The sequence below is a fragment of the Oerskovia gallyi genome, assembly GCF_014836745.1.
GTDB lineage: Bacteria > Actinomycetota > Actinomycetes > Actinomycetales > Cellulomonadaceae > Oerskovia > Oerskovia paurometabola.
This window is the reverse complement of sequence record NZ_JACSQE010000013.1, coordinates 8365-66035: the sequence shown is the minus strand read 5'-3', so window position 1 is coordinate 66035 and position 57671 is coordinate 8365. Positions and strand designations below refer to the sequence as shown.

The following is a 57671-nucleotide window of genomic DNA, read 5'->3' as shown; positions in this document are numbered from 1 at the left end:
TCCTGCGGCATGAGCGAGACCATGTCGAGGCGCACGGTGCCTGCGGCCCCCGCGAGGACCGCGAGGCGCCCGGCCGAGGTGGTCTCGGTCGCGGTGAGGGTCACCGAGTACTTCTTCCAGGTGTCGGTGCCGGCGACGGTCACCTTCCCGGTCGCGTAGGTGGTCCCCGCCGCGGCGTCCTCCACCTGCACGGTCAGGTCCTGCCCGACGGCGGAGCGCGCCCACACCGAGAAGTCGTACTTCTGGCCCTTCTCGAGGAAGAGGCCCGTGTTGAAGCCCGCGTTGCGCACGCCCGCGCCGGCCGCGGTCGCGTCGAGCCGGAGGTAGTAGCGGTTGCTGTCGTTGAGGCGCTGCGCGTCGGTCACCACCGTCGTGGTCGCGGTGCCGCCGTTGCGGTCGACCCGCTCCCAGGCCGTGAGCCCCGTGAAGGACGAGTTGTCCGACGAGTTGAACTCGAACGAGCGGTTGCGCACGAGCTCGGCGTACAGCCCGCCGTCCGCGGCGTAGTTGATGTCCTCGTAGAAGATGCCGTACAGGTCGTCGCTCATCTCGACGGTCTCGCCCGCGGCGTCGATCGCGAGCGTGTGCTCGGCCGACGACAGCGCGGTGAGCGTGAGCCTGACGGCCGCGTCCTCGGCGCCGAGCACCAGGGCTCCGTCCGCGGCGCGCACCCCCGCGAACTCCCCGGCAGCGGCGCCCGGCACGCGCAGCGCGAGCTTGCCGCCGCCCACGTCGGTCAGCCGCACCTGGGCCGGGGCGGCGTCGGCGGCCCCGAGCGTGATCCGCCCGTCGCTCGCGACGACCACCGGCAGACCGGTGCCCGCCTGCGCGAGCGTCGCGGCGCCGTCGGGCCCGCCGGCGACCGCCGTGGCCACCAGGCCCAGCGGCGACGCCGGGCGTTGCGCGACGAACGACAGGCCCGTGTCCGTCAGGACGAGGTGCTTGTGGTCGGCCGGGCCGTCGAGCGAGAACGTGCCCGTCGGGACGACGTCCTGGCCCTCGGCCGCGTCGACCGCGACGTAGTCGAACGTCGCGGCGTGCGTCGAACCGTCCTGCGCCGCGAGGGCGTAGAGGCCGACCTGGGTGACGTCGAACGTGACCGTCGTCGAGCCCGCGGGCTTCCAGTCCCCCGCGGTGGCGTCCCAGTAGGACACCGCGAGCGTGTCACCGGTGCGCTGCATGCGCAGCGTCTCGCCCGTCGAGCCCGCACGGTCGGTGAACGACGCGGCCGTGAACTTCCCGCCCGTCTCGTTGTCGAGCTCGATCGCGCGCGCCGAGGGCGACAGGCTGCCCACGTACGTCAGACCTGCACGGACGTAGTTGTCCATGTCCTTCCACGCGATGAGGCCCGCGCCCTGGTAGACCTTGCCGACCGGGGCCGACACCTTGGTCACGACCGTGAAGTCGCCCACGGGGACGTCCACCATGAAGACGTTCTTCGCGGTGTTCGCCTCCTGGTAGGTGTCGCCCGTCTGGGACGTCAGGGTCAACGACCCGGGCGTCGTCGCGAGCGACCACGCCGACGGGACCGGGTTGACGACGTCCCAGGCCGAGCCGAGCTCGGCCGTGTCGAACTGGTCGACCCAGGCGCCCGGCGGAAGGACCGGCTCGGTGGCCGCGAAGGCCGCCGGGGTGACCGCGAGGGCGGTCGTCGCCCCCAGTGCGAGGACCCCCACGGCGGCCGCCCACGGTCGCGCCGTCCGGCTGCGGGACGGACGGGACGTCCGGCCTCGGGTTGTGCTGCGGGCAGGGGAATCAGAGATGATCACGTTGCTCCAACCTTGCTGCGACGAGGAAGGGAGCGATGCCGGGTGTATCCCGTGCGCTCCATTGCTGTACGGGGTGCGCCCGGCAGCCATGCCCTCCCGGTCGTCCGAGCCCGTCCCGGGTACCAGCCGGGACCTGCTCGACCGGGAGGGGGTGGCCTCCGGGTCCTTCTCGGCCCGTCACCCTCGACGGTCCGCGCTGTGACGCCTCGCACGGGGCCCGGCTCCATGGCCGACGCGCGCGAGGCGGTGGTGCTGGGGGGGCTAGGTGGCGGCCCCCCGTCCCTGACGGAACGTCATGGCCCGCTGCAGCAGGACGAACGCGAGCAGGACCACGCCGATGAAGACCTTGGTCCACCAGGAGTCCAGGCCCTCGCGGGCGATGAGCACCTGGATCAGCCCGTAGACGAGCACGCCCGCGACCGACCCCAGGACGAACCCGCCGCCGCCCGTCAGGAGCGCGCCACCGATCACGACCGCCGCGATCGCGTCGAGCTCCATGCCGATGCCCGTGAGGTTGAAGCCCGACTTGGTGTAGAGGGCGAACAGGATGCCCGCGATCCCGGCACACGTGCCGCTGATCACGTAGACCCACACCTTGGTCGAGCTGCCCTTGAGACCCATGAGGTTCACGGCCGTGCCGTTGTCACCCGTGCCCAGCCCGTAGACCGTGCGGCCGAAGCGCGTGTAGTGCAGCAGGTAGATCGCGATCAGCAGGACCACGAACGCGACGACCATGCTCAGGTTGATGCTCCAGGCCTCACGACCCTCGCCGAACTTGATCTTCCACGAGGCCAGGGCCGCAAAGCCCTCGTCCTTGATCGCGAGCGACTGGACGCTCACGACGTTGGCCAGGCCGCGCGCGAGGAACATCGCGGCGAGCGAGGCGATGAAGGGTTGTATGTCGAAGTACTGGACCATCACGCCGATCAGCAGGCCGAACGTCGTGCCGATCAGCACGCCCAGGATCAGGACCACGGGGAGCGGCGCTCCCGCGATCAGGAGCTTGGCAACGACCAGGCCGACGAGGGCGACCACGGCACCGACCGACAGGTCGATCCCACCCGTGATGATCACGAACGTCATGCCGATCGCCAGGACGATCAGGTACGAGTTGTCGACGAGCAGGTTGGAGAAGAGCCGCATGCTCAGGAAGTCGCGGCGGTCCGTGCTGTAACGGACCTGCCCCACGATCAGGATGACCGCGAGGGCCACGAGCGTGCCCGTGACGGGCAGGAGCCGGCGGTCCGAGAGCCTGCGGACCACGGGGTTGGTCATGAGGCGGGCGACGAAGCCCGTGTCGTGGCCTCCGCGCGGCCCCTTGCCCTCCTGGGGATTCTTGGACGCCCGGGGCGCCGTCTGGACGGTGCTCATGCTGCGACCCCCTTCACACTCGTCGTCGCCGTGCCCGCGCCCAGGGTGGGTCGCTTCCTCGGTCGTCGGGACGTGAGGAGCGAGCGCAGACGCTCGGACGCCGCGATGCACACGACGATCAGCACGAGCGCCTTGAACAGCGGCGTGATCTGCGAGCTGATGTGGAAGATGACCACGGCCCGCTCGAGCGTCGACAGGAGCAGCGCCCCGACGACCACGCCCGCGAGGCTGAACTTGCCGCCGTCGAGCTTGGTGCCGCCCAGGACGACGACCATGATCGCGTCGAGCTCCTTCATGAGGCCGATGTTGTTGGCGTCGGCCGCCATCGTCGGCGCGCCGTAGACGATCCCCGCGAGCCCGGCCAGGAGGCCGCACAGCAGGTAGACGAACCACGTGATGTTGCGCGACTGGACGCCCGCGAGGCGGCTGGCCTCGCGGTTGATGCCGATGGACTCGACCAGCATGCCGAGGGCCGTCCGACGCACCAGCAGCGCGACCAGGGCGAACACGACCGCGGCGATGACCACGGGGGTCGGGATGCCCAGGACGAAGCCCGAGCCGATCGACTTGAAGGGCGGGCTCGTGGTCGTGGTGATCTGGCCCTTGGTGATGAGCATCGCGATGCCCCGACCCGCGACCATGAGGATCATGGTCGCGATGAACGGCTGGATGCCCAGGACCGTGACCAGGAAGCCGTTGAACGCACCGATCACCGCGGCGACCAGGAGGCCGATCGCGACCGCGGTCAGGGCCGTGCCGACCGTCCCACCCGTGCCGCTCGCGTCGATGTAGGTCAGCGACACCGCGAGCGAGATCGCCATGACGGCGCCCACCGAGAGGTCGATACCGCCCGTCGCGATCACGAGGCACATGCCGATGCCGAGCAGGAGCGGGGTCGCGCTCGCCCGCATGATGTCGATCAGCTGGCCGAACAGGTGGCCGTCCATGATCGTCACGTCGAGGAAACCGGGGCTGCGCAGGCCGCACGCGAGGAGCATGACGACGAGCGCGACGACAGGCCAGAACAGGTGGTGGTGCGTCACGCGGCGCAGCGCGCCCTGGGCGCCCCGCGGTGCGGGACCGCCGGACACGGGCGGCGACGCCGACGGCGTCGTCGGAGTCGTGGTGGTCGTGCTCATGATGCGCTCCCGCTCGCTGCGATCGTCTCGAGGATCGTGGTGGACGTGACGTCCGGGCCGTTGGTGATCTCGCCGATCTTCTGGCGGTCACGCATGACGACGACGCGCTGGCTCAGGCGCAGCACCTCGTCGAGCTCGGACGAGATGAAGACCACGCCCATCCCGTCACCTGCCAGCTCGGCGACGAGCCGCTGGATCTCGGCCTTGGCCCCCACGTCGATGCCACGCGTGGGCTCGTCGAGGATGATGAGGCGCGGTGCGGTCGCGAGCCAGCGGGCCAGGAGTACCTTCTGCTGGTTGCCGCCCGACAAGTTCTTGATGAGCATGTTCGGGTTCGCCGGGTAGACGTTGAGCGCCTTCATGTAGCGGTCGACGACCGCGTCCAGCTCCTTGGCCGGGATGGGGCGCCACGGCCCGCGGCTCGCCTGCATCGCGAGGGCGATGTTCTCGCGGACCGTGAGGTCACCGATGATGCCCTCCTTCTTGCGGTCCTCCGAGGAGAACGCGACGCCTCGCTTGATCGAGGTCAGGGGGGCCGCGCCTCGCGTCGCGCCGTCGAAGGTCAGCTTTCCGCTGCCCGCCCTGTCGGCGCCGTAGAGGAGGCGGGCGACCTCCGTGCGGCCCGAGCCGAGCAGGCCCGCGACGCCGACGATCTCGCCCGCGTGCACGTCGAGGTCGAACGGTTCGACCGAGCCGTCGCGTCCCAGCGCGACGGCCCGGAGCAGAGGCTCCTCGTCGTGCTCGGAGGCGACGCGGTGCGCGCGCTCCTCGACGTCGGCCAGGGCCTCACCGGACCTGCCGATCATCGCGGAGATGAGCTCCATGCGCGGAAGCTCCTTCGTGAGGTGCTCGGAGATGAGGCGTCCGTTGCGCAGGATCGTCAGGCGGTCGGTGATCTCGTAGATCTGGTCGAGGAAGTGCGACACGAAGAGGATCGCGACGCCCTTGTCCCGCAGCGAGCGGATCACGTCGAAGAGCTCGGCGACCTCGGCCTTGTCGAGGCTCGAGGTGGGCTCGTCGAGGATCAGGACCTTCGCGTCGACGACCATGGCCCGCGCGATCGCGCAGAGCTGCTGCACGGCGATCGAGTGGGAGGACAGAGCCGACAAGGGGTCGATGTCCAGGTTGAGGAGGGCGAGGTGCTCGCGGGCCTTGCGGCGCGTCGCGGGCCAGTTGATGAAGGGACCGAACCGGATCTCGTGCCCGAGCATGATGTTCTCGGCGACCGAGAGGTTCGAGCAGAGGTTGACCTCCTGGTACACGGTGCTGATGCCCGCGTCCTGGGAGTCGCGGGTCCGCGTGAACCGGTGCTCGGCACCCGAGACCACGATGCGGCCCGCGTCGATCTGGTAGACCCCCGTGAGGGCCTTGATGAGGGTGGACTTGCCGGCGCCGTTCTCACCCATGAGGGCGTGGACCTCGCCGGGGCGGAGGGTGAGGTCGACGCCGTCGAGAGCCTTGACGCCCGGGAACTCGATGGTGATCCCGGTCATCTCCACCACGGGCGCCGCGTACGCGGCGGTCGTCGTTGACATGTGTTCTTCCGTCCTGGGGAAGGGGATGGAGCTCAGGCACCGGCCGGCAGGGACGAGGGCTCGTCCCTGCCGCGCGGTGTGTGCGCCCGCCCCGGTCGCCGCGCCGAGGAGGGCGGCGACCGGGCGGGCCGTCAGGTGCTGCGCGTCAGAACGAGCGGGCGTCGATGACGTCCTGCGTGATGGTCTGGTCGAACGCCTGGTCGACGACGATGGTCTCCTTCTCCACGTCCTCGCCGGCCGCGACCTGCTTGATGAGCTCGAGGAGCTGGTCGCCGAAGGCCGGGTTGCACTCGACCACGAAGTTGAACTTGCCGTCGAGGAGAGCGGTCAGGCCGTCCTTGACCCCGTCGACCGTGACGATCTGGATGTCCTTGCCCGGGACCTTGCCCGCGGCCTCGATGGCCTCGATGGCGCCGAGGCCCATGTCGTCGTTGTGGGCGAAGATGAGGTTCATGTCGGGGTATGCCTGGAGTGCTGCCTCGGTGGCCGCCTTGCCCTCGGCGCGCGTGAAGTTGCCGGTCGCCTCGCCGACGATCTGGTCCTCGACGACCGAGCGGAAGCCTTCCTGACGGTTGGTCTGGGCGCCCGAGCCCATGGTGCCCTGGAGCTCGAAGACCTTGGCGTCGGGTGCGTTCTCCGCGACCCACTCGCCCGCGGTGACTCCCTCTGCCGTGAAGTCGGCGCCGATCCAGGTGACGAACGGGTCCTCGACCGTGGTGTCGACCGTGCGGTCCACGAGGACGACGGGGATCTCGGCGTCCTTGATCTCCTGGAGGACCTCGTCCCATCCGGTCTCGATGACCGGGGAGAACGCGATGACGTCGACGTCCTGGTCGATGAAGTCGCGGAGGGCCTTGATCTGGTTCTCCTGCTTCTGCTGCGCGTCGACGAACGTCAGGTCGATGCCGTTCTCGGCCGTGAGGTTGGCCTTGACCGACTCGGTGTTGGCGGTGCGCCAGCCGCTCTCCGCGCCGAGCTGGGAGAAGCCGACGCGGATGTTCTCGCCGCCTCCGCCCGCTCCGGCGGTGCCGTCGGCCGAGTCGGTGCTGCCGCCGCTGCAGGCCGCGAGCGCGAGGACCGCTGCGCCTGCGAGGATCCCGGTGAACCGCACGCGTGCCGTGGTCTTGTTGAACATGATCTCCTCCTTGAGATGTCCCGCTGCGCCCGCCGTGGGCGTCGAACGGTTCTTGCGGGCCTGAGCCCTGTCAGTCGATGGGATGGTCGGTCGTGCGTGGTGAGCGCTCACACGAGCGCTCGGCCTACCGGGGCTACCGGGCGGTAAGTGTTCCCCATCGCCCGGGTCCCCCCGCACTGCGTCCGGTCTACGAGCAGGTCCGTCCTCAGAAGCCCTGCGCGAGCCGGTAGTACGCCTGGTTCCATCGCAGCTCTCGCGCGAAGGACCGGGTGGTCGTGGACTCGTCGATCACGGCGAGCTCCGTGCCGGCGATCTGGGCGAAGTCCTCGAAAGCCTCGAGCCCCAGGGCCGTGGTCATGACGGTGTGGTGCGCGCCTCCCGCGGTGAGCCACGCCTCGGCCGAGACCGCGAAGCTCGGCGCGGGCTCCCACAGGGCACGTGCCACGGGCAGCCTGGGCAGGTCGTGCTCCGGCGCCACGACCTCGATCACGTTGGCCACGAGGCGGAACCGCTCGCGCATGTCGCTCAGGGCGACGACGAGAGCGGGACCCGCGTCGGTGTCGAACACGAGCCGCACGGGGTCCTCGCGGCCCCCGATCCCCAGCGCGTGCACCTCGAGGCGGGGCCGCGCCGTCGTGAGGCTCGGGCAGACCTCGAGCATGTGCGCCCCGAGGATCCGCTCGGCACCGGGCACCATGTCGTAGGTGTAGTCCTCCATGAGCGAGGCCCCGCCGGGCAGCCCGTGGCCCATGACCTTCGCGGCGCGAACGAGCAGCGCGGTCTTCCAGTCCCCCTCCGCGCCGAACCCGTAGCCGTCAGCCATGAGGCGCTGGACGGCGAGCCCAGGGAGCTGGCGCAGCCCACCCAGGTCCTCGAAGTTCGTCGTGAAGGCGCCGAACCCGCCCTCCTCGAGGAAGGAGCGCAGCCCCAGCTCGATGCGTGCCCCGTAGCGCAGCGACGCGTGCCTCTCCGCACCGGGGAGCAGCTCGGGGGCCACGTCGTACATCCCGACGTACTCCTTGACGAGGATGTCGACGTCGCTCTCGTCGACCGCGTCGACCCGTTCGACGAGGTCGTTGACGCCCCACGTGTTGACGGAGACGCCGAACCGGACCTCGGCCTCGGTCTTGTCGCCCTCGGTCACGGCCACGCCGCGCATGTTGTCGCCGAACCGGGCGAGCCGCAGCGAGCCCACCTCGGCCCAGGCCGTCGCGGCGCGCGCCCAGGTCCCGATCCTCGCGGTGACGTCCGGGTTGCTCACGTGACCCACGACGGTCTTGCGCGAGACTCCGAGCCGCGACTGGATGTACCCGAACTCGCGGTCGCCGTGGGCGGCCTGGTTGAGGTTCATGAAGTCCATGTCGATGTCGGACCACGGCAGCTCGACGTTGGCCTGCGTGTGCAGGTGGAGCAGCGGGGTGCCGAGGGCCTCGAGCCCGCGGATCCACATCTTCGCCGGGGAGAACGTGTGCATCCACACGACGAGCCCCACGCACGCGTCGTCCGCGTTGGCGTCGAGCGCGGCCCGTCGGATCGCGTCCGAGTCCTTGAGCACGGGCTTCCAGACGATGCGGACCGGGACGTCGCTCGACGCGTCGATCGCCGCCGCGATCTCCTGGGACTGCGCTGCGACCTGGCGGAGGGTCTCCTCGCCGTAGAGATCCTGGCTCCCGGTCAGGAACCAGATCTCCCTGGTGTCGAAGGGGTTCTTCATGTGCGTCGTTTCCTCACTGAAATAGCACGCGGTGGTTCTGGTCGTGGGGTGGGCGGGGCCCGGGGTCAACCGCCCGCGGGCGCCTGGCCGTACACGTTCTGGTAGCGGTCGTGGAGCGAGTCGACGTCGCCCTGCGCGATGGGCAGCGGCTCGCCGAGCTGGCGCGCGACGTGCACGGTCCGCGCGACCTCCTCGCACATCACGGCGGCCTTGACCGCGCCGCGCGCGTCCTTGCCGATCGTGAAGGGGCCGTGGTTGCGCATCAGGACGGCGGGGCTCCGCGAGGTGCGGAGCGTGTCGACGATGCCTTTGCCGATCGAGTCGTCGCCGATCAGCGCGAAGGGTCCTACGGGGATCTCGCCGCCGAACTCGTCGGCCATCATCGTCAGGACGCACGGCACGGGCTCGGCGCGCGCGGCCCAGGCGGTCGCGTACGTCGAGTGCGTGTGCACGACCCCCCCGACGTGCGACATGTGCCGGTAGACGTACGCGTGCGCCGCGGTGTCCGACGACGGTGCGCGCGTCCCCTCGACCAGGTTCCCGTCGAGGTCGCACACGACCATCGACCCGGGAGTCAGGTCGTCGTACGCGACGCCGGACGGCTTGATGACGAACAGGTCGGCACCCTCGACGCGCTCGGAGACGTTCCCTGCGGTCCAGACGACGAGCTCGTAGCGGGTCAGCTCGCGGTGCAGGGCCGCGACCCGCTCGCGCGAGGCCTCGACCGCCGCGCGGACCGCGGGGGCGAGCTCCGCCGTCGCGCTGGTGGTGGCGCTCATGCGGGGACCCCCTCGAGAGCGACGCCCCGCGTGCCGGTACCCGACGGCGCCACGCCCGCGCGCAGCGAGCGCGCCTCGCGGCGGATCGCCTTGAGGCGGTGCATGACCGGGTCGGCACCGGGGGTCTCGAGCCGTCCGAAGTGGTCGTGCAGCCCGGAGTAGAGCGCGAACAGCTCGTCGTAGCGCACCGCGTTCTCCTCGATCGGGAGGTAGGCCGCGACCGTGCGCCGTCCCATGACCTGGGCGGCGGCGCGCACGTCGGGGTAGGCGCCCGCGGCGACGGCCGCGTGGATCGCCGACCCGAGCGCCGGCCCCTGCTCGGAGTCGATCGTGCTGAGCGGCAGTCGCGTCACGTCCGCGTAGATCTGCATGAGCAGGCGGTTCTTAAGCAGCCCGCCCGCGACGACCAGCTCGACGACCGGGACGCCGGCGCGCTGGAACTCCTCGACGATGGTCCGGGTCCCGAACGCCGTGGCCTCCAGGAGCGCGCGGTAGGTGTCCTCAGGTCGGGTCGCGAGCGTCTGCCCGACGAGCAGGCCCGACAGCTCGTGGTCGACCAGGACCGAACGGTTGCCCGAGTGCCAGTCGAGCGCGACGAGGCCGTGCTCGCCGATCTCCTGGCCGGCCGCGAGATCGGTGAGGTACTCGTGCACCGACTGGTCACGGTCCGCCGCCGCCTGCGCGTACGAGCCGGGGACCGCGGTGTCGACGAACCAGCCGAAGATGTCCCCGACGCCGCTCTGCCCCGCCTCGTAGCCCCACAGGCCCGAGACGATCCCGCCGTCGACGACCCCGCACATGCCGGGCACCTCGCGCAGCTCTTCGCCGTTCATGACGTGGCACGTGGACGTGCCCATGATCGCGGTCATCTGCCCGGGCTCGACGGCCTGCGCGGCCGGAGCCGTGACGTGCGCGTCGACGTTGCCGACCGCGACCGCGATGCCCTCGGGCAGTCCGGTCCAGGCCGCCGCCTTGGCCGTGAGCGTGCCCGCGACCTCGCCGAGCCGACCGATCGTGTGCTCGAGCTTGTCGGCCACGAACCCCGCGAACTCGGGGTTGAGCGCCTCGAGGAACTCGGTCGAGGGGTAGCGGCCGTCCTGGTAGATGCCCTTGTAGCCTGCGGTGCACGCGTTGCGCACATAGACGCCGCCGAGCTGCCACACGATCCAGTCGGCGGCCTCGACCCAGTGGTCGGTCGCGGCGTAGACCTCGGGGTCCTCCTCGAGGAGCTGGAGCCCCTTGGCGAACTCCCACTCCGACGAGATCAGGCCGCCGTAGCGTGAGATCCACTGCTCGCCACGCTCGTGCGCCAGGATGTTGATGCGGTCGGCCTGTGCCTGGGCCGCGTGGTGCTTCCACAGCTTGACGTAGGCGTGGGGACGGTCCGCGAACCGCTCGAGCTCGCACAGCGGGGTCCCGTCGGCGGTCGTGGGGACCATGGTGCAGGCCGTGAAGTCGGTCGCGATGCCGATCACGTCGACGGGATCGACCCCCGCCGCGACCAGCGCGGCCGGGACGGCGGTGCGCAGGACGTCGACGTAGTCGGAGGGCACCTGCAGGGCCCACTCGGGCGGGAGGGGCAGGCCGGCGGTGCCCTCGAAGGGTCCTGCGACGAGCGCGGTGTCCATGACGGCGTGGGAGTACTCGTGCACCCCGCTGCCCATCTCGGCCCCGTCGCTCACGCGCACCACGACCGCTCGTCCCGAGAGCGTCCCGTAGTCGACGCCGATCACGTACGAGGGGGGCTGCACTGCCTGCTCCACCGCCATTGGTGTGTCTCCAGTCGTTCTCCCTTGCGACCTCGCAAGGATGTGAGCGCTAACTTAGTGCCGAACGAGACAATTGTTAGCGCTCACATCCGAACGTGTCAAGAACCTGCCCGGTCCGAGACCGGACCGTTATGCAGAGGCCGCTCCCGTCAGGGCAGGCCCCGAGCTCGACCGCACCACGAGGATCGGGGGGATCTGCGTCGACTCGGGCGTCACACCCGCGAAGGCGTCGAGCAGCAGCGCCATGCACCGGCGTCCCAGCTCGGCGAAGGGCTGGCGGACCGTCGTGAGCGGCGGGATGAAGTGCGCCGCCCCCTCGACGTCGTCGAACCCCACGACCGACACGTCGCGCGGCACCACGACCCCCGCCTCCCAGAACGCTTGCAGGACACCGAGAGCCAGGTGATCGTTCCCCGCGAAGACCGCGCTCGGCCCGTCCCCGGCCAGGACACGCCCGGCCAGGCCCCGCCCGACCTCGTACCCTGCGTCTGACGACCACGTGCACCGGATCATCTCCCGCTCCTCCTCCGGGACCGCCCGCGCAGCGAGGGCGTCGTTCCAGCCCGTGGCCCGCTCGCGCGCGTCGAACCAGTCGAGAGGGCCACTGAGGTGCACGACCGTGCGGTGCCCCATGTCCAGCAGGTGCTCGGTGGCCAGTCGCGCTCCGAGGCGCTGATCCACCGCGATGGGCAGGATGCTCGCTGCACCGACCCGATCCTCGACGGTCGACACCTCCCCCGGCTCGCGCGCCGCGATGAGGATGACGGGCACCGGCGCGCGGAACGAGTCCACCGCGGCGGCGACGTCGGTCTGGGGCGCGATGACGACGATCCCCTCGACCCCCTGCGCCATGAAGTGCTCGAGGACCGTGTGCATGGTCGTGGCGTCGTAGCTGCGGATCGTCGCGACCGACACGAAGTAGCCCTCCTCGCGCGCCGCGCCCTCGACCGCGATGAGCGTGCTCGTCGGCCCGTACAGCGCCGAGCCCGTCGTCACGACGCCGATCGTCCCCGAGCGCGCCGTGGCAAGCGCGCGCGCCGCGCTGTTGCGCCGGTAGCCGAGCGTCGCGATCGCGTCCATGACCCGATCGCGGGTCTGCGGCCGCACGCTCGGGTGGTCGTTGAGGACCCGGGACACCGTCTGGTGCGAGACCCCGGCGAGCTCCGCGACGTCGGACATCGCCGGGGGCCGAGCACGCCCCGGCTCTCCGGTCACGACCGTTCCTCGAGGGCCGCAGCCAGCTCCTGGGACCGGTCGCGCGCCGCCTCGAGCGCGGACAGGAACGAGGCCCGGACCCCGCCCTCGTCGAGCGCCCGTAGGGCCGCGACCGTGGTCCCGCCGGGCGAGGAGACCTTCTCGCGCAGGATCACGGGGTGCTCGCCCGTCTCGTCGAGCATCCTGGCCGAGCCCAGCACGGTCGCCGTCGCGAGCTCGAGCGCCACGGACCGTGTCAGGCCGAGCAGCACGCCGGCCTCGGCGAGCGCGTCCACGACGTAGAAGACGTAGGCGGGCCCGGAGCCCGACAGCGCACCGACCGCGTCCTGGTCCTTCTCCGCGACCCGCACCACGAGGCCCGTCTCGCTCAGGAGCCGCTCGACGAGGCGCACGTCGTCCTCGCTCGCCGCCGACCCGCCGCTGACCGCGCTGACCCCGGCGCCGATCACCGACGGCGTGTTGGGCATGACGCGCACGACCGACGTCCCGGCCGGGAGCCTGTCCTCGTAGAAGCGCGCCCGGAGCCCGACGACGACGCTCACCACGACCGCACCCTGGCCCAGGTGCTCCGAGACCTGCGCGAGCAGGGCGGCCACGTCCTTGGGCTTGACGGCGACCACGACCAGCCCCGCGCCGCGCACGGCCTCGGTGTTGTCGGTCGTCGTGGTCACGCCATGACGCTCGCGCAGCTCCTCGCCGCGCTCGGGGCGTCGCACGGTCGCGACCACGTCGGACGCCGACCAGCCGGCGCGCAGCGCCCCCGCGAGAACCGTCTCCCCCATGACACCGGTCCCGAGGACCGCGAGCCGCGGGGTGAGGCCGGCAGGCTCTGCCTGGTGGGTCGTCGTGCTCGAAGTGGACATGGTCGTCTCCTGCTTCCTCGTCGTGCGTCCCGGTCGACCGCTGCGGGCCTGCCGAAGGGGCGAGACCGACGACGAGCACCGGAGGGCCACCGTTCCCTCGGTGCCCCTCGTCGCAGACTAGAGGGGGAACGCCGTGTAGAACGTCTCGATCTCGTCGGCGGGCCCCGTCGCCTGCAGGACGACCGTGCCGTTGCGCCACGTGACCGTCGCCGTCGCAGCCGCGCCGTCGACGGGAGCGACCGGGGTGACCGCGTAGGCGCCGGCAGGTTCACCGTCGACCTCGACGTCCCCCGTCGACGTGGCCGCACCGCCGGCCGCGACGGCCGTCGCGAGCAGCTCGTCGTACGCGGCCGTCGCCTCGTCGTCGGTGCCCCACTGGCCCGCGAGCACCGTGACGCTGGTCGCCCCGTCGCCCTCGGCGTCCGCGTAGGTCAGCTCGTGACCCTCGATCGCCCCCGCGTCGACGTACGCCTCGGTCGGCGCCTCGGAGCGGAGCGCGAACTGGAGCACGCTCGCCGGGAGAGCCTTGGCCAGCTCGGTCGTCGCGGTGCGCTCGACCGGTGCGATCGTCGGGGTCGCGGGCGGCGCGGTCACCGTGACCTCGTCCGGCTCCTCGGCCCCGCCGCTCGCGGCGAACCCGGGCCACACGAAGGCGAGGAGGGCGACGACGGCACCTACCAGAGCGAGCAGGAGGACCAGGGCGACCAGGCGCCGTCGGGCGAAGACGGCCGACGAGCGAGCCCGGTGGTGGCGACTGTCCCGCAACCCCGGCCCGGCCGGGGTGGACTGACGCGGGCGTCCCGTCTGCTGGCTCATTGCACTCTCCTCGTGGCGACGCTGTGACCGCGCCAGACTAGTGCGCACGCGCCCCCGGTCCACGCAGGCCGCGCAGACCCGCGCGGGTCAATTCCCGCCGGGGGGATGCGGATGGTGCAGCTCCGCACGCTCTTTCAGCCGTTGCGTCGCGACCGCGACCAGCACACCGATGACCGCCAGGTCGAACAGGATCTGGACCATCGTGATGACGCGCGCCGCCTGCCCCACCGGATGGACGTCCCCGAACCCGACGGTCCCGAGCGTGACGACCGTGAAGTACAGCGCGTCGGTCCGGGTCTCGATCCCCACGAACTCGGCGTCGCTGTGGATGGCCAGGAGGTAGTAGGCGAGCGAGAAGAACACGATGATCGGGGAGAGGAGCCCGACGACCGACTGGACCCGAACGCTCGGCTCCCGCCCGGCGCGGAGCTGGCGGCGCACCTGGAACCTGATGAGGTAGCAGAGCCCCACGAAGCCGACCGCGAACAGCAGGATCTGCACCCACTCGCGGTCGGAGTCCCCGAGCGGCACGCCGTAGTAGAGGAGCAGGCACGCCGCGAGCGAGCCGAGCGTGGTGATGACGGTCCACCACGGGCTGTCCTTCCGGAGCCTGCGCATGGGTTCATGATGGGCACGCGCCGCGTGCTGCGCCATCGGGACGGCCGGCACGCACCGGCACGCACCACCCGCGCCCCTCGGCCGAGGGACGCGGGTGGTGGGAAGCCGGTGGGAGCGGGGACGTGTGGGTGCCGGCGGCTAGCGTGACCGCGTGACCACATCGACCTCCGCCTCGCGCGCCACCAGCAAGCGCCCGGCAAAGCCCGCCTACCGGTGCAGCGAGTGCGGCTGGACCACCGCCAAGTGGGTCGGTCGCTGCGGCGAGTGCCAGGAGTGGGGCACCGTCACGGAGGAGGCCGCGGCGAGCGCCGGGCCACGCACCGCGGCCGTCGCCCCGACCCGCAACCCGGCGCGTCCCATCGGGGAGATCGACGTCGAGACCGCGCGCGCCACGCCCACGGGCGTCGCCGAGTTCGACCGCGTGCTGGGCGGGGGCCTGGTCCCGGGGGCCGTGGTGCTGCTCGCGGGCGAGCCGGGCGTGGGCAAGTCGACGCTGCTGCTCAAGGTCGCGAGCAACGTCGCGGCGGGCGTGAGCGACAAGGCCACCACCCCGGACGACGCCGGACGTCCCGCGCCCCGGCCCCGCACCGTCCTGTACGTCACGGGCGAGGAGTCCGCCGGGCAGGTCAGGCTGCGCGCCGAGCGCGTCGGGGCGCTGGCCCCGGGGTTGCTGCTCGCGGCCGAGACGGACCTCGCGACCGTGCTCGGGCACATCGAGGCCACCGACCCGGCGCTGCTCGTCGTCGACTCGGTCCAGACGATCGCCTCGGCACAGGTCGACGGCTCGCCCGGAGGCGTGAGCCAGGTCCGCGAGGTCGCCGCAGCGCTCATCGCCGCGGCCAAGGAGCGGGACCTGCCCGTCATCCTCGTGGGGCACGTGACCAAGGACGGGTCGGTCGCCGGACCGCGCACGCTCGAGCACCTCGTCGACGTCGTGTGCCAGTTCGAGGGCGACCGGCACTCGCGACTGCGCCTCGTGCGGGCCGTCAAGAACCGCTACGGGCCGACCGACGAGGTCGGTTGCTTCGACCTCTCGGAGACCGGGATCGTGGGCCTCGCGGACCCCAGCGGGCTCTTCATGTCGCACGCGGGGGCCGGGGCGCCCGGCACGTTCATCACCGTGACGCTCGAGGGGCGCCGCCCCCTCGCGCTCGAGATCCAGTCGCTCGTGGTGCCCAGCTCGCTGACCAACCCACGACGCACCACGAGCGGCGTCGACTCGAGCCGGCTCGCGATGATCCTCGCGGTGATGCACCGGCACGCCGGGGTCCGGCTCGTCGACCAGGACGTGTACGTCTCGACGATCGGCGGTGCCCGCGTCACCGAGCCCGCCGCGGACCTGGCGATCGCGCTCGCGACCTTCTCGGCACGCGAGGACCAGGTGATGCCGCCCGGGACCATCGCGATCGGCGAGGTCGGGCTCGCGGGCGACATCCGCCCGGTCTCGGGCCTGGACCGGCGTCTGGGCGAGGCCGCGCGCCTCGGTTTCACGCGGGCGGTGGTGCCTCGCGGGTCCTCGCCCAAGCCCCCTCCGGGCATGACCGTGCTACCTGCGCAGCACCTCGGCGAGGCCGTCGAGCTCGCCCGGGGTGGCCACCTCCCGCCGCAGCAGGAGCGCACCCGGTTCGACGAGTGAGAACCGTTGCGCCATCGTGACCTGCGGATGTCCCACGGAGGGCGTTTTCCCACCCCTGGGACGGCCCGGCAGCGTAGGATGCCCACGTGGCCAACTCCCCCGTGCACCCTGATGACATGCTCCGGGAGACCCTCGCAGCAGTGGCTCCGGGCACCGAGCTCCGTGACGGCCTCGAGCGCATCCTGCGGGGCCGGACGGGCGCACTGATCGTCCTCGGCCTCGACAAGGTCGTCGAGACCATGTGCTCGGGTGGCTTCGTCCTGGACGTCGGCTTCTCCGCGACCCGTCTGCGCGAGCTCTCCAAGATGGACGGCGCCGTGGTCCTCGACCGGGACGCCAACCGCATCCTGCGCGCCGCGGTCCAGCTCCTGCCGGACGCGACGATCGAGACCACCGAGTCCGGCACGCGTCACCGCACGGCCGAGCGCGTCGCCAAGCAGTGCGGGTTCCCCGTGATCTCGGTGAGCCAGTCCATGCGGATCGTCGCGCTCTACGTGGGCGGCCAGCGCTACGTGCTGGAGGACTCGGACACCATCCTGTCGCGCGCCAACCAGGCCCTCGCGACGCTCGAGCGCTACCGTGCCCGCCTCGACGAGGTCAGCGGCACGCTCTCGGCCCTCGAGATCGAGGACCTCGTCACGGTCCGGGACGTGTGCGCCGTGGTGCAGCGCCTCGAGATGGTCGGCCGCATCTCCGAGGAGATCGCGGGCTACGTCGTCGAGCTCGGCACGGACGGCCGCCTGCTCGCGCTCCAGCTCGACGAGCTCATCGGCGGGATCGGCTCGGACCGCGAGTCCGTCATCCGCGACTACGTCGAGCTCGGCCGCAAGGACCGCTCGCTCGCGGACGTCAAGAACGCGCTCGGAGCCCTCGACTCGACGCAGCTCCTCGACCTCACGCTCATCGGCCGGGTCCTCGACCTCCCCGGCGGCGGAGAGGCTCTCGACGCCGCGGTCGCCCCGCACGGCTACCGGCTCCTGTCCAAGGTCCCCCGCCTGCCCGGCACGATCATCGACCGCCTGGTCTCCCACTTCGGCGGGCTGCAGAAGCTCCTGGCCGCGAGCATCGACGACCTCATGGCCGTGGACGGCGTGGGCGAGCAGCGGGCGCGCGCGGTGCGCGAGGGCCTGTCGCGCCTCGCCGAGTCGAGCATCCTCGAGCGGTACGTCTAGCCCTTCCCGAGCGCACAGCTCGGGCGAGGCCCGAGGCGCCGAGCCGTGAGCGGTCGTTCAGCGAGCCGTCAGCCCTGCGGCGGCGCGTCGCCCGCCGGTGTGCCGGTCCCGTCGTCGGGGGCCGTCGCTCCGCCTGCGGGAGGTTCCGCGCCCTCCGCGGGGGCCTGAGCGGTCCCGTCCGTCGGCGGCTCGCCCTCGGTGGGGGCCTCGCTCGCGGGTGCCTCGGGCGGGGGTGCAGGAGCCACGAGCGTGAACGGCACGGCCGGGCTCGTCAGCCCCTCGGCCTCGTTCGACGCCGCGACGGCGCTGTAGCTCCCCGCCTGTGTCGCGGGCAGACCGGTCGGGCACCCGGGAGCCGAGCGGTCCCTGTTCCACGTGAGGGTCTCGGGCCACACGTCGCCCGGTGCCATGAGCAGGTCCTTCGACGGGGCCGGGCAGTCGGCCGACGACCAGATGCGGTCGGTGCCCGACGTGATCGTGATCTCCTGGACGGCGGACGAGGCGTCGATCAGGCAGGGTCGGGGTCCCACGTGCGTGAGGGTCGTGGTGAAGGAGGGCTGCTCGCCGACCGCGTACTGGGTCTTGGAGACCGTGAGCGAGAGCGTCACGTCCTTGGCCTTGCAGGCCTTGTACCCGGTCGCCGTGACCTCCTGGGGCGCGGGCGGTGCGACCTTGCCCTGCGGTTCGTCGGCGAGCAGGCCCGCCCCGAACGCGATCGCGGCCTTGACCAGCATCACGACTCCGACGACGATCACGGCGAGCAGGACGAGCGCCATGACCCGGCGGACCCGCAGGGTCCTGGACGTGGGTCTGCCCGACGCCGCCGCGCCGGAGCCCGCGGGTCGCCCCTGGCCCGGGGTCGGCCCGGTCGGTGGCCGGGTGCCCTGCGGCGTGCTCACGTGCTGCTCCGTTCGACGGTCGGCGCGGGTGCTTCCTGCGCTGGGGCAACGGTACGTCCCCTCGGGCGCCCTTCCGGCGCTGCCACACCGCGCGACGGTCATCGTGGTGACGACCGGATCGCGCGCGTCGGTGAGAATGGTCGGACAATGTCGCCCTCGTCGCCCTCCCCCGCCACGTCCGCTCCTGCGGCCGCCACCCGCTCGACCGGCCCCCGCACGCCCCTGACGACCCTCGCCGGCCCGGACCCGCACGCGGACCTGCGCGACGCCGTCGGGCGGTGGTTCGTGGCGAACGCCCGCGACCTGCCGTGGCGTCACGACGACTGCTCGCCCTGGGGCGTCCTGGTCAGCGAGGTCATGCTGCAGCAGACGCCCGTGGTGCGGGTCGAGCCCGCGTGGCGCGCCTGGATGGAGCGGTGGCCCGAGCCCGCGGACCTGGCCGCAGCCTCGACGGCCGACGTGCTGCGCGCCTGGGGGCGCCTCGGCTACCCACGCCGGGCGCTGCGCCTGCAGGACTGCGCGCGGGCGGTCGTCGAGCGTCACGCGGGCCGCGTCCCGCAGGACGCCGACGCGCTGCTCGCGCTGCCTGGCGTCGGGGAGTACACGGCCGCGGCCGTCTCGGCCTTCGCGCACGGGCGGCGGGCCGTCGTCGTCGACACGAACGTGCGACGGGTCCTGGCGCGCGCCGTGTCGGGGACGGCGCTTCCCGCACCGTCCTACACCGCGGCCGAGCGCCGGCTCGCGATGCAGGTCGCTCCCGCCGAGGACGCCGACGCCGCGCTGTGGGCCGCGGCCTCGATGGAGCTGGGCGCGCTGGTGTGCACGGCGCGCTCGCCGCGCTGCGAGGCGTGCCCGGTCGCGGACCGCTGCGCGTGGCGCGCCGCGGGCAGCCCGCCGGATGAGCACGGTGCCCGACGCCGGACCCAGGCCTGGGAGGGCACCGACCGGCAGGCGCGGGGCCGGGTCATGGCCGCGCTGCGCGGGGCGGACGGTCCGGTGCACCGCGAGGTGGTCGCGGGGCTGTGGCCCGACGCGGCCCAGCTCGGGCGGTGCGTCGCGAGCCTGGTCGAGGACGGGCTGCTCGAGCAGGACGGCGACGTCTACCGGCTGCCGGCCTGAGGCGCGGCCCGCGCGGGCGTTCGGAGGGTGATCAGAGGGTGATCAGAGGGTGATCAGCATCCGGGTGTTGCCGAGGGTGTTGGGCTTGACCCGGGCGAGGTCGAGGAACTCGGCCACGCCGTCGTCGTGCGAGCGCAGGAGCTCGGCGTACACGTCGGGCGAGACGGGGGTGCCCTCGATCGCCTCGAACCCGTGCGCGCGGAAGAAGTCGACCTCGAACGTCAGGCAGAAGACCCGCTTCAGGCCCAGAGCCCTCGCGCGGTCGAGGAGCTCGACCACGAGGCGGTGCCCGACCCCGGTGCCGAGCCACGCGCGGTCCACCGCGAGCGTGCGGATCTCGGCCAGGTCGTCCCACATGACGTGCAGCGCGCCGCACCCGACGACCTCGGGCGCGTCCGGTCCGCCGACGTCGGCGACCACGAACTCCTGGACCGCCTCGTAGTAGCCGACCATCTCCTTGGCCAGCAGGATGCGTTCCTCGGCGTACGGCTCGACGAGCGATCGGATCGCGCGCACGTCGGCCGGCAGGGCGGGGCGGAGCGTCAGGGTGGGCGTGGGGCTGCTCGTCACGCGGACAATCTACGCCTCCTCGACGCCGGGTGCGTACTCATGCACCGGACTGCATACCTTCGAGCCGTGTCCGTGCGACCGCGATCCTCCCCGTCTCCTGCTCGATCAGGTGCGAGGCGGTGATCTCGTCGACGACGAGGTGCGTCACGACCCCCGCGCGCAGCGCTGCCCGCAGCGGGGCGACCTTGTTGTCCCCCGCGACCGCGCAGATGCGCTGCGGGATGCGCTTGAGCTCGTCGGGCCCGGGACCGGTGGCCCGCTCGTTGAGCGCGATGTCCTTGTAGGTCCCGTCGGCGCGCAGGAAGACCGTGCACACGTCGCCGACCACGCCCTCGGCGTCCAGGACCGCGATGTCCTCGGCCTCCAGGTAGCCCGCCGAGTACACGTGGCTCGGCACGCCGCCCGAGACGGCCCCCACCGAGAACAGCGCGACGTCGGCCCGTCGCTGGACGTCGAGCACCCGCCGGACCGACCGCTCGCGCCACATCGCCCGCTTGGTCTCGGCGTAGTCGAAGAACGCGGGCACTGGGAAATGGTGCACGTGCGCGTCGAACGCCTCGCCGAACCCCGCGATGAGGTCGCCCGCGTAGTGCACCCCCGACGTACGGGTGTTGGCCGCCCCGTTGAGCTGCACGACGGCCGAGCCCCGCGTCGGCTTGCGGCTCAGGTGTCGCGAGACGGCCGCGAGCGTGGTGCCCCACGCGATCCCCAGGATCATGTCGGAGTCGAACCACGACCCGAGCAGGCGGGCGGTCGTGAGAGCCACCTGGTCGAGCCGGTCGACCTGCTGGGTCGAGTCCGGGACGGGGACGACGTAGGCGTCGATGCCGTAGGTGGCGGAGATGTGCGCCCCGAGCCCGGGGGCCCTGCTCTGGGTAGGCCGGAGCGTGATCTCCACCAGACCCGTCTCACGCGCTCTCTTGACCAGACGCGAGACGGTCGAGCGCGAGGTGCGCAGGTGCTTGGCGATGGCCTCCATCTTCATGTCCTGGAGGTAGTACATCGAGGCTGCCCGGAGGACGTCCTGCTCCCGATCGGCCATCTGCTGGTCTCCTGCCACTGGTACCGCCCCGGCTGCACGTTTGTGCACTGCGCTTGCGCGTTCGTTCCTGACATGTTGACGTTAATACGTGCAGCGCCGTTCCGACAGCGCTGTACCGCGGCACGGTGCCCTCCTGGGTCCCGCCACGCACCGCTAGCGCGGGACGCGGAGCCGTGGGAACGTCACAGGAGGGAGTCCTTCACGGGACCCCGCCGATGACGCACCAGATCGACGACGAGAGAAGGCCATCGGATGACTTCCAGCAGACTCACCGCAGAGTCTCGCCAGCGGGCGCTCAACGCGCTCGAGGCGAGCACGAGCGCGGACCAGGAGCTCGACGTCCTCGTGATCGGCGGCGGCGTGACCGGGGCGGGGATCGCCCTCGACGCCGTGACCCGCGGGCTCTCGACCGCGATCGTCGAGGGCCAGGACTGGGCGTCCGGCACGTCGAGCCGATCGAGCAAGCTGGTCCACGGAGGTCTGCGCTACCTCCAGATGCTCGACTTCCACCTCGTCCACGAGGCCCTGACCGAGCGCGACCTCCTCATCAAGGACCTCGCGCCGCACCTCGTGCGCCCGGTCCCCTTCCTCTACCCGCTCGAGCACCGTGTGTGGGAGCGGGCCTACGTCGGTGCCGGCATCGCGCTGTACGACACGCTCGCGAGCATGGCTCCCGGCAAGCGCGCCCTGCCCCTGCACCGCCACCTCTCGCGCAAGCAGATGGAGCGCAAGTTCCCCGACCTCGCGCACGACGCCGCGATCGGCGCCGTCCAGTACTGGGACGCCTCGGTCGACGACGCGCGCCTGGTCTCGACGCTCGTCCGCACCGCGACGTCCTACGGCGCGCACGCCGCGTCCCGCACCCAGGTGGTCGAGCTGACCAAGGGGTCGACCGGAGCGGTCAACGGCGCGATCCTCGAGGACCTCGAGACGGGCAAGCGCATCACGGTCCGTGCCCGCGCCGTCATCAACGCGACGGGCGTGTGGACCGAGGACACCGAGTCGCTCGCGGGCTCCGAGGGCGGACTGCGCGTCCTCGCCTCCAAGGGCGTGCACATCGTCGTCCCGCGCGAGCGCATCAAGGGCCAGGTCGGACTGATCCTGCAGACCGAGAAGTCGGTCCTGTTCATCATCCCGTGGTCCCGCTACTGGGTCATCGGCACGACCGACACCCCCTGGGAGCAGGACCTCACGCACCCGGTGGCGACGGCCGCCGACATCGACTACATCCTCGAGCACGCCAACGCGGTCCTCGCCCAGCCCCTGACACGCGACGACATCATCGGCACCTACGCAGGCCTGCGTCCGCTGCTCCAGCCCGGGACCAAGGAGGGCACGAGCTCGGCCAAGGTCTCGCGCGAGCACACCACGGCCTCCCCGACGCCCGGCCTCACGGTCATCGCGGGCGGCAAGCTCACGACCTATCGGGTCATGGCCAAGGACGCGGTCGACTTCGCGATCGGCCAGCGCTCCGCGGCACTGCCCTCGATCACGGACAAGATCCCGCTGGTCGGCGCCGTCGGTCTGGGTGCCGTCCGCCGCCAGGCCCGCCCGTGGGCCTCGAAGTTCGGCTGGACCCCGCAGATGGTCGACCACCTCCTGCACCGCTACGGCTCCAACCTGCGCGACATCGTCGCCCTGTGCGAGGCAGACCCCACGCTCGCACGGCCGCTCGAGCACGCGCCCGCCTACCTGCGGGCCGAGATCAGCTACGGCGTGACCCACGAGGGAGCCCTGCACCTCGAGGACCTGCTGCTGCACCGTACGCGGCTCAACTACGAGGTGCTCGACCGCGGGATCGGCGCCCTCCCGGAGATCGCCGACATCGCGGCACCGCTCCTCGGGTGGGACGACGAGCGCAAGGCCGCGGAGATCGCGTCCTACACCGCGCGCGCCGCCGCGGAGGAGGCGGCGGAGCAGGAGCCCGACGACGCCACGGCCGAGCGCACGCGCCTCGCCGCCGACGACGTCGCCCCGCTCAAGCCCCTCTCCGGAGCCTGACCACCGCGACCGACGCACCTGCCCCGGGAGCCGCGCCGGCTCCCCCGAGAACAACTTCATAGCCCGGCCCCGGCTCCGCCTCGACTCGCGCGAGGTGGAGCCGGACCGGCACCCCTCAACCTCACGGATGCGCGCAGTGCGACGCACGCCGGGGCCCCGCCGCACGGATGCGTCGGGGTGGTTGCGACAACGAAGTCCACCAAGAAAGAGAGAATCTGATGGACACACTCATCCTCAACGCCTTCTGGTCCGAGATACTCGGCACCGCGACCCTGATCCTGCTGGGTGCCGGCGTCGTAGCCAACGTGATCCTCCCCAAGACCAAGGGCTTCAACGGCGGCTGGCTCCTCATCAACTTCGGATGGGGCCTCGCCGTCTTCACCGGCGTCTACGTCGCGTACAAGTCCGGGGCGCACCTCAACCCCGCGGTCACCATCGGTCTCTTCACCGCGGACCGCCCGTTCTACTCGGTGACGGGCCCCGAAGGGATCCTCACCGCCACGATCGAGCCCACCGTGGGCAACATGTTCATCTACTTCGGCGCGCAGATGATCGGCGCGATCATCGGTGCCGTGCTCGCGTTCATCGCGTACAAGAAGCACTTCGACGAGGAGGCGCCCCCCGCCACCAAGCTCGCGGTCTTCTCGACGGGCCCCGAGCTCCGCTCGTACGGCTGGAACTTCATCACCGAGGTCATCGCGACGTTCGTGCTCGTGTTCTTCGTCGTCGCGTCCGGCAACACCCCCTCGGGGCTCGGCCCGCTCGCGGTCGCGCTGGTCGTGGTCGGTATCGGCGCCTCCCTCGGTGGTCCCACCGGGTACGCCATCAACCCTGCTCGTGACCTCGGTCCGCGCATCGCCCACGCCCTGCTGCCCATCAAGGGCAAGGGGTCGAGCGACTGGGCCTACTCGTGGGTCCCGGTCGCGGGCCCGCTCGTCGGCGGCGTGCTCGCCGGCCTCCTCGGCAAGGCCTGGGGCTGACCCCGGGCGCCTGCTCCTGACACACCGTGTGACCGGGACGGGGCGACCCGCCCCGGTCACACGACCACCCGCCGTCGGGCCTCTTCGCGGGCCTCGACGCCACCCTCGCACCCGGCCGCGCACCGCGCGGCACCCGCTCTCAAGCACACCGACGTGAAGGACTGACACACCATGGCCGACTACGTTCTCGCCATCGACCAGGGAACCACCAGCTCCCGGGCCATCGTCTTCAACCACTCCGGGGAGATCGTCTCCTCCGGCCAGCTCGAGCACGAGCAGATCTTCCCGCGGGCCGGCTGGGTCGAGCACAACCCCGAGCAGATCTGGAACAACGTCCGCGAGGCCGTCGGCCTGGCCCTGACCCGCGCCAACGTCACGTACACCGACATCGCCGCGGTCGGCATCACCAACCAGCGCGAGACCGCGGTCGTGTGGAACCGCAGGACGGGCAAGCCCGTCTACAACGCGATCGTCTGGCAGGACACCCGCACGCAGAAGATCGTCGACGAGCTCGGCGGCGACGCGGGACCCGAGAAGTACAAGGCGATCGTGGGCCTGCCGCTCGCGACCTACTTCTCCGGCCCCAAGGTCAAGTGGATCCTCGACAACGTCGAGGGCGCCCGCGAGGCGGCCGACGCCGGCGACCTCGTGTTCGGCAACACCGACACCTGGGTCCTGTGGAACATGACGGGCGGCGTCGACGGCGGGGTGCACGTCACCGACGTGACGAACGCGTCGCGCACCATGCTCATGGACCTCGACACCCTGTCGTGGCGCGAGGACATCGCGGCCGACATGGGCATCCCGCTCTCGATGCTCCCCGAGATCAAGTCGTCCTCCGAGGTCTACGGGAACGGGCGCCCCGGCGGGCTCCTCCCCGGGGTCCCGATCGCGGGCATCCTGGGCGACCAGCAGGCCGCGACGTTCGGCCAGGCGTGCTTCGAGGTCGGCCAGGCCAAGAACACGTACGGCACGGGCAACTTCATGCTGCTCAACACGGGCACCGAGAAGGTGGCCTCGAAGAACGGCCTGCTGACCACGGTCTGCTACAAGATCGGCGACCAGCCGGCCCGCTACGCGCTCGAGGGCTCGATCGCCGTGACGGGCTCGCTCATCCAGTGGCTGCGCGACAACCTGGGCATGTTCTCCGACGCGCCCGACGTCGAGTGGCTCGCCCGCAAGGTCGACGACAACGGTGGCGCGTACTTCGTGCCCGCGTTCTCGGGCCTGTTCGCGCCGCACTGGCGCTCCGACGCCCGTGGCGCCCTCGTGGGCCTCACGCGCTACGTCAACAAGAACCACATCGCGCGCGCCGCGCTCGAGGCCGTCGCGTTCCAGACCCGTGAGGTCCTGGACGCCATGAACGCGGACTCGGGCGTCGACCTCACCGAGCTGCGCGTCGACGGCGGCATGGTCCAGAACGAGCTGCTCATGCAGTTCCAGGCGGACCAGCTCGGCGTGGACGTCGTGCGGCCCAAGGTCGCGGAGACGACTGCGCTCGGCGCCGCGTACGCCGCGGGCATCGCGGTCGGGTTCTGGCAGGGCGAGCAGGACGTCATCGCCAACTGGGCCGAGGACAAGCGCTGGACCCCGTCGATGGACGAGGACGAGCGCGAGCGCCTCTACCGCAACTGGAAGAAGGCCGTGAGCAAGACCCTCGACTGGGTCGACGAGGACGTCGAGAAGTAGCCCTTCTCGCCTCCACCGCCTGTCAGGACCAGCGTGACCTCGAGGTCACGCTGGTCCTGACATGTCCAGGGGCATTCGTGGCTAGGCTCGTCACCATGACCTCCGTGAGCTACACCCTCCCCGGGATGCACGTGACCGACCACGAGGTCGAGGTCCCCCTCGACTGGTTCGACGAGCGGGACCCGCGCCGGATCACGATCTTCGCGCGTGAGCTCGTCGACCCGGTCCGGCGGCGCGAGGACCTGCCGTTGCTCGTCTTCCTCCAGGGCGGCCCGGGCGGCAAGGGCCCGCGGCCGACCGGCCCCGAGGGATGGGTCGGGACCATGCTCGCGACGCACCGGGTGATCCTGCTCGACCAGCGCGGCACGGGCCGCAGCTCGGCCGTGCGCGGGCGCGCGCTCGCGGGGCTCGGCGACGCCGCCGCGCAGGCCGAGCACCTCACGCACTTCCGCGCGGACTCGATCGTGGCGGACGCCGAGCACCTGCGGCGCACCCTGTTCGGCGGTCGCCGCTGGGAGTCCCTCGGCCAGAGCTACGGCGGGTTCCTCACGCTCACGTACCTCTCGCGCGCCCCCGAGGGCCTCGCGGCCTGCTACGTCACGGGCGGCCTCGCGGGCCTCGAGGCCGACGCGACCGAGGTCTACCGCCGCACGTACCCGCGCACCGCGGCCAAGAACGCCCGTTTCGCGGCACGCTACCCCGACGACGTCGCGCTCCTGGGGCGTGTCGCGGACAGGATCGCGGTGGGTGACGTCACGCTGCCCGACGGTGACACGCTGTCGGTGCGCCGGCTCCAGACGCTCGGCATGGACTTCGGCATGAAGCCGGGCTTCGAGCGCGTGCACTGGCTGCTCGACGAGGCGTTCGACCACGGTGACGACGACCTGAGCGACACGTTCCTCAGCGAGGTCCGGGACCTCACGTCCTACCGGACGAACCCGCTGTACGCGGTGCTGCACGAGTCGATCTACGCCTCGGGTCGCGGGGCGACCGGCTGGGCCGCCGAGCGCGTACGTGCCGAGCACCCGCAGTTCGCCCCCGACGCCCGCCCGCTGCTCTTCACGGGCGAGATGATCTACCCCTGGATGTTCGAGGAGATCGCGGGCCTGCGGGACTTCCGCGGCGCGGCCGAGGAGCTGGCGCGGCGCGAGGACTGGACCGCGCTGTACGACCTCGACGCGCTCGCGGCCAACGAGGTCCCGGTCGCGGCCGCGGTCTACTACGACGACATGTTCGTCGACGCCCACCTGTCGCTCGACACGGCCTCCCGGGTGGGCAACGTGCAGGCGCTCGTCACGAACGAGTTCGAGCACGACGGGTTGCGGACGGGTGACGTGCTGGAGCGGCTGCTCCCCCTCGTGGACCAGCAGGGAGGGCCGCTCCCCCGCGGCTGACCCCACGCGGGCGTGATTGCCGGCCGTCCCTCCGATGCGGCCGCGCGCACCGAGCTCCGGGGTGTGTCGCGGACCGCCTACCCCGCGAAAACGCTCACCGTCACATAAAGTGGCACTCCGGAGAGCGGCGCGGTGCCGGCTCCAGTGCCAGAGGCGACGCAGCCGACGGCAGGCTGCCCAGGCACCTCACCAGGAGAGGGCGGGAGGCAGGATGCCGGTAGTGAGCACGACCCCCGGCAGACTGCACGGCGCTCCGCGACCACCCCACCTCGAGCTCGTGCGTGAACGGCTCGTCGACCGGCTCGACGCCGATGCGGCCCTGCGCGTGGTCCGTGGCCCGTCCGGCGGTGGGAAGACGTCCCTCCTCGCCGAGTGGGCGCGACGACGGGGGGCGGACGGGGTCTGGATCTCGACGAGCCCCGGCGCGACCCGGACCGAGCTCTGGCGCACCGTCGCCCGTCGGGCCACCCAGGCCGGCCTGCTGCGCTCGGAGACCACGACCGGTCTCGACGAGCTGACGACCGCGGCGCTGACGGCACGGCTCGCCGAGGCGTTCCTCACGGTCCCGGGCGAGGTGCTCGTCGTCGTCGACGACTACCAGAACGTCCGGGACGCCGAGGTCCACCAGGACGTCCTCGGGCTGCTGCGCACCTGCCCGAACCTGTCGTTCGCGCTCGCGACGACCACGAGCTCGATGCTCGAGGCGCCCGTCGTCGGCCTCGAGCTGACCCGCACCGTGATCACGGCCGACCAGCTCCCGCTCACGCTCGACGAGACCGCGCGGATGCTGCGTCAGGTCGGCGCGGACCTCGACCCGGCGCAGACGCACGTGAGCACGGGCGGGCAGCCCCTCTACCTGCGGGTCGCGATGCTCGCCGCCGAGCTCGCCGGCTCGCACGGCACCCCCGCCCATGTCCAGGTCGCGGCCGAGCTGCTCCGGGCGGCCGTCGACAAGCAGCTCCAGGGCCCCACCCGGCACCGGCTCGAGCTGTTCCTCGCGCGCTGCGTCGTCCCGGAGATCCTGACCGGAGACCTCGCGGTGGCGCTCACCCTCGATCCCGACGCGCCCGAGCTGCTGTCCGACCTCGAGGCGCGGGGACTCGGCACGTGGGAACGGCGCCCCACGGGTCTCGTCTTCGTCCTCTTCCCCGTCGTGCGGTCCCTCCTCCTGGAGACGTGCCGGCTCGAGGACCCCGAGGCGTCCCGCGTGGTCGAGGCGGCGACGGCCCGGTGGTACCTCCAGCACGGGTACCCGGTCGAAGCCGTCCGGCACGCGGTGACGGCCGGCGACCTCGCGATCGCCTCGGCCGCGGTGTCCCGCTACTGGACCCAGGTCTTCGAGGAGCGCACGATCGCGCACCTCGACGTCCTGCGCGCCGTCCCGGTCGCCGAGCTGCGCCCCTGGCCCCTGCTCGCGGGAGCGCTCGCACGGCACTACGACGCGATCCCCGGCGGGCGGGACGAGGCGATCGAGCTCTACCACGCAGCGCTCGCCGGGCTGCGTTCGGCGCCACGCCCCGCGGCACCGGGCGACCGCGTCGTGCTCGAGGTCCTCGAGAGCCTCGCGCTGCGGTCGACCGGCTCGGCCGAGCGCGCCCTGTACCCGGCGCGCCGCGCGGGGCGCATGCTGGGCGAGCTCCGGGTCACCGAACGACGCTCCATGGCGCGCGAACTGCCGCGGCTGCGCGCCGAGATCGCACGGTCGATGCTCCGTGGCGGCGCGGTGAGCGAGGCGCTCTCGATGCTGGAGGACCTCGGCGACCCGTTGGGGGACCCGCCCGGCGAGCCCCTGGCGCTGCACGGTCTGACGCTGCGTGCGCTCGCCCACGCCGTGCACGGCAACATGCCCGAGGCACGCCGCGACCTCGCCGTCGTCGAGGAGTCCTCGCACGAGGAGAACACCCCGCGGCGCAGCAAGGACGTCTACCACCTGGCGCACGCGCTCGTACGCATCGAGCGGTTCGACGCACGGGGTGCGCAGGCCCACCTGGACGCCGTGCGTCCCTACCTCTCGACGCTCGAGTCGCGACCGCAGTTCGCGCTGGCCCAGGCCTCGGTCGACCTCCTGACGTTCGAGCCGGCGCTCGGCGCGGAGCGGCTGCGCCGGTACATCGAGTCGGAGCGGGGCAGGCAGCGGATCTCCGCGCGGGACAGCGACCAGCTCGGCTACGCCGGCGGCCTGCTCGACCTCGCCCGTGGTCGGCTGGGCGCGGTGCACGCGACGCTCCGGGGCGCTTCCCCGTCGTCCGAGAACGCCCCGCTCCTGCGCGCCCACCTCGCGCTGCTCACCGAGTCCTGGCAGGTCGCGCGGGACGTCCTGGTCGAGCACACCCCGCCGGTCGACGCGTCGCCGCGCCTGAGGGTCGCGCACTCGCTGCTCCTCGCGGCCGCCCTCGTCAACGGCACCGACGAGTCCCACGCGTGCGACGCGCTCGGAAAGTTCGCGGCCGTCGCCGACGACCGCCAGCTGCTCTTCGCCCTCACGCTCCCGCCCCGGCGGGAGCTCGTCGCGCTCGTCGACCTGGCCGCGCGCAGCAAGGACAGGACGGCGCAGCGGGTGCTCGCCGCCGCAGGTCCGGTCCCCGAGAGGTTCGCCGCGATGGTGGGCTTCCCGCAGGCGCTGACGGACCGCGAGATCGTCGTGCTCGACAGCCTGCGCCGGCACGCCACGGCGGCCGAAATCTCGCTGAGCCTGACCGTCTCGGTCAACACCGTCAAGAGCCAGCTCCGGTCGGTCTACCGCAAGCTGGGGGTCCGCCGACGGGAGGACGCGCTCGCGAAGGGGATCGAGCTCGGGCTCATCGTGGCCGACCACGTCGACCCCGCGTCGGCGCGCGACGACCGGTGGTGACGCCGCACGACCGCGGGAGTCCCGACCGACCGTGACGACGCCGTCACACCGGGCGTGTCAGACGAGGTCGTCGACGATCCTGGCCGCAGCCCTCGTCCGCTCGTGCGACTCGCCGTCGTCGATCTGCCGCCCCGCCGCGACGAGAGCCGCGCGGCGGAGCCAGGAGAAGACGACCAGGACGGGGTACGTGTCCTCGCCGACGTAGACGCGGCGGCGCCAGGACGCCCAGGCGACCACACGGGCCAGCACGGGGACCGGGTCGTCGAGCTCGCTGGCCCGGTGCGCGACGTTCTCCCAGCCGTGCTCGGCGTCGCTCATGAGCTGTGCGCCGTCTCGGCCCAGCGGACGCGCGAGCGCTGCGAGTCCGATGTCCTCGCGGATCTCGGTGGCCTCGGTCGGGACGAGGTCCAGCCCGTCGCGGTACGTCCCGAACGCCGCGGGGTCGACGTGACGCCAGGGGTCGGCGTCCGGGAGCGAGTCGAGCAGGTCGGTGAGGGCCCCCGCGAGGAGGGTCACCGCGCGCAACCGCTGCTCGCGGGCCTGGGCTCTCATCGCCTCGAGGTCGGCGACACGGTCGTACGGATCGATCAGCGGTTCGACGAGCCCGACGGCCCACGCCGCCCAGGTCGTGTCGTCCCACGGGGCCGGGGTCGTCATCGCCGGCTCGCCCCGGCACGTCGTCGACGACCGCCTGCAGGGAGGCAGGTCCGACCCGGCGAGCACGCGCCGCGCGGGTGTGCGCCCGAGGAGTGCCTCGTCGTCGAGGACGGTGCGCAGGTCCTGCCGCCCATGCTCCACCTCCTGCTCGTCTGCGTGTCCGCGCCCAGGTCGGCGAGCGATCGCCGACGCGGAAGTGTATCCATCACCGGCACCGGCACAGAAGGGGCGGACGACACGAATCGCCGTCCGCGCGGGTGAATTCTCGACCCCGGGCCGCGGCAAGTCCCAGCATGGCACCACCTATAGCACCAGCGAGGGTGAACTCCGGTGTGAAAACCGTGTTCAGACGTGAAAGTAGTGCGAAGCGGCCGCATGCTGAGGGCATGAACGTGCGGCCCCCATCCGGCACGTGCCCGGACCGGGCGCGTGCAGCGCGCTCCCTGCGTGCCGCAGAGGAGCCGCTCCTCGACGACGACCACGACGCGCCCTCCGACGCCATGCGCTCCGAGGTGGCGCGCATCGTGCAGCTCGGCGACGACACCCGCTACGGCGCGGAGGTCTCCAGCTTCATCGCCGGCCACCGCGACCACTGGCGACGCATCGCCGCGAGGCTGTGCCGGACCAACTCGGTGCCGGTGACCCAGCACCTCGAGGACGTCGAGGCGATCGTCACGGAGACCGTCTGGGAGATGCTCGAGCGGTCGCGGCAGGACCCGACGTACCTGTCCACCATGCGCTCGTTCCTGGCGATCGTCGTCTACACCGCGCGCCCCAAGGTCCGCTCGTTCGTGGACCACGCGACGGCGCCCGCGTCGGGCATGGTCTCGGCCCAGCGGCGCCGGCGCGAGCTGGCCCGCACCCGCGCCGAGCTCGCCGCGCTGCGCGGCACCGTCCCGACGGTGCAGGAGGCGGTGCAGGCAGCCAACGACAGGCTCGGCGCACACCGCTCCGACGTCGTGCGTCAGGGGATGGTCGTCACCGAGGCCGACGAGCTCGTCCTGTCCGGCACGCTCTCCTTCGACGAGACCCTCGACTCCCCCCGGCTCGTCCAGGACGACCACGACTGCGTGCTGCACCCGGTCGAGGCGCCCACCCTGGTGCGCTCGGTGGTCGACGCCGCTCAGGCCGAGAACCCGACACGGGGCAAGGTCGCCGCCCTGTGGATGGCCGAGGCGTACGGCAGCGGACCGCTCCCGGGCCAGGACACCGTCGTGTGGATCTCCCGGACCCTCGGCCTGCCCCGTCGGAGCACCGCAGCCCACATCGACCGGGTCCGCGAGCTGGCTGCCGCCCGCCTGCACGCGATGGGCATCGGTACCGACCTCCTGGAGTCGGCGTGAGCGCGGCCGCCCTCCCGTCTCCTGCGGTTCTGCGCACGGGCACGTCCACCGACGGCACGAGGGCCTCGCGCCGGCGGGTGCCCGCACCACCGCACGATCGCCGTGACCACGGCCGTACCGACCTGCGTGCCCGTGGGCAGGAGAGAACGCTGCATGTCTGACGCACTTCCTGCGCGTCAACCCCTCGGGGTCGACGCACTTTCCGCCCTCGCCGCCCTGCCCGCACACGCCCGCGAGCACGCCCTCGCCGAGTTCCTGGCCTCCCGTGCGGGTGAGCTCGCCCGCGAAGCACGCCGCGTCGTGCGGACGTACCGGGTCGCTCCCGCCGACCGTGCGGCAGCGCACGACGCGGTGACGACCGCCCAGCAGGCGCTGATGCGCGACGTCGCCACGGGGCGCCGTAGCGTCGACGCCCGGAGCTGGGCCCCCACCGTGCGCGCCGAGTCGGCACGAGCGGTCCGCCGCTCGGCCGCCCAGGGCGCCTACGCCGTCGTTCCCTACCGGCAACGCCTCGCGGCGCAGCGCGCGACCCTGCTCGCGGTGCGTGAGACCGCCGCGGAGGGTGTCCCACCCGCTGCGGACCCACGGCCGGCCGCCGTCGCCCTCGCCTCGGCCGGGGTGCCGTCGGCAGTCCCCCCGACCTCTTCCCTCGTGGGTGGGACCGCTGCAGCGCATGTCGTGAAGGTACCGGTCGAGCACGTGACCCGCAGGCCCACCGGGCCCGCCGGCACTCCCCGGCACGCCCGCCGACAGGCCCGAGCCGTCCTGGGCAACGGCCTGTCCCCCCGCAAGTCCCTGCGGTGGAGTGCGGCGGCGCTGCTGTCCACCGTCACGATCGTGGTCGGCGCAGCGGTCGCTCCCGCCGAGGAGCGACCCGACGACGGGACGGGCGCGTCGAACGTGACGTTCGTCGACCGGCTCACGATGCCCATCGTCGGCCTGTGGGACAACCTCGTCGGCAACGGCAAGGACAACGGCAAGGGCACCGTCGTACCGGTACCCGTCGAGTCCCCCACCCCGTCCCCTCCTGCGGTGCAGCCGACACCGGCTCCGACGGCCACGCAGGTCCCCGTCGCGCCGGCCGTGCCGGCGGTTCCAGCCGCACCCGCCGCGCCCGTCCCCGGCGGCGGGCCGGGTCGCTCGCAGGCCCCCCAGGACGGTGGTCGGCACGGCAACGGTGGCGGCTGGCGCGACCACGACGACCTCGGGCGCGGAGAGTGGCACGAGCGCGACGACGAGGACGACGACCGGGACGACGACGAACGGCGCGGCGACCGGCACGGACGCGACGATCAGCGAGGCCAGGGTCGGGGCGACCGGGACGGTGACCGCGGCGCCGGTCACCGCGACGACCGGTCGCGAGGCCGGGGTCGGAACGTCGGCGAGCGCAGGCACGGCCGGTCGAGCTCGGTCCCGCGCGTCTAGCGCGCGCGGACGACCCGGCACGGCGGCAGCCAGGTCGCGCCGCACGGCTGCCGCGGACTCCTGAGGCTCTGCGGGTACGTCGCCACGTCGTCGAGGACTCAGGACGCCGGTCGCAGGGCGAGCAGCGCACGCACCTCGTCGGCGCTCCCGTCGCCCGCGGCGGCTGCACGGTTGCCCTCGGCCACCTGGTCGACGATCTCCGCCCGGTGGATGCGCACGTCGCGCGGCGCCTCGATCCCGATCCGCACCCCGTCGCGGCCCGCGGAGACCACCGTCAGGACGATGTCCTCGCCGACGAGGATCCGTTCGCCCACCTTGCGCCCCAGCACCAGCATCGACGTCCTCCTGACGTTCACGACATGTCGTCCTGACCTTCCGGGAGCACCTATGCGGACCTGCCGTCGGTCAGCCCGCGTCCCATCCCTCGGGCAGCCCGAGGAGCTGGACCGTCTCCGGGGTGCGGGTCAGCGACCTGCCGACCACCACCATGGCGTGCACGTGCACGACCGCCCGCAGGCCGTCGACCCACGCCGCGGTGTCCGCGTGCTTGCGCGAGGCGTCGACCACGACCCACACCTGCTCGGGCGCGAGCTCGTCGAGCACCCGGAGACCGTCCACGAGATCCGCGGCGACCCCCACCGCGACCGCGGTCGCCGTGCCGGCGTGCACGCCGCGTGCCCGCGCCTCGGTCGCACCGCGCCGGTCGACGACCCGGTGGGACTCGCCGTCGTGCGCGTGGCCCGCCGAACCCGTGAGGAGGCCGAGGCGCGCGCGCATCGCGCGTGCGACCGGCAGGGCGTCACCCCCCAGGCCGACGAGGGCGACGAGGTCGCCGGGGGCTGTCGAGGGCCCCACCTGGCTCGGGGCCCGCGCCGGTTCGGGGAGGGCCGTCTCGGCGATCAGCTCGTCGAGCATCGCCGCGAAGTCGTCGCCCCCGGTCGACATCTCGAGGTCCTCCGACCGTGCCGAACGGGCCGGCTGGAGCCGGTCGGCCTCGTCGGCGTCGTCGAGCAGGGCGGCGATGCCCGCCCGGCGCGCCGCGGGGAAACGGACCGGGTGCTCGGTGGGACGCGACGGGGCCGGGGACGCGACCTCGACCACGGCCTCGTAGTGCTGCCTGCCGAAGAGTCCCTTGATGCCGCCCGTGATGACCCTCTCGGCGGACACGATCCGCACGTCGGGGCCGTGCTCGCGCCGTGCCTCGTCGAGGATGGCCTCCAGGGTGTCACCCGCGAGCCGCAATCGCCGGGGCATCGTTCACCACCCCGACCGTCTCGATGAGGGCGTTGCCCGAGGTCACCTCGGTGTACGAGAGCACCGCCAGGTCGGCGAGCTGCGTCGCCACCAGGCGACGGATCGCCGGGCGCAGCGACGGCGCACAGACCAGGACCACGTCGTGCCCGACCGCGCGCGCGGACTCGGCGACGTCGGCGACCGAGGTGCGGAACGCGTCGAGCCGGGCCGGGTCGACGACGATCACCGTGCCGTGCTCCCCTCCCGGTTGCCTGCCCGCGAGCATGGCCTGCTCGAGCACGGGCGCGATCGTCACGACCCGGATGGTCCCGTCGACCGTGTAGCGCGCCGGGACCGCCGGCCCGAGGGCGGCGCGCGCCGACTCGACGAGGTGCTCCGCGTCGGTCGACCGCTTGGCCGCGAGCGCGAGCGCCTCGTAGATGCGCGGCAGGTCGTTGACGGCCACGCGTTCCTCGAGCAGCCCCTGGAGCACGCGCTGGATCTCGGCGAGGGACAGCAGCGTCGGCGTGAGCTCGTCGACCGCCGAGGGGTTGGTGCGCTTGACCTCGTCGGTCAGCACGCGCACGTCCTCGCGCGAGAGCAGGCGCGCGGCGTTGGCCGAGATGATGGCCGACAGGTGGGTCACGAGCACCGAGACGCGATCGACGACCGTGGCGCCCGCCATCTCGGCGCTGTGCCGCATCTCGACGGGCACCCACTTGCCCTCCATGCCGAACACCGGGTCCACGGTGGCCTGACCGGGCAGCGACGCGAGGTTGTCCCCGAGCGCGAGGACCTTGCCCGCGGGTGCCTGGCCCCGACCCGCCTCGACGCCCGCGATCCGCACGGCGTAGGTCGAGGCGACGAGCTCGATCGAGTCGCGCGTGCGCACGGGCGGCACGACGACGCCCAGGTCCATCGCGATCTTGCGCCGCAGGGCGCGCACGCGCCCCAGGAGGTCGTCGTGCGCGCCCGTGACCAGGTCGACGAGGTCGGGGGCCAGCAGGATCTCCAGGGCGTGCACGCGCATCTGCTCGATGAGGTTCTCGGTACCGTCCGTCGAGGCGGCCGCGCCCTTCTCGAGCTGCTCGGCCGCGGCCCGCGCGACCTCGGCCCGCTGCTGGCGCGACTTGATCTGCTGCGCCGCCACGAGGAGGCCGATCCCGAGGACCAGGAACGGCAGCTTGGGCATGCCCTCGATGAGCGCCATGGCGAACGACGCGACGCCCGCGATCGCGATGGCGTGCCGCGACTGGACGAGCTGGCTCGAGGCCTGCGACCCGACGTCGCCCTCGCCCGAGTTGGAGCGGGTCACGATCATGCCGGTCGCGACGGCCATGAGCAGCGCCGGGACCTGCGTGACGAGGCCGTCGCCGATCGTCAGGATCGAGTAGGTGTCGACCGACTCCCCGATCGGCATGCCGTGCATGACGACGCCGATGACGATCCCGCCGACCAGGTTGATGATCGTGATGACGACGCCCGCGATCGCGTCGCCCTTCACGAACTTCGAGGCACCGTCCATCGCACCGTAGAAGTCCGCCTCCGCGGAGACCTCGGCACGCCGCTCGCGGGCGTCGGTCTCGGAGATGAGGCCCGCGTTGAGGTCGGCGTCGATCGCCATCTGCTTGCCGGGCATCGCGTCGAGGGTGAACCGCGCCCCGACCTCGGCGACGCGCTCGGCGCCCTTGGTGATCACGAGGAACTGGATGACCACCAGGATCAGGAACACGACCATGCCGATGACCAGGTTCCCGTTGACCACGACGTGGCCGAACGCGCTGATGACCTCGCCCGCGTACCCGTTGCCCAGCACGAGGCGGGTCGAGGCGACGTTGAGGCCCAGCCGGAAGAGCGTCGCGACGAGCAGCAGCGACGGGAAGACGGAGAAGTCGAGCGGCTTGGTGACGAACATCGACGTCAGCAGGATCACGAGCGAGAGCAGGATGTTGACGATGATGAGCACGTCGAGCATCCCCGCGGGGATCGGCACGACGAGCAGCAGGACGATGCCGACGACGCCGAGGGGCACGGCGATCATGGCGAGGGAGCGGTTCTTCACGCGGAACCCTGGTCCTTCCCGGTTCGGAACGGTGGCAGGTGCTGCCGCGAGGCCCTATGCACGTCGCGCCGACGGCAGCGCGGGTCGGCCTCGCGGTCGGCCTCGCGGTGGGCAGCGGCGCGGTCGGTCGGGCACGTCGGTCGCCTCACGCCGTGCGCGCCTCGCCGTCCCCCGCGGCGCCCTCGACCGGCCACTCCCCCGGCGCGATCGCCGGACGGCCCAGCCGGTGCGGCACGGAGGAGACCGCTGCCCCCCGGCGTGCGAGGGCCATGACGAACGCGAGGACGCGCGCGACGGCCATGTACAGCTCGACCGGGACCTCCTGCCCGACGTCGCAGACCTTGTGGAGGGCGCGCGCGAGCTGGACGTCGCGGACCATCGGCACGCGCGCCTCCTCGGCCTTCTCGCGGATGCGCGCGGCGAGGTGGTCCGCGCCCTTGGCGACGACGCGCGGTGCGGACTTCCCCGCCTCGTAGCGGATCGCGACCGCGACGTGCGTGGGGTTGACGATCACGACGTCGGCGTCAGCGACCGCGGCGAGCATGCGGTTGCGCGACAGGGAGCGCGCCATCGACCGGCGCTGCGACTTCACCATGGGGTCGCCGTCGCTGTTCTTGTGCTCGTCCTTGAGCTCCTTTTTCGTCATGCGCGTCTTCTTGCGGTTGCGCTTGGCGACGACGAGCACGTCGAGCAGCGCGAGCGAGATCCCCGCCGCGGTCGCCCAGAGCAGCAGCGCCCTGACCCCCGACCCGGCTGCCTCCAGCAGCGACGAGACCGGCAGCCCACCCGCGGACAGCAGCACGGGCATGAGCGACTGGATCACGACGTACAGCACGACCCCGACCACGGTCGTCTTGAGCAGCGCCTTGACGCCGTTCCACAACGCCTGCGGGCCGAGGATCCGCTTGAACCCGGAGACCGGGTTGAACTGCTGGAACTCACCCCGGAACTTCTTCAGGTGCAGGCCGCCCTGCACGACCGAACCGATGATCGCGGCGAGCGCCACGGCCGCGAGCAGCGCGCCGATCGTGGGCAGGATCGACCCGAGGGCCTCCTGCAGGAGCACGACCGCGACGGCCGGCTCGGGGTTCTCGATCACGGTGCGGATCGAGAGCACCTGCTCGGTCGCGGCACCCGCCGCGTTGCCGAGCGTCAGGGGCAGCAGCGCCCCCGCGACCGCGATCCCGACCCAGGCCGTGAGGTCCTGCGACCGGCCGAGCTGGCCCTTCTCGCGGACCTCCTTCATCTTGCGGTCGGAGGCCTGCTCGGTCCTCTCCTCGGACGTGTCCGCCATCAGCCCACGCCTCCCATCAGCTTCAGGGCCTGCGCCGTGAGCGCGGACAGGGCGTGCGGCAGGGCGATGAGCACCGTCCCGACGAGCGAGAGGGTCAGGAAGATCTTGAGCGGGAAGCCGAGCGCGAACGCGTTGAGCGCGGGGGCGACACGGGTGACCAGGCCCAGTCCGACGTCGGCCAGGAAGAGGACCACGACGATGGGCCCGGCGATCTGGAGACCCGCGACGAACGACCCCGTGAGCGCGTCGACGAACGACCCGGCCGGGACCCCGGCGAACGCCCCCACGGGCACCACGTCGTACGAGCGCGCGAGGCCGAGGATCACGAGCTGGTAGGCGTCCGAGGTGAACATCAGGACGACGGTGGCCAGCGCGAACAGACGCGTGAACTGCGACCCGCTCACGTTCGTCTGCGGGTCGAACGCCATGCCGACCGAGAATCCCCCGAACAGGTCGAGGTGCGAGCCGGCCGCGGTCACGGCCGAGAAGACGATCATGACCATCGTGCCCAGCATGGCGCCCGTCGCCGCCTCGGCGACCACGTGGGCGAAGAACGTCGCCGTGCCCACGGGTTCGTACGTCGGCGCGACCCGGCCCGAGACCACCAGGCCCAGCGAGACCGCGAGGATGGCGCGCACCTGGCGCGGGATGGCCTTGTGGGAGAACGGCGGCGCGAGCAGCATGAACGCGGCCAGGCGGACCCCCGCGAGCAGGGTCGCCTGGAGCCACGCCTGGTCGATGTCGAACGTCACCGACGTCAGCCGCCGCCCAGCAGCGACGGGATGAGGTCGAACATCGAGTGGGTGAACGAGACCAGCTCGCCGATCATCCAGTTCCCGCACACGATGAGCGCGACCGCGACCGCCGCGGCCTTGGGCACGAACGAGAGCGTGACCTCCTGGATCTGGGTCACCGACTGCACGAGCGAGATCGAGAACCCCACCACGAGCGAGGTGATGAGCACGGGGGCCGCGAGCTTCGCGGCGAGGATCATCGCCTGCGTCGCGATGTCGAGGACTGCCGAGGTCTCCATGTCACCCCACCCCGTACGAGCCGATGAGCGAGGTCGTGATGAGCGCCCACCCGTCGACGAGGACGAACAGCAACAGCTTGAACGGCAACGAGATCATGGTGGGCGGGAGCATCATCATGCCCATGCTCATGAGCGCCGCCGCCACGACCAGGTCGATCACGAGGAACGGCACGAAGATCACGAAGCCGATGATGAACGCGGCCCGCAGCTCCGAGATGACGAACGCCGGCACGAGCGTGGTCAGCGGGACGTCGGCCATGGTCGCCGGGTTGTCGAGGTCGGCCGCGCGCGTCATGAGCGCGAGGTCCTCCTCGCGCGTGTGCGCGAGCATGAACTCGCGCAGCGGCACGGAGCCCGCGTCGAGCGCCTGGCTGAACGTCGTGGTGCCCTCGAGGTAGGGCTGGACGGCGGCGTCGTTGATCTCGCCGAACACCGGCCACATGATGAACATCGACAGGAACAGCGCGAGCCCCGCGAGGACCATGTTGGGCGGCACGGTCCCCGTGCCGAGCGCGTTGCGCGTCAGGGACAGCACCACGAAGATCTTCGTGAACGACGTCATCATGAGCAGCAGCGTCGGGGCCAGCGACAGCAGCGTGATGCCCACGAGCGTCACGAGGGACGACGACGGCTCGCCGTTCGGACCGTTGATCTCGACCGAGAAGCTGCTGCCCCCGTCGGGAGCGGTCGGGTCGACCGGGGCGGTGGGCGCCGTGGGGTCGGTCGGGGCGGCGCTCGCGGACGGGGCGAGCAGCACGGTCGCCACGAGGACGAGCGCGACGAGGAGCACGGCCGCGGCCAGGGCCACGACGCGGCGCGACCCCTGACGCGCCGGGGTGTCGAGGGTCATCGCCGGGGCCCCCACACGGCGCGCGCGGCCTGCCGCCAGGTGTCGACGGCCAGGAGCGAGCGCGCCGCGGCGGGCTCGAGCAGGGCGGTGGGGACGCCCGACGGCGCACCCGCCACCGCGAACACGGCCGCCGCGGGCGCGGGCGCGGGCCCTGCCGGACCGGAGGCCGACGGGTCGGTGGCCGCGTCGTCCGTCGGGACGGTCGTCTCGCCGAGCCAGACGTGCGCGGCGAGGACGGCCTCGTCGAAGGACTGGCTCGGCTCGGCGGGACCGGTGTCCCCGAGCGGGCCTGCCTCCGCTCCACCCACGGGGGCGGCCACGACCTGCGGCCCGGTCGTCGACTTCACCACGTTGAACGGCCCCACGCGCGAGGCCGTCGCTCCGCGCAGCGCGTGCTTGGGGGTCGCGGGGCCGGTCGTCGCGGACGTCGCGGGCGCGGGGCCCTGGTCGATCACCGTGACCGACGACTCGGTGACCCCCAGCAGGTAGCGGGTACCGCCCGAGTCGAGGAGCACGGCGGCGCTCTTCTGGCTCAGCCCCTGACGGGCGACGACGGTGAGCTGCGCGCCACGGCCCGCGGGGGCCGTGCGCCTGCTCCGGTCGGCGACCCGGTACGACAGCCACAGCAGCCCCATGACGACCGCCAAGGAGAAGGCGACGCGCAGCACGGTGGTGACGTCCACGGGCTCAGTCGTCCGCGTCGAGGATCTTGGTGATCCGCACGCCGTAGTCGCCGCCGTCGACGACCACGACCTCTCCCTTGGCGATGGTCCGACCGTTGAGCTGGACGTCGGCGGGCGCACCGGCCGAGCGGTCGAGCTCGACGACGGCGCCGGGCTCGAGGTTGAGCACCTCGCGCACGGGCATGCGCGTGTGCCCGACGACGACCGCGAGCCGCATCTCGACGTTGGAGATGCGCGCGAGCCTGCTGCCCGTCATGGCCTCGTCGGGCAGGCCGCGCAGGGTCTTGCGCGTGCGGACGACGAACCAGCCCGCGGTCGGCCCGCCCCCGGCGGAGAGCTCGAAGACGACGGCCTCCTCGTCCTCGAAGAGCTCGGTCGCGTCGGAGACGCGGACGTCGCCGAGCACACCGACGCCGGTCGTGGCACCAGCCGCCTCGAGCGCCGGGCGCAGGAGGTCGGTCACGTCGAGCGTCGGGGTCTCGGACGCGTCGGCGAGCGAGGACTCGTCGATGAGGGCGAGCGCCATGTCGGTGCCGGTGTCCCCGACGTACGAGGCGACGACGGCGGTCACGGCCTGCGGGCCGACCGGGGCCCCGCCGGAGATCGCGGCCGAGAGCGGCGTGCTCGTGGGGACGAGCTCGACGAGTGCCCGGGCGGCCTCCGCCGCGGCCTCGACGGCCGTGCGGTCGGCGGTGGTGGCGGTGCTCATGTGTCAGTTCTCCTCGGTGGTGACGATGCGGCAGGCGAGGCGGGAGCCGGACGAACCGACGGCGCCGCGCGCCAGGACGTGGCCGTCGACGATGACGTCGAGCGGGCGGGAGCGGTTGTGCGGCAGGCGGATGACGTCGCCGACCGCGAGGTCGACGACCTCGACGGGCGTCATCACCGCGCTCGAGAGCTCGACCGTGACGTCGACCAGGGAACGTGCGAGGTGTCGTCGCGTGCGGGCCGCGGCGTCGGCCGGGTCGTCGGCAGGGTTCGCCTCGCCGAGGTGCGGGAGCAGCGCGATCGCGGGCAGCGCCAGGGTGGCCGTGCACGGTCCGTCTCCGACGCGCAGGTTGAACTCCGCCACGATCATGAGCTCGGCGGTCGGCGCGGCCTGCACGAACTGCGAGTTGTGCTGGATGGACCCGATCTTGAGGGGGGTCTCCAGGAGACGCCCCATCGAGTGCCGCAGGTCGCGCAGCGTCTCCGTGACCAGCGAGGTCACGAGCGCTCGCTCGACGTCGGTGAACTTGCGGTCGATCGCCGGGATGTACGGGCCGGCGCCGAGCATGTGCGCGATCCACGTGAGTGCGTCGGTGTGGGGGAACTGCAGCACGGCACGCGGGTTGATGCCGTCGATCTCGCACACGACAACCGCGGTCGTGACCGGCAGGTCGGCCACGTAGTCGTCGTACGTGCGCATGGTCACCGCGGCCAGGCTCACCTGGGACACGACCCGGACGCGCGCCGTGAGCTGCGTGCCCCACTGGCGGGCGAAGCTCTCGAACGCCATCTCGAGGATGCGGTGGTGCTCACGCACGAGCGTCGTCGGACGACGGAAGTCGTAGACCTCGACCTTGCGCCGGTCGGCGGGACCCTGGACCCTGACGGGTGTCGTCGTGCTCACGCTGGTCTCCTATGCACGCACGCGCCGCAGAGCCTGCGCGTCGGCGGGAGCCCGTGGTGGGTCAGTCCTGCGCGGTCGCCGCCTCCGCCGCGCTCGCCTGGGCTGCGCGCTGCGCCGCCTCCGCCGCCGGCACGTCCGCCGCGGTGAGGGTGCCGCCGAGCACCTCGGGGATCAGCGCTCGCACGGCCTCGGGCTGGGCGGACAGCACCATGATGTCGACGCGCCGGTTCGTGGCGAGCGCCTCGTCGTGGGTGCCCGCGGCGAGCGGGCGGGCGGACCCGAACCCCACGGCCGCGATCCTGTGCTCGGTGAGTCCGCTGTGCTCGACGAGGTAGCGCAGCACCGAGGTGGCACGCGAGGAGGACAGCTCCCAGTTCGTCGGGTAGCGCGAGCCCACGGTCGCCTTGTAGTCCGCGTTCCCCTCGACCTGGATCTCGTAGGGCGTCGGAGCGAGCACGGGGCCGATGATCGCCAGCACCGCCCCCGCCTCCTCGGTGAGGTCGGCGCTGCCCGGCGAGAAGAACGTGTCGGCCGACACGAGACGGACGGTGAGGCCGCGCTCGTCGATCTCGAACCGCACGGTCTCGGACATGCCGTACGCCTGCAGGTCCTTCGACATCGCGTCGCGCAGCCCGGTCAGGTCGGCGACCTCGGCCAGGGCCCGCTCGAGGTCGGTCTCGACGTCGGCGGGCGGCTCGGTCGCGGGGTTGTCGATGACCGCCTCCACGACGTCGGCGTCCTCGATCGTGCCGAAGCCCGCCGCGAGCGACGACTTGAGCTCCTGGTACTTGTCCTGGTCGACCGAGCTGATCGCGAACAGCACGATGAACAGGCACATGATGACGGTGACCATGTCCATGTAGGACACCATCCAGCGACCGCTGCCGCCCGTGTCGTGCCCTCCACCACCACCGCCACCGCCACCGCCTCGCCTGCTCCGGCCGTGCCCACCGCGCCGGCTCATCAGGCTGCCTTGCCCGGGGGCAGCGACCACTCGGGGACCATGGTCTTGAGGCGTTCGTCGATGACGCGGGCGCGGGCGCCCGCCTGGATCGACATGTACCCCTCGAGCAGCACGTCGAGCCGCTGGATCTCGAGGTCGGAGATGCGCTTGAGCTTGGCGCCGATGGGCAGCCAGATGAAGTTCGCGGACAGGATGCCCCACAGGGTCGCGATGAACGCGGCGGCGATCATGTGCCCGAGCTCTGCGGGGTCGGACAGGTTCTCCAGGACGTGGGTCAGCGAGACGACGGTGCCGACGATGCCGATGGTCGGGGCGTACCCGCCGATCGCGTTGTAGAAGTCGTACGCGACCGCGTCCTCGCGGCTCTTGGTCTCGATCCGTTCCTCGAGCAGGGTGCGCAGCTGGTCCGCGTCGGCACCGTCGGCCAGGGACTGCAGGGCGCTGCGCTGGAACGGGTCGTCGGTCTTCTGCGACTCCGCCTCGAGCGCGAGGAGGCCGCCGTCGTTCTGCACGATCTCGGCAGCGCGCACGACCTCCTCGATCGCGTCCGCCGGGCGGGCGGGCTTGCTCATGAAGGCCCTCGGCAGCGCCTTGACCGCCTGGAGCGCGTCGCGCACCGTGCCCGACGCGACCGCGACGAGGATGCTGGCCCCGAAGACGAGGATGATCGGCGCGGGCAGCAGGATCGACGTGATCTGGGCGCCCTCGAGGAGCACCATCGCGACGAGCGCACCGAACGCGAACAGGATGCCGATGATGGTTGCGGGATCCATGGGGCCTACTTCCTCGGGGTGGGCAGCGGGGTCACGGGGACCGGGACCCGGTCGTGCGCGGCCGGCTCGGGCCGGTCCGGCACGATGCCGAGCGGCGTGCGCTCGTTCGTGACGGTCATGGACTGCGCGAGCAGCAGGACGCGAGCCTTGTGCTCCTCGACCAGCCGGATCACGTCCTCCATGGACTCGGTGACGATGTATCGAGAACCGTCGATCAGCGTGACCCGGGTGTCCGGGTTGGTCTCGACTCGGGCCACGAGGTCCGCGTTGATCGCGATGCGCTCGGAGCTGAAGCGCGTGAGGACGATCACGGTTCCACCTTCGGGTCGGGTCGGGTCGCAGGGTGCGAAGGGCGTCTGGCCAGGTCTTTCGCGGCGCGGTGCACCGGTCGGCCCTGCCCCGCTGATCCGTACTCTCGGCAGCCGTCGGGCTCTCGTGAAGGCGAGGGTGGCTGAACCGTCCGGGCCGCCCCGAGCATGACGGTGCCCCCGGGACGGGTCGTCCCGGGGGCACCGTGGTGACCGCGCGCCGCCCCGCGCGCGGCCGTCGTCAACGCTTGAGGTTGACGAGCTCGGTCAGCACCTCGTCGGAGGTGGTGATGACGCGCGAGTTCGCCTGGAACCCGCGCTGGGACACGATGAGGTTCGTGAACTCCTGCGAGAGGTCCACGTTCGACATCTCCAGGTAGCCGGCCGTGATGGAGCCCATGCCCTGGTCCCCTGCACCGCCCACGATGACCTCGCCCGAGTACTGCGTGGCGGCGTAGGTCGAGCCGCCCGCCTTCTCGAGGCCGCCCATGTTGGTGAAGGACGCCAGCGCCACCTGGCCGAGGACGGCCGTCTTGCCGTTCGAGTAGGTGCCGATGATCGACCCGTTGCCGGAGACCGAGTACGACTTGAGCGAGCCGGCCGCGGCGCCGTCCTTGGCCGAGACCGCGACGTTCGACAGCCCCGCGTAGGACGTGACGGTGCCGAGGTCGATGGCCACGCCCGCGACCGTGAGCGACCCGCCCGCCGTGAGGGCGCCGTCGGTGAAGGTCAGGTCCTGCGGCCCTCCGATGACGGTCCCCGTCGCGGCGTCGAGCGCGCTCACCGACCACGTGCCGCCGGTCGCGGTGAACTCGAGCGACATCTTGGTCGACGTGCCGAGCTCGTCGAAGATCTCGATGTCGCGCACCACCTTGGTGCCGTCCTTCGCGTCGGCCGGCAGGTTGCCGCCGAGCGTGACGCTCGTCGTGGCCTCGGGCGGGGCGACGTCGCCGACCGGGATCGTGAGACGGCCGAGGGGGCCGCTCGTGTTGACGACCCCGTTGACCGCCGTCCAGCCGCGGACGAACGCGCCGTCTGCGTTGACCAGTCGGCCGCTGGCGTCGAAGTCGAACGCACCGTTGCGGGTGTAGAGCTGCTGGCCGCCGCTCTCGACGACGAAGAACCCGTCGCCGTCGATCATGAGGTCGGTCGCGACGCCCGTGGCCTGGGACGCACCCTGCGTGAACTGCGTCGTGATCGCCGCGGTCGTGACGCCGAGGCCGATCTGGGCGGGGTTGGAGCCACCGACCTGCTGGTCAGGGGCGACACCCGCGGCGACGAGCTGCGAGAGCGTGTCCTGGAACTGGGTGCGCGAGGACTTGAAGCCCGTCGTGTTGACGTTGGCGATGTTGTTGCCCGTCACGTCCAGCATGGTCTGGTGGGCTCGCAGACCGGAGATTCCGGTGTTGAGAGAACGGAGCACGAGAGTCCTTTCGGGTCAGGCGGCTGCGCCGGCCTGGCTGTCGGTTGCGCCGTCCGTGGCGGGTGGGGGGTCGGTGGCATCCGTGCTGACCGTGCCGGTGACGCCGGAGACCTTGTCGAGCGCGATGCTCTTGTCGCCGATCGTCACCGTGGGGACGGCGTCCTTGTAGGACACCGCGGTGGCGATGCCCGTGTGCTCGACGCCGTCCGCGTCGAGGTAGGACACCTCCTTGCCGAGCAGGGTGGCGGCCGCGTCGCGCATCTGCAGCGCGAACGCCTCCTGCTGCCGCACCGCGGAGTCCTCGACGAGGGTCCGCATGGCGCTGAGGGACTCCATCATGGCCAGCGACGTCGTCTGGGCGACGATCTCGCTGGTCTCCATGGAGCTGGACGGGTCCTGGTTGCGGAGCTGCGTCACGAGCAGCCCGAGGAACAGCTCGCTGTCGTACTCCTGCTTGGGGGCGCGCGCGTTCTGCGTGCGCGGGGCGGTCTCCACGGGGGCGGAGACGGGCCCGGTGACGGGGGGGACCGGCACTTCGTTCCTCTCTCAGACGAGGACGTCGAGGCGCCGGGAGGCCCCCGGCGTCGTGTCGTCCACTGTCGGCTGGATGGTCTGGTCGGTGGTCGCCCCGGGGACACCGGGACGTGCACCGGTGCGGGACTGCCACGGGTGCTGCTCGCCGGGGCGACCGGCGGTGCCGGCTCCTGCGTCTCCCGCGGTGCCGTCGCCGGACCCGGCCTGGTGGCCGGTCCCCTGCGCCGGTGCCTCCTTCGCGTCCGAGACCGACAGCGACGCCGTGGGCGCGATGCCCGCGAGGTCGCGGCGGAGCTCGGCCGCGAGGGCACGCAGGGCGTCGCGGCCCGCGTCGTGCGGGGCGAAGAGCTCGATCCGCAGCTCGCCGCCCGCGATGTGGGCCCGGACGGTCACGGGGCCCAGGTTGTCGGGGGTCACCGACAACGTGAGCACGTGGTCGCCGTCGCCCGCGTCGAGGAGCTGGAACACGGGTCCGGAGACCTGGGCGTGGAGCGTGGGCGTCGCCTGGGGCGTGGCGGGGGCAGGGACGACCTGCCCGACGGCGCCGCTCACCGGGGCCTGCACCACCGGCACCGGCGCGGGGACGACCTGGCCGGGCGCCGCCGTCGGCTCGGGGGCGACCTCGGCCGCGCCGGTCGGGAGAGCCGCGCCGGAGCCGGGAGCGGTCGCGGCCGGTGCCGTTCCGGAGGTCGGCGACCCCGTCGACGTCACCGTCACGGCAGCGCCGGGGTGCTGCTGCCCGCCGCCCGACGAGGAGCCCGCCCCGCCGGAGCTCTGCCCGGCGGTGGTGGGAGCGGTCGCGGCACCGAGGGGCGGGGCGTCGGTCGGAGCGGTACCCGGCGCGGTCGCCCCTGTCGAGGTCCCGCTCGGAGCGACGCCCTGCCCGGCGATCTGCTCCGCCGTCCGGCCGACGCCGTCCGCAGGCTCCCCCGCGCCGCCGACCGGTGGCACGGGCGCGCTGGCCTGCTCTTCCGGTCCTGACGAGGCGGGCCCGCCGACGTCCACGTGGCCGCCCGCAGCGCCGAGAAGGCCGGGGACGCCGGCGCTCCCCGCCGTGCCGACCTGGTCCGGCGTGCCGGTCGGTCCCGGCAGCACGGGGACGACGGGCAGGAGCACGGCGGCCGCCTGACCGTCGAGCGTCCCGGCCCCCTCGACGCCGCTCCACCCGTCGGACCCGTCGGTGCCGTCGGCCCCGGCAGCGCCAGCTGCGCCACCGGACCCCGCAGCGCCTCCGGCCCCGACGAGACCGTCGGCCACCGTCCCGTCCGCCCCCGGCCCCCACCCCTGGCCCCCGTCGACTGGCGTGCTCGCCTGTCCGCCCGAGGACCCGGGCAGGCCGGGACGCCCCGGGTGCGCGGCGCCGTCGGGCAGGGTGCCCACGACGCTCGACCCCTCACCGGAGGTCGGTGCGTCCCCCGGCCCGGCGGCCTCGTCCGACGCCGCGGCGAGCGACCGGCCGAACGCGTCCGAGGAGTCCCCGGCACCGCGGCGCGCACCGGGCGCGGCAGCGGGCGCGAGGACGCTCGCGAGCGACGACGTGACCGCGGTCATGCCGCCACCCCCGCGCCCAGCACCCGACGGATCGTGGTCACGGACGCGTCCGTGACCGAGGTGATCTCGACCGTCTGCCCGGGCTTGGGCGAGTGGATCATCTGCCCGTCGCCCAGGTAGATGCCGATGTGCTTGCCACCCCGCTGGACGATCAGGTCGCCGGGCTGCGCCTGCGCGAGCGACGCGACCTCGGTGCCCTGACGCATCTGGTCGCGCGCGACCCGCGGGAGGTCGATGCCGTGCGCGCCGAACACGAGCTGGACGAGTCCCGAGCAGTCGAGACCGCCCTCGGCCAGGCTCTCCCCTCCCCAGACGTACGGCACCCCCAGATACTGCTTGGCGGTCTCGAGGATCGCTCCCGCGCTGCCCGTGGCACCCGTGCCGGCGGCCGAGGCCCCCGACGCCGGGGACACGGCAGCGGTCGCGCCCGCCGTGGTCGCGCGCCCCGTCCCGGCGAGCGACGAGAACAGCCCCGCGAGGTCGAGCGTCCCCGTGCCCGTCCCGGTGCCCGTGGCGGACCCGCCGAGCGAGGACAACAGGCTGCCGAACAGGTCGGACGAGCCGGCCCCCTCCCCCGCGCCGACGGCGGCGAGGACCGACGCGAAGTCGGTCGCGCCCGTCGCGCCCGTGCCCGAGGTGGTGCCCGTCCCGGACGTCGACGCGCTGCGCGTCGCCGTGGGGTCCTGGAGGGTCGCGATCTCGGTGCGGATCTCCCCGACGCGAGCCAGGGCCTGGGTCATGCTCATGCTCCGGTGGTCCTTCCGGTGGTCGGTCGCCACGTCGACGAGGCGACCTCGTCGAGCGTGACCTGCTCGGCGCGGCCCTCGGCGCGCGCGACGTCCTGGTCGTGGCGGTCCTCGAGCTTCTCGAGCCCGAGGCGCGCGGTCCGCGCTCCCTGGAGCCCGCTGAACGCCGCGTCGACCTCGGCCGACTTCCGTCGCGCCTCGGCCTCGAGAGCCGCGAACATCGCGCTCGTGGCGGCCCGCGAGGCCGCGATGGCGGCGAGGGACGCCCCCGTCGTCGCACGGTCGGGCGACGACTCGAGGTACGCCGAGAGCCCGCCCGCCTCCTCGACGGTCTGCGCGAGGTCCGCGTGGGCGCTCGCGAGCCGCGCCTTGGCCGTGTCCTCCTCGAGCCGCCGCAGCCGCAGCACCCCCGCGAGCCGGAACTTGGTGCTCATCACGCCTCCCCGTCGATCAGGGCCTCGGTCAGCCGCGCGAGGCGCGACCACGTCTCCTCGGCCGGTGTGCCGTCCGTCATGGCTTGCTGGAGAAAGGCGTCGATCGCGCGCTCGTGCGCGATCGCCGCGTCCACGAGCTGGTCGGTGCCCTTCTTGTAGGCCCCGATGTCGAGGATGTCCTGGGCCTTGCGACGTGCCGCGAGCACCTTGCGCAGGGTCAGCGCGAGCGACCTCTGCTCGGGAGTCGTCACGCGCGACGCGACGCGCGAGATCGACCCCAGCGGGTCCACGGCCGGGTAGTGGCCCGACACCGCGATGGCCCGGTCGAGCACCACGTGCCCGTCGAGGATCGAGCGCGCCTGGTCGGCGATCGGCTCGTTGTGGTCGTCCCCGTCGACCAGGACCGTGTAGATCCCCGTCACGGAACCGCGCACGCCCGTGCCGGCCCGCTCGAGCAGGTTCGCCATGAGGGAGAAGGTCGACGGCGGGTAGCCCCGCGTCGCGGGTGGCTCGCCGACCGACAGCCCGATCTCGCGCTGCGCCATGGACACGCGCGTGAGCGAGTCCATCATGAGGACGACGTGCGCGCCCTCGTCCCGGAACGCCTCGGCGATCCGGGTCGCCGTGAACGCAGCCCGACGGCGCATCATGGCCGGCTCGTCCGACGTCGCGACCACCACGACCGAGCGGGCCAGGCCTTCGGGCCCCAGGTCGTCCTCGAGGAACTCGCGGACCTCACGACCGCGCTCGCCGACGAGGGCGATGACCGAGACCTCGGCGTCGGTGCCGCGCGCCACCATCGACAGCAGCGACGACTTGCCCACGCCCGAGCCCGCGAACAGGCCGATGCGCTGCCCGCGCCCGAGGGTCACGAGGGAGTCGAGCACGCGCACGCCCGTCTGGAGCGGCGTGTCGATGCGGGCACGATCCATCGCCGAGGGCGCCTCGTTGTCGACCGGCACCCGCGCGTCGCTGACGATCGGTCCCAGCCCGTCGACCGGGCGCCCGAGCGCGTCGATGACGCGGCCGAACAGGCCGCGACCCGTGGGGACGAGGATGCCCGTCCCGCTCGTGCGCACGGGGGCGCCGGCACCCACCCCGGTCAGCCTGCCCAGCGGCATGCACCGGGCCAGCCCCTGCGACGTCGCCACGACCTCGGCCGCGACACCGTGCGGCGCGTCCCCGATGTGCACCAGGTCGCCCAGGGCGCACCGCAGGCCCGCGACCTCGACGCTCAGACCGACCGCCGACGACACGACCCCGACCCGCTCGGGGCGGGCGGCCGCGGCCAGCGCGTCGAGCGCGGCAGGGCGCCACGAGGCCCGCCCGAGGGCGTGGGCCGGCGCTGACGGAGCGCCGGGTGCGGGCCCGGACGGCTTCTCGGCCACGTCGGTCGCGGTCATGCCACGGCCCTCCCGGCACCGGGCCGCCGGCCCGGGTGGCGCCCCTCGGCCGAGCCGTCGAACCCACCCGTCCCGGGGTGCTCCGCCGCCGCGACGAGGGTCGCGAGCTCGGCCCGGGCGCGCTCGACCGCCGCCCCGACGCGGGCGTCGAGGTAGCCCTTCTCGAGGTCCGCCACGGCGTCGCCACGACGGAGCGACGCGTCGGGCACGAGCACGGGCTCCCGGACACCGGCCTCGGTGAGCAGGCGCACGTCGTCCGGGTGCAGGCGGACCTCGACGACCGCAGCCTCGGCGCTCGACGTCACGCGGGCGAGAGCCGCGTGCGCGGCCAGGGAGCGGTCGGCGAGCTGCAGGCCGACGATCGCCTCGGCGAGGTCCAGCGCCCCGCGCAGGGTCGCCTCCTGCGCGGCCTCGACGACCGGCACCGTCCGCTCGGCGAGCGCTCGCGCGGCCTCGTGCAGCAGCACGACCGTGCGACGGATGCTCTCGACCTGCTCGGCCGCCCGGCGTGCGTGCTCCTCCTCGAGGGAGGCCCGCAGCCGGTCCACGCCCTCCTGTGCAGCACGGGCGCCCGCGGCGTACCCCGCGGCGTACCCGCGGGCGGACGCGGCCGCCTCGACCTCCTGGGCCCGCGAGCTGTGCAGCACCGGGACCGCGTTCGGGACGAACGCCGACTCAGTAGACAAGCTCGTCCCCGTCCGTGCGGTGGATCGTGATCTTCTCGTCGGCCTCGAGGTCCCGGACGATACGGACGATCTCGGCTCGTGCCTCCTCGACCTGGCTCACGCGCACGCCACCCAGGCCCGCGATCTCCTCGTCGAGGAGCGTGCGGTTGCGCGCCGAGATGTTGGTCGTGACGGCCTCGACGACCCGCGCGGTCGTCCCCTTCATCGCGAGCGCGAGCACGGACATCTCCACGCCCCGCAGGATGATCTGGACGTCGCGCGCCTCGAACGAGGCGATGTCCTCGAACGTCAGCATGCGCGAGCGCACCTCGTCGGCGAGGGCAGGGTCCCGCGCCTCGAGGCCCTCGAGCAGCGCCTTCTCCGTCGCGACGTCCGAGCGGTTGATGATGTCGACGAGGGGCTGGACGCCGCCGATGATCTCGACCGGCTGCCGAGGCGCGATGCTCGCCCCCATCCGGGCGCGGAACTGGTCCGAGACGAGCTTGACCGCCTCGGGGGACGCCGTGCCCATCGTGGCCAGCGCCTGCGCCACGTCGGTGCGGTAGTCGTCGGCGAGGTTGGCCAGCACCGACGACGCGACGGTCGCGCTCAGGTGCGCGAGCACGAGGGCGACGGTCTGCGGGTGCTCACCGTCGAGCAGCGAGATGATCTGCCCCGGCTCGGTCCCGTCCAGGTACTCGAAGGCCTTGCCCTGCATGCTCGCCACGAGGCGCTCGACGACGTCGGCAGCCTTGTCGACTCCCAACGAGGCCTCGAGCAGGCCCACCGCGAGGTCCTTGCCTCCTCGCGGGCGAGGGCTGCCGGACAACGCCATGTCGTAGAACTCGTCGAGCGCAGCGACCGCGAGGTCCGGGTCGACGACCTGGGTGCGCATGATCTCCGCCGCGACCTCGCCCGTCTCCTCCTCGGAGAACAGCGACATGACCGTGGCCGCACGCTCCTGGCTCATCTGCATGAGGACGAGCGCGACCTTCTGGACACCGGACATGCCGGCGATCCTGCGCACCGTCTCGACCGGGAGCTGCGGCTCCCCGGCTGCCGGGGCGTCGACCGTGATCGTCTGCGTCACACCCGCCCCCGAGGTGCCGACCGTCCCCGCCGGTGCATCCTGCACGCCGGTGCCCGGCGCGTTCGTCGTGATCGTCATCGCCGCACCGACCGGTCCTCGGCCAGCAGCACGCGCAGGTACTCGGCCGTCTTGTCCGGGTCGGCCCCGGCGAGCGCGTCCACCTCGGCCCGACGCTGGTCCAGGCTCGAGAAGCGGGGCGTCGGAGGCTGGATCTCGGGGCGCGTGGGCACCGGCTCGAGCAGACCGTCGCCGTCGTCACGACCGCCGCGCACCGGCCCGAACTCGTCGAGGCCGTCGTGCACGGGGCGCAGCTCGAGGTCCGCGATGTCGACCGTCTCGCGGCGCTCCCGGCGCCGGCGGGCCCGTGACCAGACCACGAGACCCAGGACGACGAGCAGGAGGATGCCCGTGACGACCGCCCCGGTCCTCAGCATCTGGCCCTGTTGCTCGGCGGCCGCTGCCGCCTCGGCAGCGGCGAGCGCGGCCTGGGCGGCATCCGCAGCCCCCGTGTCGAAGACGAGACGCTCGACCTCGATCACGTCCCCGCGCTCCGCGTTGATGCCGGCCGCAGCCGCGACGAGGCTCGTGATCGCCGCGGTGTTGCCCGCCCCGGCCGCGTCGGCGTTGAGCGCGACCGACACCGTCTGGCGCGTCAGGGCGCCCGCGGGCCGCGTCGTCGTCTCCGTGGTCTTGTCGACCGCGTTGTTGCGCGTCGCGTCCTGCGACGTGTAGCTGCTGTCACCGGTGCCGCCGTTGGGGACCGCGATGTTGTCCGGCCCCAGCACTCCCGCGCCGCCGCCTCCCATTCCGGTGTACTCCTCGGTCGTGGTCGACTCGTTGAGCACCGGCGCGTTCTCGGGAGCGGTGAACGTCTCCTCGAGACGCTCCGAGCTCGACACGTCCATCTCGGCGGTCACCGCGACGGTCGAGTTCCCCGCACCGACGACGCGGTCGAGCATGGCCTGCACCGCGCGGGCCGTGCGCTCCTCGTACTCCGAGCTCTGCTTGCCGGACGACCGGGTGCCCACGCCGACCTCCGAGAGGACCGCGCCGCTCTGGTCCACGACCGCGACGTCGGTGGGCGACATACCGTCGATCGAGGCCGACACCAGGTGCACCATGGCCTCCACCTGCTCGGGGGCAAGCGACTTCCCACGGGTCGGGGCCACGAACACCGACGCCGTCGGGGTGCCCTTCTCCGCGGCGAAGACCGTGGCCTCCGGGATCGCGAGCTGCACGGTCGCGGTCGAGACGTTGTCCATGGCGCCGATCGTGCGCGCCAGCTCGCCCTCGAGCGCACGCTTGTACGTCACGTCCTGCTGGAACTCGCTCGACGTCACGCCCATCTCGTCGAGCAGCGAGTACCCGCCGGTCGACTCGTCGGCGGGCAGCCCCGCCGCGGCGGCCGCGAGCCGCTGCTCGTACACCTGCTCCTCGGGCACGAGCACCGTCGCTCCGCCGTCGGACAGCTGGTAGGGGACGCCCTGCGACCTGAGCTGGTCCACGATCGCCGAGGCGTCCGCGCTCGACATGCCCGAGTACAGGGGCGCGTAGCTCGGACGCGACACCCAGGACACGAGGCCGACCACGGCGACCACGAGGATCGCGAGGGCGAGGACCGCGAGCGTGCGCTGCGCGATCGTGAAGTCGCGGACGGCGCCGAACGCGCGCCCGAACGACGACTTGATCTTCTCCGGCATGTCAGGCCTGCATCCTCATGATCTCGTTGAACGCGTCGACCGCCTTGTTGCGCACGGTGGCGACGAGCTCGAGGGTGGTCGCGGCACGCGTCGAGGCGATCGTCGCCTGGTGGATGTCCGCCAGGTCGCCCGAGACGGCGGCGATCGTCAGCTCGTTGGACGCCGCCTGCAGCTGCTGGGTGTTGTCGACCGCGCCGCCGAGGACCGAGGCGAACGCGGTCGCGCCCACCTGTCCGGTCGACGCGGGGGCCGTGGTCGGCGACAGGGCGGACAGCGCCGACGCCGCCTCGGCGCCCGACAGGTAGCCGGTCGCGGTCGTGGGCTCGATGGGAGACACAGGCATGGGGCTCACTTCCCGATCTGGAGTGCTGCTTCGTAGGCCGTCTTGGCCCGGTCGACGACCGCCGCGTTCGCCTGGTACCCGCGCTGGGCCAGGATGAGATGCCCCATCTGCTCGGACATGTCGATGTCCGGATAGCGCACGTACCCGTCCTCGTCGGCGAGCGGGTGGTCCGGCTCGTACGTGACGCGCCCCTCCTCGCTGCCCCAGGCGGCGCCCGCGACGAACGCGCCGGGGCTGTCGTTGCCACCCTCCTGGACGGTCACGTAGCGGGCGCGGAACGCGGCGTCGTCGGTCGACGTCACGGTGTTCACGTTGGAGAGGTTGTCGGCGACCGCGTCGAGCCACTTGCGGTGCACGGTCAGGCCGGAGCCGGCGATGCCGATCGCGTCGAAGGTCATCTCAGCTCGTCCTCATCGCCGCGCGCAGCGAGGCCGCCTCGCCACCGACGGCCTGCGTCGCGAACTGGTAGCGCAGCACGGTGTCGATGTTCGAGAGGGTCTCGGTGTCCAGGTTGACGTTCGAGCCGTTGAGCTGGGTCGGCTCGAGCGAGCGCGCCACGCTGAACGCCACACGTCCCTCGCCCGAGGCGACGGAGGAGGCCAACGCCTGCTCGAACTGCACCCGCTTGGCGGTGTACCCGGGGGTGTTGATGTTGGCGATGTTCTCCGCGATCACGCGTTGACGGGCGGAGAGCCCGTCGAGCGCGCTCTGGAGCGCCAAGGAGGTCACGGAGTCGAACACGTTCGCGGTATCCCCACGTCGAAGGTGTGTCGGCCGTCCCATGGCCTGCGGAGTGAGCGGTCCGTGCTCACCATGACCTCTCGGCCGCTCCGCGGCCGTCGTGCGTCGCGCACCCTGACCCGGGTCGCGGGTGAGGTGATGCGTCGTCGTGTCACTTCGAGCCCTATGCAGGGCTGCGGGGAGTCAGTCGTCGTCGACCGCGTGGCGGCGTGCGCGGAGGCGTCGGGCGCGCCGGGCGGCGTCGTCGAGCGCGCGGAACGGAACGGTCAGGCCTCGACGTCGAGGTAGGCAGCGACCGGTGCGTCGTGCACGGTCGGCACGGCGGACAGCGCTCGCGCGTGCCGGCGGTTCTCCGCGACCGCGTCGTGCAAGTGGTCGACGACGTGCGCATGGCCCGCCAGGACCTCGAGCGCGCGGTCCACCAGGGAGGCGGGCAGACGCCCCAGGTCGGTCGGCGGGGTCCACAGGACGAGCCTGCCCATGACCTCGCCGCCGGCGTCGGGGCCCGCGCCCGCCGCCATCGCCGCGAGGTCGTCCAGGACGCGGGACCAGGCGGCGTGCGGGTCCGCGGCCGCGTCGGTGTCACCGTGCGGGTCGAGGGCTCCGCGAAGGTCGAGGGCGGGGTCCGGCTCGGGCGCGTCCGCGAGGGGCGGGGAGCCCTGCACCCGCGAGGGCTCCCACACCGCCGGTGCCGCCGGTGCCGTCGTCCCTGGCCTGGCAGCCACGAGCTGCGAGTCAGGCGACACCGGACACACCGCCCGTGCGGACGGACGAGGTGCTGTCGTGCCCCGCGGGGAGAACCTCGGCAGCCTGGCGCCACGTCTCCTGCAGCGGCAGGACGAGCTCGAGCACCTCGTGTGTGCGCGCGATGTCCCGGTGGACGTTCGCCGCGACCAGCGCCTCGTGCACGTAGACGTACACGGCGAGGAGGTCCTCGCCGCCGTCCCAGACGGAGGTGTCGAGCGAGCCCATGAGCTCCGCGACGATCGCCTGCGCGTGCAGGAGCTGCTCGGAGGCCGCCGTCCAGCGCTCCTCGCCCTGCGCGACCTCGGCCCGGCGCAGGTCGAGCACCAGCCGGTCGTAGAGCATGGTCAGCAGACGCGCCGGCGACGCGGTGAGGATGGCGTCGCGCCCGTAGGCGCTCTGGGCGAGGTTGGTCACGGGGTTTCCTTCGCGGGAGGGTCAGCGCTTGGACGGGTTCAGGGCGTTGAGCTGTCCCGTGAGCCACTGCTGCTGGGAGTCGAGCTTCGCGAGCTGCACCTCCATCGAGGTGAACTGCGCGCTGAGCCGGTTGTAACGCTGCTCGAGGCGCGTGTCCCACCGGACGATCTGCTCGTCCATCCGCTTCGCGTTGGTCTCGCGGTTCTGGATCGAGGTGGTCAGCTGGCCGTCATACTTGTCCGACAGCGACTCCGCGGCCTCCTGGACGCGGGCAGCGACCTTGTTGAACGTGGCCGTGACCTTGTTCGGATCCGCGGCCAGGGCTGCGTCGAGCTTCTTGGGGTCGAACACGACCTCGCCGGTGCGCGTGATCTCGATGCCGATCGCGGACAGCGACTCGCCGTCGATCGGGTAGGACGCGGCGTCGGTCAGCATCTGGCGCGCGTTGCGCACGACGGACTCGCCGGCCAGCGTCGCGCCCGTCGTCGATCCGTCGGCCGCGATCGTGACCTTGGTCAGCGCGGCCATGCGGGACAGGATCGACTGGACAGAGTCGACGAAGCCCTTGACCGTGGCGGTCCGTGCCTCGGTGTCCTCGTTGACCGTGATGGTCACCGGGTTGGCAGAGGCCTTGGCGACCGTGACGTCCACACCCGGGAGCAGGTCGGTGAAGACCGCGGTGGACGACGTCACGGTCTGCTCGGCGGGCGTCCCTGCCCACAGGCGCACCTTCGAGTCGGCGGCGGCCGTCACGGTCGCCGCCCCCGGGGCGGTGAGGAGGTCGGTCGCGGTGCCGCCGTCCACCTCGGCCGCGGTCCCGGCGTGGAACGAGAACGCGTTCTCGGCACCGGTCTCGGTCGACGTGAGCTGCAGGCGGTAGAGCTTCTCGCCCGTGCCGGGGTCGGTGCCGGCGGACACCTTGACCGCACGGACGCCCGTGTCCGACCCGTTGAGGGCCGTGACGACGTCGTCGAGCGAGGAGGAAGCCGCCGTGACCTCGGTGTGCGCGCCCTTGGCGTCGGTGATCGTGAACTTCGTGCCGGGGGCCGTGCTCATGGCACCGGTCACGGACTTCTGGCCCGCGGCGACCGAGTCGACGACGAGGTCGATCGTGCCCGCTCCGGCCGCCGGCTTGGCCGTCACCGCGACGGCGTCCGACGAGCTCGTCGCCTTGAACTGCGCGAGGGCGTTGGGAGACGTGAGGTCCTTGGCGGACTTCGCGAGCGCGGCGATGCGCGTGTTGAGGTCCTGGAGCGCCGTGATCTCGGTGCGCTGGAGCTTGACCTTGGCCTGGAGGTTGAGCTGGGGGATCGATTCGACCTTCATGAGGTCCGCCACCAGCGCCTTGACGTCGAGACCGCTCGACGTCAGGCCGGAGAGAGTGATGCCCACGGGAAAAGCCTCCAGGACGTTGGGGTCGGCTGGGTCAGCCAGGATCAGGTCGGTGAGGGAAGAGCACCCGACGGACGGCGACCTGTGCGGACGCCGCCGCCCGTCGGGTGGCTGTCAGTCTCAGCCGAGGAGCTGCAGGACTCCGGCGTTGGACTGGTTGGCCTGGGCCAGCATC

General features: G+C 72.5%; 54 protein-coding genes (1 of these 54 running past the window's edge). 10 read left to right on the top strand and 44 right to left on the bottom strand.

Going from position 1 to position 57671, the window contains the following annotated elements; all coding sequences use genetic code 11:
* The 12 genes from H9640_RS15625 to H9640_RS15570 all read right to left on the bottom strand — a co-directional run.
* Positions 1–1676: the start of an alpha-L-arabinofuranosidase C-terminal domain-containing protein gene (locus H9640_RS15625; protein WP_191791703.1), read on the bottom strand. It extends 2155 nt beyond the left edge of the window; only the first 1676 of its 3831 coding nucleotides appear in the window; it begins with the start codon at positions 1674–1676; the stop codon falls past the left edge of the window.
* 354 nt (positions 1677–2030) lie between these two features.
* Entirely contained in the window at positions 2031–3140 is a 1110-nt protein-coding gene (locus tag H9640_RS15620) for an ABC transporter permease subunit (protein ID WP_225227319.1), read from the bottom strand.
* Complete coding sequence (locus H9640_RS15615; protein WP_191791702.1) at positions 3137–4279, bottom strand: ABC transporter permease; 1143 nt, start codon at positions 4277–4279, stop codon at positions 3137–3139. The genes H9640_RS15620 and H9640_RS15615 overlap by 4 nt, the downstream gene beginning before the upstream one ends.
* A complete protein-coding gene (locus H9640_RS15610; protein ID WP_191791701.1) occupies positions 4276–5814 on the bottom strand; it encodes a sugar ABC transporter ATP-binding protein in 1539 nt (512 codons plus the stop codon). The genes H9640_RS15615 and H9640_RS15610 overlap by 4 nt, the downstream gene beginning before the upstream one ends.
* A 145-nt stretch (positions 5815–5959) precedes the next feature.
* Complete coding sequence (locus tag H9640_RS15605; protein ID WP_191791700.1) at positions 5960–6949, bottom strand: ABC transporter substrate-binding protein; 990 nt, start codon at positions 6947–6949, stop codon at positions 5960–5962.
* Positions 6950–7154: 205 nt separating this feature from the next.
* The gene (gene araA, locus H9640_RS15600; protein ID WP_191791699.1) at positions 7155–8663 is read right to left on the bottom strand and encodes an L-arabinose isomerase; all 1509 of its coding nucleotides are present in this window, start codon (positions 8661–8663) and stop codon (positions 7155–7157) included.
* Positions 8664–8728: 65 nt separating this feature from the next.
* Positions 8729–9442, bottom strand: a complete 714-nt coding sequence (locus H9640_RS15595; protein WP_191791698.1) for an L-ribulose-5-phosphate 4-epimerase — start codon at positions 9440–9442, stop codon at positions 8729–8731.
* Positions 9439–11193, bottom strand: a complete 1755-nt coding sequence (araB, locus tag H9640_RS15590) for a ribulokinase (RefSeq protein WP_318243800.1) — start codon at positions 11191–11193, stop codon at positions 9439–9441. The genes H9640_RS15595 and araB overlap by 4 nt, the downstream gene beginning before the upstream one ends.
* A gap of 147 nt (positions 11194–11340) precedes the next feature.
* A complete protein-coding gene (locus tag H9640_RS15585; RefSeq protein WP_191791765.1) occupies positions 11341–12390 on the bottom strand; it encodes a LacI family DNA-binding transcriptional regulator in 1050 nt (349 codons plus the stop codon).
* A gap of 32 nt (positions 12391–12422) precedes the next feature.
* Positions 12423–13289 carry a pyrroline-5-carboxylate reductase gene (gene proC / locus H9640_RS15580; protein ID WP_191791696.1) on the bottom strand — a complete coding sequence of 289 codons (867 nt, stop codon included), beginning with the start codon at positions 13287–13289 and terminating at the stop codon, positions 12423–12425.
* Between the two features lie 117 nt (positions 13290–13406).
* Positions 13407–14105 carry a hypothetical protein gene (locus tag H9640_RS15575; protein WP_191791695.1) on the bottom strand — a complete coding sequence of 233 codons (699 nt, stop codon included), beginning with the start codon at positions 14103–14105 and terminating at the stop codon, positions 13407–13409.
* An 87-nt stretch (positions 14106–14192) separates the two neighbouring features.
* Positions 14193–14723, bottom strand: coding sequence for a potassium channel family protein (locus H9640_RS15570; protein WP_191791694.1), 531 nt, complete (start codon positions 14721–14723; stop codon positions 14193–14195).
* A 151-nt stretch (positions 14724–14874) separates the two neighbouring features.
* Here H9640_RS15570 and radA point away from each other — a divergent pair, with 151 nt between their 5' ends.
* Both radA and disA read left to right on the top strand, forming a co-directional pair.
* Positions 14875–16359 (top strand): DNA repair protein RadA, encoded by a 1485-nt coding sequence (gene radA, locus H9640_RS15565; protein WP_191791693.1) that lies wholly within the window; start codon positions 14875–14877, stop codon positions 16357–16359.
* A gap of 116 nt (positions 16360–16475) precedes the next feature.
* A complete protein-coding gene (gene disA, locus H9640_RS15560; RefSeq protein ID WP_191791764.1) occupies positions 16476–17531 on the top strand; it encodes a DNA integrity scanning diadenylate cyclase DisA in 1056 nt (351 codons plus the stop codon).
* 68 nt (positions 17532–17599) lie between these two features.
* On the opposite strand, the gene H9640_RS15555 is transcribed toward disA, so the two are convergent.
* Positions 17600–18430 carry a hypothetical protein gene (locus H9640_RS15555; RefSeq protein WP_191791692.1) on the bottom strand — a complete coding sequence of 277 codons (831 nt, stop codon included), beginning with the start codon at positions 18428–18430 and terminating at the stop codon, positions 17600–17602.
* A gap of 147 nt (positions 18431–18577) precedes the next feature.
* Here H9640_RS15555 and H9640_RS15550 point away from each other — a divergent pair, with 147 nt between their 5' ends.
* Positions 18578–19549, top strand: coding sequence for an A/G-specific adenine glycosylase (locus H9640_RS15550; protein WP_191791691.1), 972 nt, complete (start codon positions 18578–18580; stop codon positions 19547–19549).
* A 42-nt stretch (positions 19550–19591) separates the two neighbouring features.
* Here H9640_RS15550 and H9640_RS15545 read toward each other — a convergent pair whose 3' ends face one another.
* Both H9640_RS15545 and H9640_RS15540 read right to left on the bottom strand, forming a co-directional pair.
* Complete coding sequence (locus H9640_RS15545) at positions 19592–20119, bottom strand: amino-acid N-acetyltransferase (protein ID WP_191791690.1); 528 nt, start codon at positions 20117–20119, stop codon at positions 19592–19594.
* Between the two features lie 37 nt (positions 20120–20156).
* Positions 20157–21161 carry a sugar-binding transcriptional regulator gene (locus H9640_RS15540; RefSeq protein WP_191791689.1) on the bottom strand — a complete coding sequence of 335 codons (1005 nt, stop codon included), beginning with the start codon at positions 21159–21161 and terminating at the stop codon, positions 20157–20159.
* Between the two features lie 252 nt (positions 21162–21413).
* Between H9640_RS15540 and H9640_RS15535 the strand changes: the two genes are divergently transcribed.
* The 5 genes from H9640_RS15535 to H9640_RS19760 all read left to right on the top strand — a co-directional run bounded on the left by H9640_RS15535 (position 21414) and on the right by H9640_RS19760 (position 30076).
* Positions 21414–23162 (top strand): glycerol-3-phosphate dehydrogenase/oxidase, encoded by a 1749-nt coding sequence (locus H9640_RS15535; protein ID WP_191791688.1) that lies wholly within the window; start codon positions 21414–21416, stop codon positions 23160–23162.
* Positions 23163–23380: 218 nt separating this feature from the next.
* The gene (locus tag H9640_RS15530; protein ID WP_191791687.1) at positions 23381–24142 is read left to right on the top strand and encodes an MIP/aquaporin family protein; all 762 of its coding nucleotides are present in this window, start codon (positions 23381–23383) and stop codon (positions 24140–24142) included.
* A 171-nt stretch (positions 24143–24313) separates the two neighbouring features.
* A complete protein-coding gene (glpK, locus tag H9640_RS15525) occupies positions 24314–25831 on the top strand; it encodes a glycerol kinase GlpK (RefSeq protein ID WP_191791686.1) in 1518 nt (505 codons plus the stop codon).
* Between the two features lie 95 nt (positions 25832–25926).
* Entirely contained in the window at positions 25927–27225 is a 1299-nt protein-coding gene (locus tag H9640_RS15520; protein ID WP_191791685.1) for an alpha/beta fold hydrolase, read from the top strand.
* 220 nt (positions 27226–27445) lie between these two features.
* On the top strand, positions 27446–30076 hold the full coding sequence (locus H9640_RS19760; protein WP_191791684.1) for a helix-turn-helix transcriptional regulator: 2631 nt from the start codon (positions 27446–27448) through the stop codon (positions 30074–30076).
* Between the two features lie 57 nt (positions 30077–30133).
* Here the strand turns inward: H9640_RS19760 and H9640_RS15510 are convergent, their stop codons facing one another.
* Positions 30134–30733 carry a hypothetical protein gene (locus H9640_RS15510; RefSeq protein ID WP_191791683.1) on the bottom strand — a complete coding sequence of 200 codons (600 nt, stop codon included), beginning with the start codon at positions 30731–30733 and terminating at the stop codon, positions 30134–30136.
* A 386-nt stretch (positions 30734–31119) separates the two neighbouring features.
* Between H9640_RS15510 and H9640_RS15505 the strand changes: the two genes are divergently transcribed.
* Positions 31120–32076 carry a hypothetical protein gene (locus tag H9640_RS15505; RefSeq protein ID WP_191791682.1) on the top strand — a complete coding sequence of 319 codons (957 nt, stop codon included), beginning with the start codon at positions 31120–31122 and terminating at the stop codon, positions 32074–32076.
* Between the two features lie 153 nt (positions 32077–32229).
* Positions 32230–33501 carry a hypothetical protein gene (locus tag H9640_RS15500; RefSeq protein WP_191791681.1) on the top strand — a complete coding sequence of 424 codons (1272 nt, stop codon included), beginning with the start codon at positions 32230–32232 and terminating at the stop codon, positions 33499–33501.
* Between the two features lie 98 nt (positions 33502–33599).
* On the opposite strand, the gene csrA is transcribed toward H9640_RS15500, so the two are convergent.
* The 28 genes from csrA to fliD all read right to left on the bottom strand — a co-directional run bounded on the left by csrA (position 33600) and on the right by fliD (position 57496).
* On the bottom strand, positions 33600–33857 hold the full coding sequence (gene csrA / locus H9640_RS15495) for a carbon storage regulator CsrA (RefSeq protein ID WP_307823973.1): 258 nt from the start codon (positions 33855–33857) through the stop codon (positions 33600–33602).
* A 49-nt stretch (positions 33858–33906) separates the two neighbouring features.
* Positions 33907–34755, bottom strand: a complete 849-nt coding sequence (locus tag H9640_RS15490; protein ID WP_191791680.1) for a hypothetical protein — start codon at positions 34753–34755, stop codon at positions 33907–33909.
* Positions 34727–36775: a flagellar biosynthesis protein FlhA gene (locus H9640_RS15485; RefSeq protein ID WP_191791762.1), complete on the bottom strand. Its 2049-nt coding sequence runs from the start codon at positions 36773–36775 to the stop codon at positions 34727–34729. Before H9640_RS15485 ends, H9640_RS15490 begins: the two co-directional genes overlap by 29 nt.
* A 166-nt stretch (positions 36776–36941) precedes the next feature.
* The gene (locus tag H9640_RS15480; RefSeq protein WP_191791679.1) at positions 36942–38090 is read right to left on the bottom strand and encodes an EscU/YscU/HrcU family type III secretion system export apparatus switch protein; all 1149 of its coding nucleotides are present in this window, start codon (positions 38088–38090) and stop codon (positions 36942–36944) included.
* Positions 38090–38842, bottom strand: a complete 753-nt coding sequence (locus H9640_RS15475; RefSeq protein WP_191791678.1) for a flagellar biosynthetic protein FliR — start codon at positions 38840–38842, stop codon at positions 38090–38092. The genes H9640_RS15480 and H9640_RS15475 overlap by 1 nt, the downstream gene beginning before the upstream one ends.
* Before the next feature lie 5 nt (positions 38843–38847).
* Complete coding sequence (gene fliQ / locus H9640_RS15470) at positions 38848–39123, bottom strand: flagellar biosynthesis protein FliQ (RefSeq protein WP_191791677.1); 276 nt, start codon at positions 39121–39123, stop codon at positions 38848–38850.
* A gap of 1 nt (position 39124) precedes the next feature.
* Positions 39125–39973 (bottom strand): flagellar type III secretion system pore protein FliP, encoded by an 849-nt coding sequence (gene fliP / locus H9640_RS15465; RefSeq protein ID WP_191791676.1) that lies wholly within the window; start codon positions 39971–39973, stop codon positions 39125–39127.
* Entirely contained in the window at positions 39970–40656 is a 687-nt protein-coding gene (locus H9640_RS15460) for a FliO/MopB family protein (protein WP_191791675.1), read from the bottom strand. Before H9640_RS15460 ends, fliP begins: the two co-directional genes overlap by 4 nt.
* 4 nt (positions 40657–40660) lie before the next feature.
* Positions 40661–41365 carry a flagellar motor switch protein FliN gene (gene fliN, locus H9640_RS15455; protein ID WP_191791674.1) on the bottom strand — a complete coding sequence of 235 codons (705 nt, stop codon included), beginning with the start codon at positions 41363–41365 and terminating at the stop codon, positions 40661–40663.
* Between the two features lie 3 nt (positions 41366–41368).
* A complete protein-coding gene (locus tag H9640_RS19755) occupies positions 41369–42268 on the bottom strand; it encodes a flagellar motor switch protein FliM (RefSeq protein WP_307823972.1) in 900 nt (299 codons plus the stop codon).
* Positions 42269–42329: 61 nt separating this feature from the next.
* Positions 42330–43232 carry an OmpA/MotB family protein gene (locus tag H9640_RS15445; RefSeq protein WP_191791673.1) on the bottom strand — a complete coding sequence of 301 codons (903 nt, stop codon included), beginning with the start codon at positions 43230–43232 and terminating at the stop codon, positions 42330–42332.
* Complete coding sequence (locus H9640_RS15440; RefSeq protein WP_191791672.1) at positions 43232–44005, bottom strand: motility protein A; 774 nt, start codon at positions 44003–44005, stop codon at positions 43232–43234. Before H9640_RS15440 ends, H9640_RS15445 begins: the two co-directional genes overlap by 1 nt.
* Before the next feature lie 5 nt (positions 44006–44010).
* A complete protein-coding gene (locus H9640_RS15435) occupies positions 44011–44316 on the bottom strand; it encodes a flagellar FlbD family protein (protein ID WP_191791671.1) in 306 nt (101 codons plus the stop codon).
* A gap of 238 nt (positions 44317–44554) precedes the next feature.
* Positions 44555–45736 carry a flagellar hook protein FlgE gene (locus H9640_RS15430; RefSeq protein WP_191791670.1) on the bottom strand — a complete coding sequence of 394 codons (1182 nt, stop codon included), beginning with the start codon at positions 45734–45736 and terminating at the stop codon, positions 44555–44557.
* Positions 45737–45751: 15 nt separating this feature from the next.
* Positions 45752–46270 (bottom strand): flagellar hook assembly protein FlgD, encoded by a 519-nt coding sequence (locus H9640_RS15425; RefSeq protein ID WP_191791669.1) that lies wholly within the window; start codon positions 46268–46270, stop codon positions 45752–45754.
* A 12-nt stretch (positions 46271–46282) separates the two neighbouring features.
* On the bottom strand, positions 46283–47821 hold the full coding sequence (locus tag H9640_RS15420) for a flagellar hook-length control protein FliK (RefSeq protein WP_191791668.1): 1539 nt from the start codon (positions 47819–47821) through the stop codon (positions 46283–46285).
* Entirely contained in the window at positions 47818–48567 is a 750-nt protein-coding gene (locus H9640_RS15415; RefSeq protein WP_191791667.1) for a C40 family peptidase, read from the bottom strand. Before H9640_RS15415 ends, H9640_RS15420 begins: the two co-directional genes overlap by 4 nt.
* Entirely contained in the window at positions 48564–49001 is a 438-nt protein-coding gene (locus tag H9640_RS15410) for a flagellar export protein FliJ (RefSeq protein ID WP_191791666.1), read from the bottom strand. Before H9640_RS15410 ends, H9640_RS15415 begins: the two co-directional genes overlap by 4 nt.
* Complete coding sequence (locus H9640_RS15405) at positions 49001–50404, bottom strand: FliI/YscN family ATPase (protein ID WP_191791665.1); 1404 nt, start codon at positions 50402–50404, stop codon at positions 49001–49003. The genes H9640_RS15410 and H9640_RS15405 overlap by 1 nt, the downstream gene beginning before the upstream one ends.
* Entirely contained in the window at positions 50401–51090 is a 690-nt protein-coding gene (locus H9640_RS15400) for a FliH/SctL family protein (RefSeq protein WP_191791664.1), read from the bottom strand. Before H9640_RS15400 ends, H9640_RS15405 begins: the two co-directional genes overlap by 4 nt.
* A complete protein-coding gene (gene fliG / locus H9640_RS15395; RefSeq protein ID WP_225227318.1) occupies positions 51080–52237 on the bottom strand; it encodes a flagellar motor switch protein FliG in 1158 nt (385 codons plus the stop codon). The genes H9640_RS15400 and fliG overlap by 11 nt, the downstream gene beginning before the upstream one ends.
* Positions 52234–53859 (bottom strand): flagellar basal-body MS-ring/collar protein FliF, encoded by a 1626-nt coding sequence (fliF, locus tag H9640_RS15390; protein WP_191791663.1) that lies wholly within the window; start codon positions 53857–53859, stop codon positions 52234–52236. The genes fliG and fliF overlap by 4 nt, the downstream gene beginning before the upstream one ends.
* A gap of 1 nt (position 53860) precedes the next feature.
* Positions 53861–54202 carry a flagellar hook-basal body complex protein FliE gene (gene fliE, locus H9640_RS15385; protein ID WP_191791662.1) on the bottom strand — a complete coding sequence of 114 codons (342 nt, stop codon included), beginning with the start codon at positions 54200–54202 and terminating at the stop codon, positions 53861–53863.
* Between the two features lie 5 nt (positions 54203–54207).
* A complete protein-coding gene (locus H9640_RS15380) occupies positions 54208–54600 on the bottom strand; it encodes a flagellar basal body rod protein FlgC (protein ID WP_191791661.1) in 393 nt (130 codons plus the stop codon).
* A gap of 1 nt (position 54601) precedes the next feature.
* Entirely contained in the window at positions 54602–54943 is a 342-nt protein-coding gene (locus tag H9640_RS15375; protein ID WP_191791660.1) for a flagellar basal body rod protein FlgB, read from the bottom strand.
* Positions 54944–55209: 266 nt separating this feature from the next.
* Positions 55210–55689: a hypothetical protein gene (locus H9640_RS15370; protein WP_191791659.1), complete on the bottom strand. Its 480-nt coding sequence runs from the start codon at positions 55687–55689 to the stop codon at positions 55210–55212.
* Positions 55679–56104 (bottom strand): flagellar export chaperone FliS, encoded by a 426-nt coding sequence (fliS, locus tag H9640_RS15365; RefSeq protein WP_191791658.1) that lies wholly within the window; start codon positions 56102–56104, stop codon positions 55679–55681. Before fliS ends, H9640_RS15370 begins: the two co-directional genes overlap by 11 nt.
* Before the next feature lie 21 nt (positions 56105–56125).
* Entirely contained in the window at positions 56126–57496 is a 1371-nt protein-coding gene (gene fliD / locus H9640_RS15360; RefSeq protein WP_191791657.1) for a flagellar filament capping protein FliD, read from the bottom strand.
* Positions 57497–57671 lie beyond the last annotated feature (175 nt).

Coding starts and splice junctions, on each gene's coding strand:
- H9640_RS15620 (WP_225227319.1), bottom strand. CDS start 3,140: ATGAGCACCGTCCAGACGGCGCCCCGGGCGTCCAAGAATCCCCAGGAG.
- H9640_RS15615 (WP_191791702.1), bottom strand. CDS start 4,279: ATGAGCACGACCACCACGACTCCGACGACGCCGTCGGCGTCGCCGCCC.
- H9640_RS15610 (WP_191791701.1), bottom strand. CDS start 5,814: ATGTCAACGACGACCGCCGCGTACGCGGCGCCCGTGGTGGAGATGACC.
- H9640_RS15605 (WP_191791700.1), bottom strand. CDS start 6,949: ATGTTCAACAAGACCACGGCACGCGTGCGGTTCACCGGGATCCTCGCA.
- araA (WP_191791699.1), bottom strand. CDS start 8,663: ATGAAGAACCCCTTCGACACCAGGGAGATCTGGTTCCTGACCGGGAGC.
- H9640_RS15595 (WP_191791698.1), bottom strand. CDS start 9,442: ATGAGCGCCACCACCAGCGCGACGGCGGAGCTCGCCCCCGCGGTCCGC.
- H9640_RS15585 (WP_191791765.1), bottom strand. CDS start 12,390: ATGTCCGACGTCGCGGAGCTCGCCGGGGTCTCGCACCAGACGGTGTCC.
- proC (WP_191791696.1), bottom strand. CDS start 13,289: ATGTCCACTTCGAGCACGACGACCCACCAGGCAGAGCCTGCCGGCCTC.
- H9640_RS15575 (WP_191791695.1), bottom strand. CDS start 14,105: ATGAGCCAGCAGACGGGACGCCCGCGTCAGTCCACCCCGGCCGGGCCG.
- H9640_RS15570 (WP_191791694.1), bottom strand. CDS start 14,723: ATGCGCAGGCTCCGGAAGGACAGCCCGTGGTGGACCGTCATCACCACG.
- disA (WP_191791764.1), top strand. CDS start 16,476: ATGCTCCGGGAGACCCTCGCAGCAGTGGCTCCGGGCACCGAGCTCCGT.
- H9640_RS15550 (WP_191791691.1), top strand. CDS start 18,578: ATGTCGCCCTCGTCGCCCTCCCCCGCCACGTCCGCTCCTGCGGCCGCC.
- H9640_RS15540 (WP_191791689.1), bottom strand. CDS start 21,161: ATGGCCGATCGGGAGCAGGACGTCCTCCGGGCAGCCTCGATGTACTAC.
- H9640_RS15535 (WP_191791688.1), top strand. CDS start 21,414: ATGACTTCCAGCAGACTCACCGCAGAGTCTCGCCAGCGGGCGCTCAAC.
- H9640_RS15530 (WP_191791687.1), top strand. CDS start 23,381: ATGGACACACTCATCCTCAACGCCTTCTGGTCCGAGATACTCGGCACC.
- glpK (WP_191791686.1), top strand. CDS start 24,314: ATGGCCGACTACGTTCTCGCCATCGACCAGGGAACCACCAGCTCCCGG.
- H9640_RS15520 (WP_191791685.1), top strand. CDS start 25,927: ATGACCTCCGTGAGCTACACCCTCCCCGGGATGCACGTGACCGACCAC.
- H9640_RS15510 (WP_191791683.1), bottom strand. CDS start 30,733: ATGACGACCCCGGCCCCGTGGGACGACACGACCTGGGCGGCGTGGGCC.
- H9640_RS15505 (WP_191791682.1), top strand. CDS start 31,120: ATGAACGTGCGGCCCCCATCCGGCACGTGCCCGGACCGGGCGCGTGCA.
- H9640_RS15500 (WP_191791681.1), top strand. CDS start 32,230: ATGTCTGACGCACTTCCTGCGCGTCAACCCCTCGGGGTCGACGCACTT.
- H9640_RS15490 (WP_191791680.1), bottom strand. CDS start 34,755: ATGCCCCGGCGATTGCGGCTCGCGGGTGACACCCTGGAGGCCATCCTC.
- H9640_RS15485 (WP_191791762.1), bottom strand. CDS start 36,775: ATGATCGCCGTGCCCCTCGGCGTCGTCGGCATCGTCCTGCTGCTCGTC.
- H9640_RS15480 (WP_191791679.1), bottom strand. CDS start 38,090: ATGGCGGACACGTCCGAGGAGAGGACCGAGCAGGCCTCCGACCGCAAG.
- fliQ (WP_191791677.1), bottom strand. CDS start 39,123: ATGGAGACCTCGGCAGTCCTCGACATCGCGACGCAGGCGATGATCCTC.
- fliP (WP_191791676.1), bottom strand. CDS start 39,973: ATGACCCTCGACACCCCGGCGCGTCAGGGGTCGCGCCGCGTCGTGGCC.
- fliN (WP_191791674.1), bottom strand. CDS start 41,365: ATGAGCACCGCCACCACCGCCGACCGCACGGCCGTCGAGGCCGCGGCG.
- H9640_RS15445 (WP_191791673.1), bottom strand. CDS start 43,232: ATGAGCCGGCGCGGTGGGCACGGCCGGAGCAGGCGAGGCGGTGGCGGT.
- H9640_RS15440 (WP_191791672.1), bottom strand. CDS start 44,005: ATGGATCCCGCAACCATCATCGGCATCCTGTTCGCGTTCGGTGCGCTC.
- H9640_RS15420 (WP_191791668.1), bottom strand. CDS start 47,821: ATGACCGCGGTCACGTCGTCGCTCGCGAGCGTCCTCGCGCCCGCTGCC.
- H9640_RS15415 (WP_191791667.1), bottom strand. CDS start 48,567: ATGAGCATGACCCAGGCCCTGGCTCGCGTCGGGGAGATCCGCACCGAG.
- H9640_RS15410 (WP_191791666.1), bottom strand. CDS start 49,001: ATGAGCACCAAGTTCCGGCTCGCGGGGGTGCTGCGGCTGCGGCGGCTC.
- H9640_RS15405 (WP_191791665.1), bottom strand. CDS start 50,404: ATGACCGCGACCGACGTGGCCGAGAAGCCGTCCGGGCCCGCACCCGGC.
- fliG (WP_225227318.1), bottom strand. CDS start 52,237: ATGACGATCACGACGAACGCGCCGGGCACCGGCGTGCAGGATGCACCG.
- fliF (WP_191791663.1), bottom strand. CDS start 53,859: ATGCCGGAGAAGATCAAGTCGTCGTTCGGGCGCGCGTTCGGCGCCGTC.
- fliE (WP_191791662.1), bottom strand. CDS start 54,202: ATGCCTGTGTCTCCCATCGAGCCCACGACCGCGACCGGCTACCTGTCG.
- H9640_RS15380 (WP_191791661.1), bottom strand. CDS start 54,600: ATGACCTTCGACGCGATCGGCATCGCCGGCTCCGGCCTGACCGTGCAC.